We start from the raw sequence: 48,571 nt of genomic DNA, 5'->3' as shown, positions 1-48,571 counted from the left end.
CGAAGTAGCAGTAAAACGCTACGTGAAGTTCTATAACCATAAACGATTCCAAAGCAGACTAAAAAACCATAGCCCGGTACGATACCGGACTATGGCCGCTTAGCGCCTATTGATTTTTAGGCTTTCTTTTCTGTCCACTTGACAGGGGTCAGATCAAACGAGCATCAGGCTTTTTTGGGGAGCGAAGGGATGATAGGAGTGCTTGGCGGTGCAGACGGCGTGCTCTCGTGTAAGGACGGTTGGTAGTCGGCATGGGCCGGAGTCAACAGGATGGCATCTCCGGTGGCGATACCGAGCAGGATCGCGATGAGGAAGACAGACCAGCGCGGGCTTTTCATGGTTTACGGACACCTCATTTCCTACCAAAACTTTCGAGCCACGGGAAGTATATGCGCGGGTCGGATGAACGGAACCCGTAAAATAGGCTTGTTTTGGAGACGACAAAAAAAGAGATAGTCGGACGACTATCTCTTTTTCCGGAATTAAAACAGGTAGCGAAACACCGTCTGTGCCGCTTCGGACATGCGTTCCTTGGTCCACGGCGGGATGAAGGTCAGATCGACCACAACTTCCTCGACTCCAGGAAGCGTCGAGACGCGGGTGATGATCTCCTCGCGCATGCTTTCGAACGCTGGACAGCCCCTCGCGGTCAACGTCATCAACACAGAGACCTTGCGCCCTGCCTCTTGTACTTGCACGTCGTACACCAGCCCCAAGTTGACGATGTCCATCATCAACTCCGGGTCCCACACCTCCAACAAGTGCTTGTAAACATCTTCCGCAGAGATCACCGGACCGCTCCTTCCGCGTTTTGTAAACATGGGTTGGTAACAGACTATGCGGGGCCTACGCAGGCAAATGCACAATTCCTCTGCCACAGAACATCCGCCTATACCGTTCATGATGGAGAGACATACCTTACAGTATCGGCTTCGAGAGGGGGGTCTTACATGTACGGTGCATTCGGCGGCTACACCCGTTGGGCGGTTGTGTTCCTGATCATCTTCGTCCTGTTCATCCTGCTCACCCCGGGTTACTAATCCGGTACAAAAAAGAGCGGTCCCGCTGCAAGGCGCGGGCCGCTCTTTTTCAATAATAAAAGTTGTTGTTCTGCTCCTGCTGCTGCAAAACTTGCTTGATCTCCTCAGACAACAGCATCAGTGCGGAGATGTCCTCAGACTGGGCTTCGTGGAACCGCTGGTGGTACTCCGCCGCCAATTCCAAATGGCCGGCGTGGATCATCTTTTCAATCATCGAGAGGATGTCTGCCACCGTATTCGACTTGGTCTCAAACAGGATCTGCGCGTCCTTGATCTCGTCCCGGATCGCCGACATCTCGCCATCCAAGCGATACGACGCCTCCGCTGCACGCACCAAACGCTCACGAACTTGCTCCGGGATGTTGCCTTTGTATTTATAGTTCAGCGAGTGTTCAATCGTCGCCCAGAAGTTCATCGCGAGCGTGCGCAGTTGAACTTCCGCCAACAGCTCTTGCTCCCCATGCACAGTCTGCACCGGGTAGCGCACGATGAAGTGGTAGCTGCGATAGCCGCTCGGCTTGCGGTTCGTTACATAATCACGTTCCTCCACCACAGCCATGTCCTTGCGCGCGCGAATGTGTTCCGCGACACGATGCATATCCTCCTGAAATTGGCACATGATTCGGATGCCGGCGATGTCTGGCACTTCCTCAACCCGCTCCAGCGGGATGCTCAGGATCTTGGCCTTCTCAATAATGCTAGAGACTTTCTTGACCCGACCCGTACAAAATTCGATCGGAGTATATTCTTCCTTGTGCTTAATTTCGGTTCGCAAAGAGCGGAATTTCACTTTCAACTCTTCGACGGCCTGCTCATAGGGAAGTAAGAACGTATCCCAATCACGTCCATACACACGGGACGCCCCCTTTATGTCGCAATTCCCTCGGAAACGGTTTCTCCTGCCTGTTCCCATTCGATAATAGCAAATTCACACGCAAACATCCACCGCTCACCCACTCCACTATACTATTCACGGCGTGTATGTACACATGCGTAGCGGTTTCTGTCGGATCGAGTAAAAGAAGATCTATTCATAAGAAGGAATGGCTATTACTTTGTAGAATATAGATTCATGAAATAAACAAACCCGAGAGGTAGTGTCTAACGATGAACAATCGAGTGCTGCATTTTGAAATTCATGTAGAAGACCCGGTAAAAGCTGGCGAGTTCTACAAGGATGTATTTGGCTGGAAAATTGAATCGTGGGGTGGCGGGGACGAGCCCTACTACTTGGTCTCCACGGGCGATGAGAACACGCCGGGCATCAACGGCGGACTGATGAAGTCTATGGACGGCCAAACGCGCACCGTGAACTCGATCCTCGTTCCTGACGTTGACGAGTATGTCGCGAAAGTTGTAGCAGCTGGCGGAACCGTCGCTCTGCCGAAGATGCCGATCCCTGGTGTCGGCTACCTCGCGTACCTGATCGACCCGCAGGGCGTGCTGTTCGGCATCACCCATATGGACCCGGAAGCGAAGTAAGCCGGAGAAAAGAGAAGCAGCCCTCGCGGCTGCTTCTCTTTTTTCAGGACGGCAGTTCGTGATGCCCTGCTGTTCCTGTCAGAACCGCCTCGATCGTTTCCGATTTCTTCAGATCAAAATAGTTCTGTCCCTTGCCACCGCGCTGTTGGAGTTCAACTCGCTGGATGTTTTTCGACTTCGCCCCGGCTGTGACGCGCTTGTCGGTGGAGACGGTGTGAATCTCCAAAGCTTGACGCGTCTGGTTGGGGTCGAGGAGCACGGCGCCAAGCACCTCGTCGTCCTTGGCCAGCGTGATCGCTTTGACTCCAACGGCTGTCTTGCCCTGCAGCGGAAGTTCCTCCAGCGGGAATCGCAGCATCTGCCCGCGCTTCGTGATCAGGATCACATGCGGGTTTGCGCTCAGGTCGGGGATGTGCAGCAGGAATTGAATCTCCTTGCCCAGTGATACGGGCTTGCGTCCGTGTTCGGCCTGCACCAATTTGGCTTTGCCAAGTGATGTGAAAACGGCGTACACGCGCTCTTCCTCGCTGAAAAAGTAGTCGTACAGCGGCTCGGCAAGCGGGGTCGGACTGTTCTTGGAACTCCCGGTGATGTCAGGAAGGTCCTTCACTTTGTAAGAGAATACGGTGCCGCTGGTGCTCAGGACGAGCAGCGTCTGGTCCGTTTTCGCCGGGATGTTGTGGCCTTCCTTATGCTGGGCACGGGTCGACTGCCGGCAGATCGAGTCTTGGGTTAGAATCACCACAACGTCCTCAACATCAGACGGAATCTCGAAGTTAAGCTCCTGCTTTTGCTCGATCACCGTCCGACGTTCATGCTCGATCGGTTGTCCTCCTTCATCGTAGAGGATATCCCCGATCGCATAGCGGAGGTCGCCTTTTTTGTGTGGGACCGTCTTGCCTTTGGGATCGAGATGACTCCCGCTCTGCTCCCACAGCACTTCCTCCGAACTGACTTCATACTCGACAAATTCCGGCTTCATGCTCTCCCACTCTTCGATCAGGAACGCTTCGAGGTGGTCGAGGTAGTACTGGATTTTTTTGATGCGCTTGAGCGAATCCTTGATGTCTTTCTCTAAATCCTTGATCTCGAGGCTGGTCAAGCGGTGCAAGCGCAGGGCGAGGATGGCTTCGGCTTGAACTTCGGAGATGGAGAGCAATTCCATCAGACCGTCTCGGGCGTCCGACTTGTCCTTGGAGGCGCGAATCAGCGCGATCACTTCATCGACGCGGTCGATCGCGGCCTTTTGCCCTTCGAGGATGTGTTGGTTCCGCTCCTCCAGCGCGAGGTCGTGCGCAAGTTTTCGCTGAACCACTTTCATGCGATGGTCGATGAAGATCTCCATCATGTCGAGGTGGTTCAGAACGCGCGGCTCCATCTCGCCAGATTCCTTTTTGACCAAGGCGTTGTTGTTGACGGAGATGTTTTTCTCCAGCGGGGTCTTTTCATACAGTTTGTTCAGCACATAATTCGGATCAACGCCTTTTTGAACTTCCACGACGATGCGCAGCCCGGTGCGGTCCGACTCATCGCGGATGTCGGCGATGCCTTTGATTTTTTTCTCCAGCTCCACGAGGCCGCTGAACAGTTGCTTTTTCGTCACGGTATAGGGAAGCTCGGTGAAGACGTGGGAGATCTTGTCACGCACCGTTTCCACGTGATGCTTGGCGCGGATGATCACTTTGCCGCGTCCGGTCAGCGAGATCTGCTTCCAATCCTGTGGATTGACGAACACCCCGCCCGTCGGGAAGTCCGGGCCGGTGATGAATTCGGTCGCGTCAAAGTCGGGGAGGTTTTTCCCCTTCGCCCGTTGCATCCGATGTTTGAGGTACGCGATCAGGGCCTCGATCACTTCACGCCCATTGTGCGGAATCATCGAGGTGGCGATGCCGACTGCGATGCCGGAGGTCGGGTTGAGCATCAGGTTTGGGAGTTTTGCTGGCAATACGGACGGTTCCTCCTCAGAGGCGTCAAAATTCGGGATGAAGTCGACCGTATGCTTGCCCAAGTTCTCCAGCATCATCATCGACCACTTGGTCAGTCTGGCTTCGGTATATCGCATCGCTGCGGCCGGGTCGGGGTCGTTGGAACCGAAGTTGCCGTGACCTTCGATCAAGCGGTAGCGCATGGAGTGTACCTGTGCCAGACGGACCAGCGCATCGTAGACCGCCTGATCTCCATGTGGGTGGTACTTGCCGTTGGTGTCGCCGACGATCCGCACGCATTTCTTAAACGGTTTCTCCGGCGTCAACCCTAATTCATGCATCGCATAGAGGATGCGACGGGCGACCGGTTTCAACCCATCTCGGGCGTCTGGGAGTGCGCGATCCTCGATAACCTTGTAGGCATAGACGAGGAACGAGTCGCGCATCTCGGTCTTGAGGTCGCGTTCTACAAAAATATCTGAGAGTGCCATAACCAAGCTCCTTTACTTCTTAGACCGTTACGTCTTTCAGATGGCGTGCGTTCTCGACGAGAAAATCGCGGCGACTTTCCGCTTTTTCCCCCATCAGGCTGGAAAACATCTGGTCAAGTTCCAAAACATCGTCGACGGTGACTTTGTAGAGGCGACGGGTTTCTGGCTTCATCGTCGTCTCCCACAGTTGGTCTGGGTTCATCTCCCCGAGACCTTTGAAGCGCTGAGACATCGCGCCTTTGCCCAATTTTTTCAGCCCTGCATCGCGCTCGTGGACCGTCCAGGCGTACTGGACTTTTTTGTCCTTGTACACCTTGAACAGCGGAGGTTGGGCGATGTAGATGTAACCGGCCCGCACCATCTGAAGCATGTAGCGGAAGAAGAAGGTCAGCAGCAGGATGCGGATGTGCGATCCGTCTTCGTCGGCGTCCGTCATGATGACGATCTTCGAGTATTGCGATTTGTCGGGATCGCATTCATCACCGATACCACAGCCGATGTTGATGATAATCGAGCGAATTTCTTCGTTGTCGAGCACCCGGTCGATCCGGTTGTTTTCGACGTTCAGGACTTTGCCCTTCAACATCTGGATCGCTTGGGTGATGCGGTCACGGGCTTGCTTGGCGGAACCGCCCGCCGATTCCCCTTCGACAATGAAAAATTCGCGCTGAGCGGGGTCCTTCGAGGTACAAGGCGCAAATTTGCCGGAGACGAGGTGTTCGTACTTGTCTTTTTTCTTTTTTTCCTGATCGCGGATTAGCTGTTGGGCCTTTTTGGAGGCTTCGCGAGCTTGTCTGGCGAGCAGCGCTTTTTCCGCAATCGCTTTGACCGCTTGCAATTGTTTGGCGTCGGCAAAGATCCGGCTCAGGTTGTCGGTGACGATCTGCGAGAGCACGGAGCGGACGTTGCTGTTGCTCAGTTTGTTTTTGGTCTGGCCCTCGAACTCCGGTTCAGGGAGTTTGATCGAGATGATCGCGGTGAGGCCTTCTAGCCATTCGTCGCCGGTGAGGTTTTCCTTTAACCAGCCCTTGGCGGTGGCAATTTCGTTCATGGTGCGGGTGATCGCAGTCTTGACCCCGGTTTCGTGGGTGCCGCCTTCCTTGGTAGCGATCAGGTTGGCGAAGGAGATGATCGACGTGGAGAAGGAATCGGTCCACTGGAGCAGGATGTCTGCAGACACATCGTCCCGCTCATCCCGGATCACCCACGGTTCGTGCAAGGGCAAGTTGATTTTTTGCTCAAACTTGATGTAGTCCAGCAGACCGTTCGGGAAGTGGATCACTTCCTCGGTATTTTCTTTTTCGTCAATAAATTTTAGTTGGATCGTCGGGCAGAGAAACGCGTATTGGCGCAGACGGTGACGGATCGTATCCACGTTGAAGGTCGAGACTTCAAAAATCCCTTCGTTGGGGTCCTGTTCCTTGGTGTCTGGTTTGAAGTAGACGGTGGTTCCAGGGCGGCCTTTGTAGGGGCCGCGCTTTTCTTTGACTTTTTTGCCACGGCTGTACCATTGGGTGAGCGAGTGGGCGGCTGTCTTGTCCTCGGCTGCGCGGTTGACGGTGGCGATCAGTTCGATCGAGTACGCATTGGTACAGGTTGCCCCGACACCATGCAGACCGCCGGAGACTTTGTAGCCTCCGCCGCCAAACTTCCCGCCTGCGTGGGGCAGGGTGAGAATAGTTTCGAGGGTGCTGATGCCCGTTTTCGGGTGAATGCCGGTGGGGATGCCGCGCCCGAAGTCTTGGACGGTGATCGCATCATCTGCATGCAGGGTGAGGATGACTTCATCGCCGTAGCCATTCATGTGTTCGTCGAGAGAGTTGTTGACGATCTCCCAGACGAGATGATGCAAACCAGATGATCCGCGACCCCCGATGTACATACCAGGGCGTAGGCGAATCGCCTCGATGCCTTCGAGCACCTCGATTGCATGTTCGTTGTAATTGCTCATCTAGAACCTCCGTATGAAAACCTATCTCTATATAATCGAATCGTTGTTCAAGGGGTAGACTACCTAGTTATCATACTTGGTCACGGGGAGATATGCTAGAGCAACTGGGCAAAATACGTACATTTGTTCTCGTTTCTACGTTTTTCCTTTTCGTTATGAACGCCGTTTTTCCTGCATATTGTTTAGTATCAGGTCGTAGGAGAAGGATACAGGGGGAGGGCTTTTTTCGATGAAAATTACAGGCAAAGAACTCAAAGAAATCTTTCACTTGAACGATTGGGTCAAAGGCTTAGGCGACGACGAGGTGTTTCTGATGTATTGGGAGCCCGGTGTGGAGGTCTTGTTGAGTGACACCCAAGGAAATGAACAATTTCGCTTTTGAGGAAAAAAAGAGTGGCGCCGCAGTGGCTGCCACTCTTTTTATCTGACCATCTGGATGCGGATCGTATCGCCGGTTTGTTGGACGGCCCAGTTCTGCGAAAGTGTGGAGGTGAGAAATTGCACTTCCTCGGCTGGGAGTTGGAGGTTCTCGAAGGACTCGCCGTGGTCTTCATAATCGCGGCCGGCTTGGATATGGTAGCGTGCGGCGAGGAAGTTTTTGACGCCAGGTACGGTGAGGAACGTGGCTTGGTAGCCTTGAGTGAGAGCCTGTTTCAGGTCTTCCATGTTGGTTTGGGCGTACTCCAAGAGGATGGAGAAATCCACCTCGCCGCCGTTGATCTGCTGGAACGGGGTGAGGTCCGAGTTTTGGAGATGGATGAGGAGTTCCTCGGTGGAAAATCCGTTGGAGCGGATGAGTTCTACGCGGATGGCGACGGGTTGGACGAGTTTGATGGTCATGTGGATGGCTCCTTTGGTGGATGGTTCTCTAGTGTATGGATTTTTTGAGTTCTTCTAGTTCGGTAGCTGAAAGTTCCGTGAGTTCGAGTATCTTGCCTTCGTCCATGCCGATGGCGAGAAGTTTTTTGGCCAGTTGCTTTTTCTCTTCGATACGGCCTTCTGCATTGCCTTTTGCAAGTCCTTTTGCAATGCCTTTTGCAAGTCCTTGTTCTGCTGCTCGCTTCTCACGAAGCTCTGCATCTCGAAGTACTGAATAGTGATCGAGAATCGCTTTTCTACGAGCTTCGTATTCAAACTTTTTGCTCGGGTCGCGGGAAACTTCTTCCCAGAGGACGAACGCTTGCATTTTGAGGTCCATCAGTTTGTGCATACCGTCACCTCGTGAGGTCGATCGATTTTGGTGTTTTTATTATATCATGAATGAAAAAAACGAGGTCCCTCATCGACCATGAGGGGCCTCGTTTTTTCCTAATATTTTTCCTCGCCGTATTCCTTCACGAAGCTCGGGGCGTGGATGCGGGCGTAGCGGATCGTGCCTGCCTCGCTGGTCTGGAAATGGATCGTGACGGGAATCCAAGACCCCTTGTCCCGGTAGCACATCACGGTCTGGTGGTACCCGGTTTTGCGTGCGTTCGGGTTCACGATATCAAGGCTGAGCAGGCGCGCGCCTAGTTCGTCGGCCGCTTCTCGGGTCAGCGGTTGTTCGTTCGGGATGTATTCATACGCGATGGTTTGAATGAAAGTCAGGTAGTCCGGATATTCCATGTGGGTATCGCTCCTTCCACTGGTCATGATAGCACATCTCATCGGCAAATCAACTGATAGGGACAGCGTCCACACACCCCCGTCTCCCCCGTCTCCCCCGTCTCCTCCGTCTGCGCGTAGCCCTCCTCCCCCTCCTGCATGGCGATCTGGTCACACGCGCTCTGCAGGCGGGACTGCATCATCTGGAGGTCGCTCGCCGTCACCGGAACTTCTGCCTCGGCGTCGAGGGCGGTGAAGTAGAGTACGGCGCGCTCGACACTCCAGCCGAGAAGCTGCTCGGCCACCAGCGTGTAGAGCTGCAACTGCGGCGTGTAATGGTGCGCCGTTCGGCTCAGATGCTGGCGGGTGATGCGATTGGTTTTGTAGTCGAGGACGACGGCACGTCCGTTCGGCTTTTTGTAGAGCTTGTCGATGACCCCGGTCACGGCGTGACGTCCGACGCGCAGGCGGAACATCATCTCGCTCTGTTGATCGGTCGCCATCTGCACCTCTTGGAACAGCTCGCTGTTCGCAAAGCGTTGCAGATCGCCCTCTAGCAGCGGAATCCAACGCTCCGCCTCCTCACCCACGATCTTGCGTTCCGCTAGAGCGCGGCGGAGCAAAGCAGGGAGGTCTGCCGGATCACGAAGCAGTTCCAAGACGCGATGCACCAACGTTCCGCGCACCGTCGGGTCGTGCTCAGCATCTGCATCCTCCAACTCCGTTGCTGAGAGGTTGCTGTCGCTTGGGCGTCGCTCCTCCACGTCCTCGAATAGCGACATCTGTTGCGTGTCCTCCAACGGACGCGCCAGCTCGGGCAGGCGTAGGGCGTACTTGTAATAGTACTGGCGCGGGCAAGTGAAATAAGTCAACAACGCCGACACGGAGAGCGTCAGATCTGGCGCCTCATCAGGGCGCGGTTGAATTGGGCCCAGCAGTGGGAACAGTTCCTCCAGCGGTGCCACTTCCCCGGACATGTCGAGTGTAGCGGCGGCTTCGGCGGCGCCTGTTTCCAGCGCCACCAGCGGGTCCTCAACAGGTTCCGGCTCCTCCGTCAGTCGGACCCAGTTCACTTCCGGCCAGTTCTCCACTTCCGCTGCACTCAACCAGTCGAACCAGCGGGAGTCGTCGAACGTGGGGGTCTTTTTTTTGTCCAGCGCTCGCGTCCCGACGAGCAACAGGTAGTCGCGGGCGCGCGTCATGGCGACGTAGAGCTTGCGGCGTTCTTCTTCGAGCGCTTTTTGCTTGTTCTGGTCGGAGAGGTGCGTGGAGTAGCCGAATTGGTTCCATGCCTCGTTCTCTGTGAAGGACGGAACCAGCCCTAGCTGCGGGTCATAGCGGAACTTGCCGCCCTCGCTGAGATTGAACGTGCGCGCGAGATCAGGCAGGATGACCACCGGGAATTCGAGACCCTTGGACTTGTGTACCGTCATGATCTTCACGACGTCGCTCTGGTCGGACTCGACCTGTGCGTCCTCCTCCCGAACCTCTCCGTCGATGCGCTTCTGCAGCTCTTGCAAAAACGCCAGCACACTTCCCCGCTCGGCTGGCTGTTGCTGGGCAAGTTCCAGCAATTTGCGCACGTTCCCGACTTTCTGATCGCCACCAAAAGTCAGGAGCAGTGCTTGCTCGTAGCCGGTGTGATGCAGGATGGAAGTCAGTACGCCAGCGGCGCTTTTGTAGGTCTTCTCCTCCCGCCAGAGGCGGAAAAGCGCTTGCGCCCGCGCCAGCTTTTCCCGATCATCTACCGCGAGACGATGCCAGTTGGGCAGCGCGGTCCAGTCGGTTGCCACCAACCCCGCACGCCCCAGCCAGTACAGCGCTTCGTCCGACACGCCAAACAGCGGCGAACGCAACGCCCCGATCCGGGCGACGGCATCGTGCTCCTCAACCAGCACGTGCATGACGCTGACGAGATCGAAGATCTCCTGTCGTCGGAAAAAGTTCCGGCTCCCGACGATGTAGTACGGGATGCCGAGCGCTTGAAAGGCGTGCTCATAGACGTAGACATGTGTCATCGCCGAGAACAGCAAGGTGATGTCGCGGTATTGCACCGTCCGCAACGTGCCGTCTTGGTCCGGCACCAGCCGTTCCTGACCGACCATCTCACGAATACGCTGGGCGACGGTGCGGGCTTCGCGGAGTTTTTGTGGCAGTGCGCCGGTCTCTTCCGTGATCTGGAGGACTTCCACCATCGTCTGGTCGTGCGCGGGCGGACGCGTTGCTTCCATCGGTTCGTAGCTCGGCATGAACAGCTCAAAAAAGCGGTTCACAAACGAGATGATCGGCTTCTGGGTACGGAAATTGTGCGCAAGCGGCACGTGTTCGCCGCCAACGTCGCCCACTTCGCGTTGCGTTTGTAGAAATACGTCCAAGTCCGCACCTCGAAAGCGGTAAATCGACTGTTTGGCATCACCTACGACGAACAGGCGCAGATCGTCGTTGTCTGCAGTGAGTGCGTCGAGGAGCTTTTTTTGCACCGGGTTGGTGTCTTGGAACTCGTCGACCATGAGAAATCGCAAGGAGGCCGCCTGCCATCGTCGCACCTCGGGACGTTGCAGGAGATGGACGGCGAGGTTTTGCAGATCGGTAAAGTCCAGCGCACGGTCGCGGGCTTTTTTTCCACGATAGAGCTCGTGAACGCTCTGCAGGAGGGCGGTGAGATGCACGACGGTGGTGCGTAACCCAGAGGGGACGATATGCCCGTAGACAGTTGGCACATGTGCTTTGAGGGCGTTCACGTCAGGCTTGAGCGCGTTGACGAGCGGGCCCCAACCAGCGGTCAGCCCTTCTAATACGTCAGGTATGTCCGCCGAGAAGTCCCAGTGATTCGCTCTCCACGTCGAGAGGACGCGGGAGATCTCCGGCCACTGCGCACGCAGGTGGAGGGCACGTTGCACAGAGCCTTTGGAAGGGTCGAGCGCGTCTAGATCCAGGGCGAGGACGTTGTGGATCAGCGCTTCGAGCTGATCGACGGCCGGTTCGAGACCTGAACTCAGCTCCGTGAGTTTCGCAAGCGTCAGATCCGCCATGCCCGTGAAGTCCTCCGTCCGTTCGCGCAGGCTCGGGTAGAAATCCATCAGATGTCCAACGAGCGGTTCATAGCTGTATTCGTTCACGAGTTGAATCACGCCGACATCCTGTCGGGACAGTCCTTCGTCCAACGCCTCGCGAATCGCTTCCTCTAATCGAAAAACCGCTTCGCTCTCCTCGAGCACGCGCGCCTGCGGATCGATGCCCGCCTCGATCGGATATTGGCGCAACAGGTCCGCGCAGTAGCCGTGGATCGTGGTGATCGTGGCGCGTTCGACTTCCTCTTGCAACAGCGCGATCCGGCGCTTGTCGTCCTGCGCCGCCTCGAATTTCCAGCGCGAGAGACGTTCGCGGATGCGGGCTTTCATCTCGCCTGCCGCTTCCTTCGTGAACGTGATCGCTACGATCTGCCCAGGTCTGCTCGGTGCTTGTCCTGTGGCGAGTGCATCCTGTCCCGCCAACTCCAGCGGCGGCTGGATCAAGGGATGTCCGGCGAGCATGGCGGTGTAGCGCTCCGTCAGCACCCACGTCTTGCCCGCACCCGCTCCGGCGGAGACGGTCAGATGTCGTTTCAGATCTTGAATCGCTTTCCATTGTCCAGTTGTCGGTCGCGGGTCGCTCATTCGGACGCCCCTCCCTTCGCAGAATCGGCTTGCAGGGTTCGCAACGCTTGGTGGCGACAGACTCGGCGGTACTCACAGAACGTGCAATGGCTGTCATCGCTTGGCAACACCGGGTAGGAACCGTCCGCCATGCGCTGGCGGTAGTCATGCATCTTGGCTTCCGATTGGGCGAGCAGTTCGTTCCACGCGGACTCATCAAACTTGGTTTTTTTCTTGCCCATGCCCAGTGAATCGAGATGCTGGGCCTTCACGAGCGCGCTCGTGGAACGGTCCACTTTTTCAATCGAGTAGTACGCGGCACCCACCGCTTCCCCCTTCGGAAAAAGCGCTTGTTCCACGGCGCGCATATAGACAGGCAACTGGAAGTCGGTGCCGTTCTGGATGGCGCGGGGCATCGGCTTGGTGTTTTTCGCCTTGTAATCGACGACCATGAACTGTCCGTCGCGCGTGGCATCGATGCGGTCGATCTGCCCACGCAGTTTCAAGTCCCCGATGGTGATCGGCTCTAGGCGGGAATTCGGATCGTGATCTCCGCTCGTCGTCATGCCAAACACCCATTCCAGATAGCGCGGGACGAGCGCGAGGCCTTGCTTTTGCCACGCGTCGGCCTCGCCTTCAAACCAGTCGTGGAGGCGGCGAAGCAGGCGGTCTTTTTCCAACTGTTGGCGCAGGCCGACCTCGGTGTAGCGCTGGGTTTGCGCCAGTGCCCACTCCTCCTCAAAAATCGCCGGAATCTGCGCACGCATGGTTTCAATGAATTCGGGGGTCACGCGGTCAGCCTCGCGCAGTTGGTCGTACAGGCGGTGCAGGACGCGGTGGTAGAGGTTTCCCTTTTCCATTGCGGAGAGTTCGGCGTCTTCCTCCCTCGTCGAATCGAGGTTCAGCACGCGGGAGAGAAAGAACTTGTAGCCACACTCCCCGTAGCGGTTGAATTGCGACACGCTGTAGATGCGCTCCGTGGAGTAGCGGTCTGCGAGTTCGGCACGGATCTCCGCCGCCTCCAGCAAGCCGTCAAATCGACTCGCCCCCACCGATGCAGCACGCGCTTGCTCCCCCTCGGATTGGGCATAGACTTGTCGCCAGAACTCGGGTTCTAGGGTGGTGAGCGCCTGTGCGGCCACGATGTCCTCGGGGCTTATATCGACACGGCGATGCAAGGCCGCCAGCCAGTCGCGGGCTTCCACAGTGTTGGAGATCTCCAGTGGTGACTGCGGGTAGAGTGCGGAACCTCCGAGGTAGTCGTCAGTTTCGATCTCCATCGTCGGGCAGATTTCGCACAGTTGACTGAGAAAGCGCGACGGGAGGTCTTGCTTGGAGGCGCTGACCGTGGAGAACCAAACGCCTGCTGTAGCGGTGTGCAGGCCCATCAGCAGAAACAACCGCTGTTGGTCGATCTGCACTTGTGGAGCGAGCAGGGACACGCGGTCGGTCAATTCCTCACGCAACGCATCGCGCAGAAGCCAGGAAGTGCTCGGGACGAGCGGCCACTTCCCTTCGTTGAGGCCGACGAAAAAGACATGCCGGAACGTCAGCCCTCTGGCTGCTGACGGGTTGAGCAGGGCAACTCCACCCGGTTTGCCGCGTTCGAGGACGATCTGTTCGGCATGCAAATAGTTGCTGAGCACTTCAACGAATTCCGCACGCGAGTAGGAACTGGTCTCATCGAGCAGCGCGTCCATGTGCTCCAACGCGTCGAGAACTTTCTCCAGCGATTCACGCGCCCGCAGGTCGCGCTGGAGGTCTTCGAGGCTGTAGCCATCGCCTTTGCGATATCGTCCGACCAAGGCTCGTTGGAAGTCCCCTTGCTCCGGCAAAAGCGCCCTCATCGCGGTCGCATGAGTTCCCCCGTCTGTTGTGCGTGGGAGGAGTGCGACTTTTGCGGCGAGGAGGTCGACAAAGGCGGCGAAGGTACGTAGTTCGTCAGCGTCTTCCTCCAGTGCATCGGGTGCGGCGTGCTCGCCTTTCCCGTCAGCTAACGAACTCATCAACTTCGCCTTTTGGTCCCACCCGATATGCTCGGCCAGCCTTTTTTGCCACAGCGACAAGCCCTTGACCACGCCGATCTGCCGGGACACGCGTTGCGGCACGGTCTGTTTTCCACGTAAGGGGTGGTCGCCCAGCAGGGCATCTGCCCCGGCCAGAACTTCCAATGTATCGCGATGCCACGCGGCGTCATCCAGTGTGTACAGCGTCAACAGGTCGCGCAACCACGGCACACGGTCGGCGCGCAACGAGACATTCTGCTGGACGGGCACGCCAACACGCGTGAGCACGCGATGTATGAGACCGCCATGTTCAACTTCCTCTGGCGTGAGGATCGCGATGTCGCGCAGAGCTACGCCGTTCTGGTGCAGGCGTTTGATCTGCTTGGCGACCCATAGCCACTCCTTCTCCGCCGTCCGCGCGCGAAAGGCGTGCAGGGACGGCGTTTTTTCCAACGCTTGCGGGTGGGGAGCGAACAGGCGGGATTGGACCTGCTGGAGGTCTGCGGGGATGTTCACCGCGACGACCTCATCCTCATAGCGGATCTGCAACCCATTGGCGCGAAATGCCTTCATCGACTCCTGCATCAACCCAGCCGCGCTCTCCATCCATGCCCAGCGCTCTGGATCATACGGTAAAAACACCTGCACGCGCTCGGCATGCAGCAACGGAATCACCACGTCCATCTGGTGCGGCTGGAAGTCTACGAAGTAGTCAAAAAATACCTGTTCCACACCGGGGAAGATCTGTGCAACACCCTGTTGGCGCAACACGCGGCCCGCCTCCAGATAGGTTTCCTCCGTATCGAGCAGTGGGATCTCCCCGCTGTGCAACGCCTGTTGGTACTCGGTGTAGACTTGGGCGAGGACCGATACCGTCGCTTCATCTGCCGTCCCGCGCACCATCGTCAGGATGTCGGTCGGGTTGACCCTCGATCGTTTCAACTCGCCGATGTGCCGCTGGAAGGCGGACACCACGCCCGGACTGTGCGCCCAGTGCTCCAAGGACTCGCCGTTCCACATGACGCCTGCGCGCCCGAGGCTGCGCAGGACTTTTGCTACGAGCCGCTCTGTGGCGAGGGCATCCAACCGCACGTAAGACTTTCCACTGCGGCGCAGGACTTCCTCGACGACCTCGAACAGGGTAAGGATCTGCTCGCCCGCCATGCCCGGCAGCCCGTCCAACACGCGATCGCGCACGACCCCGGCCAGTCCACGCGTCGGCACGACATACAGGCAGGTCTGCGCCCGACCGCCCTCGACCAACGTCCGAAATTCTGCCGCCCACTCGTCACGATGCCCGCTGTGGAACGGCCCGCAAATCACTTCACGCATGAGCTCCGACCTCCTTTTCTATCTCTCCTATTTTACAGGCAGATAAAATGGATGGATAGTCGAAGCCGCAACCAAATTTATCAACACAAAAAAGGAGGGGAGCACTCATCGCCCCCTCCTTTTTTCACGCGGTCTGTCGCTTCTGCTTGCGCTTGCTCGCCCCAACGGCAATCGCCCACAGGATCGTGAGCACCGCAATCGTCCCCAAGCAGATGAAGTAGTTCACTTGAATTTGGTCGCGGTACATCGCCACCGCCACATCGGCCTGCACATTCAAGTTGTCTTCCCAGAAGTTCTCGCGCTTCACTTCAAAATAAGCCTGCACCGCAAGGAACGCGATCAGCAACACGGAGTACACGTAGAGAGAAGCCCGTGCCAATCCGGTTCTCTGCTGTTTTTCCTGCATGAGAATCCCCCTCCCAGAAGAGATGATGGTGTCTCCCTTCTAGACTATTCAGGGGCTCTCAGGTCTTGCCTACAAATAATACTCCTGGTACTCCTCACGCAACGCCCGCTTCAAAAACTTCCCGACCGACGTCTTGGGAATCTCGTTCAGAAGGACCACATCATCGGGAATCCACCACTTCGCGAACTGGTCTTGCAAGCTGCTGAGCAGTTCCTGCTTCTCCACTTTGTCCTTGTACGCTTCCTTCAACACGACGAACGCCAGCGGGCGCTCATCCCACTTGGCATGCGGAATCCCGGTCACACAGGCTTCAAACACGGCCGGATGCGCCATCAAGGCATTTTCCAAATCCACAGACGAGATCCACTCGCCGCCGCTCTTGACCAAGTCCTTCGTGCGGTCGACCAATTTGACAACGCCTTCCTCATCCACGACAGCTACGTCACCTGTGTGGAACCAACCGTCCACAAACGAATCCGACGACCGCTCATCCTCGTAGTATTCATGAGCAATCCACGGACCGCGCAACCAGATTTCCCCCATCTCTTGCCCGTCCCAGTTGACTTCCCCGTCCTGACCGACGATGCGCATCTCCAGTCCTGGCACCAACAGCCCTTGCTTGGAGCGGATGTCCAGTCGATCCTGTTGCGACAGGTCTTTTTGGGTGCTCTTCAAGCGCGAAACCAGCGCGATCGGGGAGGCTTCGGTCATCCCATAGGCATGGAGGAACTGAATGCCGTGTTTCGTCTCATACGCTTCGATCAAGCCGCGCGGGGCAGCCGAACCTCCGCATAGCACCGCTCGCAAGGAACTGACATCGTATTGCCCTTCCTCAAGCGCTTTCAAGACCCCCAGCCAGACGGTCGGCACGCCTGCGGAGATCGTCACTTTTTCCTGCTGAATCAGTTCCAGCAAAATTTGCGGCGTGGGCATGGGTCCCGGCAGCACCTGCTTGGAACCAAACCAGACCCCGACAAACGGCATCCCCCAGGCATTCACATGGAACATCGGAACGATCGGCAGGAGCGTGTCGTACTCGGAAACGGCGGTTGTATCCGCCAGTCCAAGTGTGATGCTGTGCAAGTAGACCCCCCGATGCGTATAGGTCACGCCCTTCGGTTTGCCCGTGGTCGCGGAGGTATAGCACATCCCCGCCAACGATTTTTCGTCGAGGTCATCCGGGTAGCTGTAGGTCTCCTCTGCACTGGCAATCAACTGCTCATAGGAATACGCCGGTTGCAACGTGGTCGGCGGGAGCTCCGGCTTGTCGGTCATGATGATGTAGGCCTGCACGGTCGTCAATTGGTCCTGCACCTTTTCCAAGAGCGGAACCAGCGTTTCATCGACCAGCATCACCCGGTCTTGCGCATGATTGACGATGTAGGAGATGTGATCGGGCGACAACCGGATGTTCACCGTGTGCAGGACAGCCCCCATACAGGGAATTGCAAAGTAGGCCTCCAAGTGACGATGGTCGTTCCATGCAAACGTCGCCACGCGGTCCCCCCGTTGTACGCCCAGCGACTCCAACGCGCTGGACAAGCGGCGGGTACGGCGCGCATAGTCCGCGTAGGTATACCGGAACAAGCCGGACATCGTGCGGGAGACAATCTCTTTTTTCGGGAAAAACTTTTCAGCCCGTTCGAACATCGTGCGGAGAGTTAATGGGAAATCCATCATTGGGATTGGCTCCTCCTCTAGGTCTCAGATACTTTGATTATAAACTGAGTGTTCAGAAATTTACAACCAAACTTATCTCGACACAGGTTCGATCCTCCCGTGGTATCTTCGATTCTTGGAGACATACCACCCATTCTCCACAGGTATTCCGATGTCCAAAAATGCAGCTGGATAGCTCAGATTGCCGCGGTCGATGACCGCAAAGTGCAGATGGGGTGTGAAGGAATACCCGGTATTGCCGGAAAAACCAATCACATCACCTCGGCGTATCTGTTGACCTCTGTACACGGCGTGGGCGCTGAGATGCGCGTACAGCGTGTAACTGCCATTGGGATGCTTGATGCGCACTTGCTCTCCATAGCCGTCCGTTCCTGTCACGCCGCAAAAGTCTACCCGCCCTCGCGATGCGGCCAGAACTTCCGATCCGATCGGCATCTCAAAATCCCATGCGTAATACGTGAACGGGATATCATGCGTGGCTCCAAAGTTGCCATTGACGCATTCATACCGAAGTCCTGCAGGCCAGGGAGCCAACAAGTCTGACGGTGCATAAGAGGCAGGGACCACCAGAAAAAACAAGCAAAATACAACGAAAAATGCCACCATGTACGTGCTATCGAGTCCTGACAACCGCCTTCAACTCCTACTAAAAAGGAACCGTTTCCACGGTTCCCTTTTCTTGCAGCAGTCCTACATCCAAACCCAAGTGGTGCGGGAGATAACTTGTCCCGGATACATCGGGCCGTACCCGCCGCCACGATACATCGAGTACGGACCGTATCCGCCACCGCGTTGTGCTGCACCAAACCCGGTTGCCGCCCCGCCTGCTTGCGACTGTGCAAATCCAAACGACTGCGTACCCAGCGGAGAAGTTGCGCCACCGCCGATGCCGACCGCCGGGCCTTGCGATGCGCCGATGCCGATCGAACCTGCCCCGCCGGATAGTCCACCGCCGATCCCCAAGCCAGCTCCTCCAGGGCCTGTCCCAGAAAAACCGATGCCAGACGTGGTGCCCAGCGGTCCGCTGGTGCCAAATCCACCGGCAGTACCTGGGCCTTGAACTGTTCCCAAACCGAAGGAACCCATCGGACCTGGTGCGAACACCAAGTTCCCTTTGACAACTTTAGACTTGCGAGGTGTTGCTTTTTTGTTCATTTTTTGTTTTTTCACAAACTGTCACCATCCCTATCGTTGATAAATCCTTACATCCAAACCCACGTGGTGCGCGAGATGACGCGCCCAGGATACATCGGGCCGTACCCGCCACCGCGATACATCGGATACGGACCGTAACCACCACCGCGTTGAGCCGCTCCAAATCCGGTCGCTACTCCTCCCCCTTGAGATTGGGCAAACCCAAACGATTGCGTGCCAAACGGTGTTGTGAAGCCACCGCCGATCCCGACCCCGAGACCTTGCGATGCACCGACGCCCACCGAGCTGGCCCCGCCGGATTGTCCACCCCCGACGCCTACTCCACTTCCTCCAGGACCCGTTGCCGAGAAGCCGATGCCGGCCGAAGTGCCAAGCGGGCCACTGAATCCGAATCCACCAGCAGCGCCAGGGCCTTGTACAGTTCCACCGCCAAAGGAACCCATCGGACCCGGTGCGAACACCAGATGTCCTGTCACCGTTTTCGCTTTTCGAGGTGCTGCTTTCGGAGACGAACTTTTCCTTTTCACGAATCTATCACCATCCCTATCGTTACTTGTGATTTCCACCGTGGTTGCCCACGATGGAAATCTGAGGAGTGAATCATCTTAGCGGCAGTGCACAGTCGTTGTGGTGACCGGGTAGCAGACCGGTACCAAGAGGAAGAACAACACGAAGATAATCAGAAAAACAACCGCCCATTGCGTGTACGGACCGAACGTCATGGTGAGTTTCACTCCTTTTTACTTGATGCTACAACATATGTCGGTCAAGCCAGGATTGGCATAGACAGTTGACCAAGTTCTCGCGTTGCATTGAAAAAAAGAGACCTGCTCCTCAGCAGGTCTCTTTCCTTTGCAACTGATTCATAACCTCCGGCAATTGGTTCGCCGGCAGCGGCTTGCTGAACAAATACCCTTGGAAGCTGTCGCATCCCTTTTGTTCGAGGATCTTCAGCTTCTCCACAGAATCCACGCCCTCGGCAACCACGCTCATCCCCAAGGCATGCGCTAACTTCACCACCGACTCCACGACTTTGCGTTGCCGCTCATCCGACACGATCTCCGCCGTAAACGTCCGATCCAGCTTGATCGCGCTGACGGGCAATTGCGTCAAGTAGCTCAGCGAGGAGTACCCGGTCCCGAAGTCGTCGATCTCGATGACAACCCCCATGTCGGAGAGTCCCTTCAATAACTGCACAGAGGCGACCAAGTCGTTGATGATCACGCTCTCCGTGACCTCCAGCTTCAGCAGCCGTGGCGGAAGTTCGGTCTCCTCCAGCACGCTTTTCACCCGTTGCACGAGGTTCGCCTCCTGCAACTGGCGGCTGGAGAGGTTGACGGAGACCTTTACATTCTTGCCTTCCTGCTGCCACAACTTCGCTTGCTGGCAGGCGCGGCGCAGGACCCATTCGCCCAGATCGACGATGAATCCCGTCTCCTCCGCCACCGGAATGAAGTCGACCGGAGAGATCAGACCCTTCGTCGGATGCGCCCAACGCACGAGCGCTTCCAAGGACTCCACATGTCCGCCGAGCGAATTGATCTGCGGTTGGTAATACACCGCAAATTCCTCGCGTTCCAACGCCCCCGACATCTCCATCCCGATCTCAAACTGCCGGTTCAAACTCTCCGTTTTCGAGAACAGATGGTAGGTGTTTTTGCCACGCTTTTTGCTGGAATACATCGCGGTATCTGCAAACTTCAACAAGCTCTCCACGGTCGCACCGTTCTCCGGGAACTTGGAGATCCCCACACTCGCCGTCACCCGAAATGGGACGCCACTCACATCCACAGGCAGGCTCAACTCCTGCACCAACCCATTGGCGAACGCCGACAAGCACTCGACGGCTGCCAGATCGGGCAGTAGAATCGTAAACTCATCTCCGCCCATCCGTGCCACCATGCCCAGCGAACCGATATACGTAGAGATCTTGTCCGCGACTTTCTCAAGCAACTGGTCGCCCGCATCATGCCCGAGCGTGTCATTGATGTACTTGAAATTGTCGAGATCGACCATGAAGATCGCCAGTTCGGTGCCTTGCGCCGCGGCCCGTTGCAACATGGATTCAGATTGCTCCTGAAAGGATCGTCGGTTCGGCAGGTTGGTCAAGCTATCGTAATACGCCATCTGGTAGATCAACGCTTCCGACGCTTTGCGCTCCGTGATGTCCTTCGCAATGCCGAACACCCCGACGACTTGTCCATCGACGAAGTTCGGCGTATAGATCACCTCGACGTCCCGCGCTTCGCCCTCCCCCGACCGCAGTTTCGATTCAAAACTCTGGGGCAGTCCTTGCAACGCTTGTCGGACATGTGCATCGTCGACCAGTGGAGCCTGTTCGCTCGCGTAGAACGCCTCATTGCCAGAGTTGACAACCCCCTCGGCATCGAGCGTGAAAATCAAGTCCTGACTGTGTTGAAGCAACGTGTTGTACCGCTTCGAACTCTCCTCGATGAGTTGCTCGCGGTCGGAGATTTTTTTCAGATAGGCCGATGAGAAAAACAGGATCAGCAGGACAAAGGCCACTGTGTAGACCAGTTCGATGATCAGTTCATTGCGCGGGTTCGTCCCGATCAACAACAACCGTGCAAAGATGATGCTCGACACCAAGATCGGCAACGTCAATTCTTGCAAACGCTTGGTGATCGCCGACCGGAGCGGCTTCCTGTAGACCGTATAGAAGATGCCCGCATAGATCATCGCAGAGATCCACTCATAGGCAAGCACACTGAGCAGCGCCCGAAACACCGGGTACAGCCCCTCCGTGTACTGATACGTAGCATACGCGACGATCAAACTGAGGACGTACATCCCGACATTGGCGAAGTAGCGAAACCATTTCACGTTGCGCAGCGACATCCCCGCTACTTTTAGAAACGGCACCAACGACCCGACCAACAACGGAAACACGACGGCACCCATCCCGTAGTTCATCACGAGATAGAGATACCCGATACAACCGCAACTGTACGACAACCCACTCGGCAACGACAGCGGGAAGGAATCCAGCACCACGATGAGGACCGTCAACACCACGAACAAGGTGAAATGTTCCGGTTGAAAGTACGCCAAATACCCAAAAAACGCAGTAAGCCCCACAGCAAACAACGAAGCCGTATACCAATTGATGTCTTTCATGCTGGAGAACTCCTTTTGGTTGACTAACAAATCAAGAACACCACTTGCCCCGTATAAGTTCTATCTGTTGTGTAGATTTCATGAATTTTAAGAATTACAATATCTCTACAACCGTAGATTATCATGGGTGTTCCGCCTCGTCTAGTACCCTTCCAGCACATTCGTAAGATTTGGTGGTCGTTACTTCACCTTTGGACTCGGCATGCTGCGTTGTGAATTCCGCGTGACCTGGATCATGTACAGAACCAACGCGCTCCAGATCATCCCAAACGAGAGAAACTCGATGGTCGAAAAACTCTCATGGTACAACAACACGCCCAGAAACAGCGTGATCGTCGGGGAGAGATATTGCACGAACCCCATGATCGAGAGCGGCAATCGCTTGACCCCTTCTGCAAAAAACAACAGCGGCAAAGCCGTGGCAACACCTGCGACCGAGAGGAGCAGCCATCGCCAACCGGACAAAAGCTGCGGGGCCTCGCCACCCTGTGCAAATAAGACGAGATAGATCAAGGCGAAAGGCAAGACGATCAGCGTCTCCAGCGACAATCCGACGATGGTGTCGAGGTTCGCTTTTTTCTTGGTGAAGCCGTACAGCGCGAAGGAAGTCGCCAAGGAGAGCGACACCCACGGGAACTGTCCATAGGAAATCGTCAAGATCAGGACCCCGAGCGCTGCCAGTGCGATCGCACTCCCTTGCAGTTTTGAGAGTCGCTCCTGCAGGAGAAACACGCCCAAGAACACGTTCATCAGCGGGTTGATGTAATACCCGAGACTCGCCTCGACCATGTGGTTGTTGTTGACAGCCCAGATGTAGATCAACCAATTAAGCGAGATCAACAGCGAGGCGATGATGACAGACCGTTTGCTTTTCGCGTCGGGAACTGCCTGCGTCAACGCCTTCCAGCGCTTGGTCACCGTGACCAACAGGAGGACGAACACGACCGACCAGATGATGCGGTGGGACAAAATCTCCCAAGCCCCAATGTCTTGGAACACCTTCCAATAAAGGGGTAACAGCCCCCACATTCCATAGGCTGCGACCGAGTACCATAGCCCTTTTTTCATTGTTGCCTCCCACTTTGAAGTATTTCGAATCACCAAGAAGTATTTCGAATCACAAAATATTATGGAAAGAGTATATCACAAAAAAAGACTCGACCGCCGCAGCGGTACGAGTCTCTTTTTGCTACTCCTGTACTTTCAAATAGCCGACCATCGGCCCGTTTTGTTCGATGGTGGCGTGGGTGAGGCAGATGATCGGGAACGTGCCGACTTCCTTGGGCGTGAAGGTGACGGACGTGACTTTCCCCTTCTCCACATTGCCCTTCACACCGAGACCGCGGATCTCAAACGGATGCGCCTTGCCTTTGACACCGTAGAAATGCAGTGTGACCGGCTTGCCTTTTTGTACGACGAGAAATCCAGGGTCCCATCGGTAAACTTCTAACTCTTGCACATTGTCTTTGGCCGGTGACTTGATCTCGTTGGTGACGATCCAGTATTCCTGATGCGGCTCCACATTTTTGTCGGTGATGTGCGCTTTGGTCGTGTACGTGTGCGTCTCTGCTTGCACGTGGTTCGGAGCGGTCAGCGCCGCTGCAAACATCACAATCGTCAAGCCGAACAACCAACGACGGTAGCGGGGATACGAGTCTTGCATCGCAGAGTCCTCCTTGGGGAAACAGTCCGTTTGTAGGAAAAACGCATGTGTCCTTAGTGTCCCCTTGTGTTGCCTGCCTATCCCTACTTATGGAACCTGTACAGTCTGCGTGGGGATCACAGGCTGACCCCCTTCGTCAAACACGTGCAGCGTGACCTGTTTCCCGGACAGCTCCGCCAACCGCGTGTAGGGAATCCGCAACACTTGCAGATGACCTACGTCCTCGCTGACCTCAACCTGCAAGTCGTTGCCCTCCCCGAACGTGACCGATCGGACACTGCCGTTGAGCAGGTAATACCCGACTTCCCGCGCCGGGTCGATCCATTTGTCGGAGGGGACCGCGGCGGTCGTTTGCAACCAATCCTGTGCCTCGCTAGGTGTGAGGAACCGCAGCGTTGCGCCCAGCAGGTCTTGTTGATTGAGCGCATCGTAGACGACGGCCTCGTCCAACTGCGGCGCACGCGCATCTTGCTTCGCCATCGTCTTGCTTTCGGGGTTGGCGATGAAGGGGCTGTTGCCGGCGAACGTCTGGGGTTGATTGGACGATGAGGAACTGGGCGGGAGTGCCTCCCGATCCGCTGGCTTGGCCACGAGGACACCCACCAGCATAGCGGCACAGACGGTCACGGCGGTCATCGCTCGGCGCATCCAACGAGCGCGCAGATGGAAGCGGGTGCGGCGTTCGTACTCGCGCAGGACGCGTTCCTTGAATTCCACCGGGTTCTGTGGCGTCTCCGGTGGTTTTTGGCCAAGCGCTTTGAGTTCGTCAGGCAAGTGGTTCCATTGCGGGTCGCTCATCAGGATCTCACTCCTTCCTCGGCCGCTTGTGCCAGTTCTTCAAATAACGAGTCTGCACCTAGCTGTTGGTGCAGTTTTTTCATCGCTCGGTGCAACGTGGTGCGCGTCTTGGCAGAACTCCAGCCGAGGATCGCGGCCGTCTCTTCGGTCGAGAACTCCTGCATCATGCGCAGGATGACGACGTCGCGCATGTCTTGCTTCAACCCGCGCAGGGATTCGCGCAACGCCGCCTCCTTCGCCTGTCGTTCCACCGACTCGTAGGGCGTTTGTTCCTCGCTTGCCACGTCCAAGACGTTGCTCAGCGAGAACAGATTCATCAAACGTTTTTTGCGATACCAATCGACCACCGTGCGCCGAGCGATCGTCAAGATCCACGTCTTGGGCGAGGACAGCCCTTGGAACCGCTCGACGCCGAGCAACACGCGGACGAACACCTCCTGCGCGATGTCCTCCGCATCTTGGCGACTGCGCACTTGATACCCGATGTAGGCAAATACATCCCGGTGGTAGGTCCGGTACCACTCGTCTAGATCGTGTTCGACCATCAACTCACCCGCTTCCTGTCTCGTTCTGCTCTGTACCTGTTAGTCGGCAGAAGTGCGCGATCTGTTACAAATTCTTCATTGAAAAAGAGAACCCTCGGGTTTCCCAAGGGTTCTCTTTTGGCTACTCCTGCGGCTCGTAAAACTTGCCTTGCCACGAGTCGCGGCGCTTCATCTCGGCGTCGATGCCGTTGAGCACCGACCACTTGTCCAAACTCCACAGCGGTCCGATCAGCGTATCCGGCGGGCCATCGCCCGTCAGCCGGTGGATCACCATCTCGGGCGGCAGGATCTCCAACATGTCGCAAACCAAGTTGATGTAGCGATCTTGGTCGATGAACTCGACCATGCCTTCCTCCCACTGCTTGACCATCGGCGTGTACTTCAACAGGTGCAACAGGTGGATCTTGATCCCCTGCACATCCATTTTCGCCACCGCCCGTGCCGTGTCCATCATCATCTCGTCTGTTTCCCCTGGCAACCCGAGGATGATGTGCGAACAGACGCGGATGTCGTGCTTGCGCAGTCTGTCCACCGCATCGAGGTAGGTCTGGAAATCATGCGCACGGTTGATCGTCTCCGCCGTCGATTCATGCATCGTCTGCAACCCAAGCTCCAGCCACAGGTAGGTGCGCTGGTTTACATCGGCCAAGTATTCCACCACATCGTCCGGCAAACAATCGGGGCGGGTCGCGATCGACAACCCGACCACATCCCGTTGCGCCAAGATCGTCTCGTAGTAGGAACGCAACGTCTCGACTGGGGCATAGGTGTTGGTGTACGCCTGAAAATACCCCAAGTACTTCGCCTTGGGCCACTTTTTGTGCATCCGCTCCACCACATCGTTGAACTGGGTGACCAGATCATCGCGGCGATCGCCGGCGAAGTCACCCGATCCTCGTGCTGAGCAAAATGTACAGCCCCCGGTTGCCACGACACCGTCGCGGTTCGGACAGCTAAAGCCTGCATCGAGCGGAACTTTGAAGATCTTCTCCCCAAAGATCCCGCGCAGATGTGTATTCCACGTATGATAGCGCTTGTCACCCCAGAGGAGCGGAGTGCGCGTTGTATCTGTGTGAGTCATGCTGTGACTCCTTTCCTGTTCATCATCGCTTTATTGTAGCCTATTTCCTAGAAAAAATCTCGATTCCACCCGCAACCTCCGTGACCATCCACGGCTCCTAGACATATGATACAGCACAAGCAGCGGGTCATGAAGCAAGCGCTAGGGCAAAAAAACACCCTCCGTACACAGTCAGCGGAGGGTGTTTTTGCGTCTGTTCCTCTATTTAGTAGAGCGTCACGCGGTGCAGCAAGCGATTGCCCGCCTCCCAGCCAGATGAGAAGCTGAGCTCCGAAAGTTGCCCAACGCCTTGCACCCAGTCACCTGCAAATGCCGCATTGGCACAGGAGTGGAACTGCACCGGCATCAGCTTTTGGTCGTCCTCGACCTTGATCTCCTGCGCGGCGGCCCGCTCCGTGTACCGCTGAGCCACCAGTTCGTCGCGCCACCCGGGCACGTGCTTGTCGAACAGCGCTTGGATCGCATCCTTGCGCTTTTGTGCGTGCTCGCGGTCACCGACTTCCTCCGACTTCAGATAGGCGATCGCCTGAATCAATTGCCCACCCTCTGGGATGCAGGCCGGGTCGTAGTGCGAGATGTCGGTCAGGAAGACTTTGGACTGCTTGTCATAGATGTAGGTATAGGGCGTATCAATGCGCTTTTTCAACCCGATGTCGTAGACCAGCACAGTGTTCGGGCGTTGTAGCAAGTACGGCGCGATCGGATGGGCGAGCGGTGTGCCTTCGAAGATCTTGCCCAGTTCCTTGGGCGGGCAGGCGAACACAAACTCGTCCCCCTCGATCAACCCATCGGATGTCTCGACGCCCACCACTTTGTTGCCTTCGAACAGCACGCGCTCGATCTTGGTCTTGGTCATGATCTCCGAGCCGCTCTCGACGATCACGCGCTCCAGTTCTTGGACGAGACTTTCCCACCCACCAGCGATGTAGGCAACCGCCTTCGAGGTTTTGAACATGCGTTGGTAGTATTTGAAAAACACCGTGGACGGGATGCGCTCCGGCTCTTGGGTGAAAAAGTTCGAGGAAGCCAGCAGGAGCATCAATTGTTGGATCTCCGGCGACTTGTTCGAGCGCTTCATCCACTCTCCGATCGTCACACCCTCCTCTCCGCGTTCCAAGAGGCAGACCGTTTTCATGATTTCAATCGCAAATGCCGCCTTGGACGAGGTGGCGGAGAGGATCTTGGTCTTGTACAGGCCTTCCAGCGTGGCTGGCATCTCGGTCAGTTCGTCGCCGAGGTCGTAGCGAGCTTTTTTCGGGTCAAAATCGACCCAGTCGACCGTGATGCCCAGTTCCTTCTCCAATTTGCGAATGTAGGACGAGTCGCGTGTGTAGATCGCGTGCGCTCCGAAATTGAAGTTGAAGCCCTTCAACGGAATCGTCACCGCACGCCCTCCGAGCTTCGGTGCTTTCTCCAGCAGTTTTACGTGCAGACCGCTTTTCGCCAACCTCGCAGCGACACTCAGGCCCGCCAACCCTCCGCCGATCACAACCGCTCGCTTTTTCATGGTACTTGACCTCCGTTTGTCAATTGGTCACAATTGAAGTGACCTATATCATTAATGGACTTAGTACATTCTGGACTCAGTACATTTATAATAAGGGTACATCGACCCGTGTGTCCAGCCCTATTTTTTAGTAAAATACAGGTAGCTACTTATGGAGAGCAGGAGGTCATCGTATGCAAACAAGGCGCGAACGCAAAAAGCAAGAGACGCGCACGAAGATTTTTTCTGCCGCGATGAATTTGTTTCAAGAGCGGGGATTTGAAGCGACCACGATCGACAGCATCGCGGAACAAGCGGACGTCGCGCGCGGGACGGTGTTCCTGCACTTCCCGACCAAGGAAGCGATCCTCGCACACTGGGGTCAGGATTCGCTGGAGGAAGTCATCGAGCGCCGGAGCGAATGGGATGTCCCCGCCTATAGCTGTGAGCAGAAAATCATGAAGGTCTTCGAGATCGCGATGTCCACCAATCGGGAAAATTTGCCCTTGGTACGCGTACTCGTCAAGTCTTCCCTCGGCACCCCGTCCGCCATGCTCCAGAGCGGTGACAAGTTGTCGCTGCGCAACCTGTTTGGCGACATCCTCGAAGTCGGGCAAGAACTGAGGCAGTTGCAAGAATCGATCGACCCGATCATCGCCGGCAACATGATCGAGAATATCTACCTGCACGCCGTCAACGACTGGGTGCTTGCCGAGGGGCAGTGGCCGATCGAGGAGATTTTCCAGACCAAAATTCATTATCTCTTCAACGGGCTGAACCAGTAGTTTCAATGTATGAACGGAGTTTTAGGCGAGTATCCTAGTGCAGGGAGAGGCAAAAACTTCTTGTGCATCCCACCTAAGTAAGTTATGATATATGTATGTATAAAAACTAGCAAGTACATAGGAGGCAACAAGGAAAATGGCACATCAACTTCCGGCACTTCCGTACGCATTTGACGCACTCGAACCGCATATCGACGCACTGACGATGGAGATCCACCACGATCGCCACCACGCAGCTTACGTCAACAACCTCAACGCAGCTCTTGAAGCACACCCGGAGCTCGCTGAGAAATCCATCGAAGACCTGATCGCTGACCTGAACGCACTTCCGGAAGGCATCCGTGGCGCGGTTCGCAACAACGGCGGCGGCCATGCGAACCACACCCTGTTCTGGGAAGTCATGAGCCCGGGCGGTTCCGAACTGAAGGGCGAACTGGCAGACGCGATCAATTCCGCGTTCGGTTCCTTCGACAACTTCAAAGCTGAGTTCACCAAGGCAGGCGCAACCCGCTTCGGTTCCGGCTGGGCGTGGCTGATCGTTGACGGCGGCAAACTCGCGGTCACCTCCACCCCGAACCAAGATTCCCCGCTGATGGAAGGCAAGACTCCGATCCTCGGCATGGACGTTTGGGAGCACGCGTACTACCTGAAGTACCAAAACAAACGCCCGGACTACATGAACGCGTTCTTCAACGTTGTCAACTGGGACGAAGTTGCAAAGCGTTTCGCAGCAGCGAAGTAATTCGGCCTGACCTATACAAACAAAAAAACCCCTCACATCAGACAGCACACAGGTCTGGCGTGAGGGGTTTTTTTGTTCGAACAATTCTCACACCATGGACGCCTACTAGAAGCAATCGAAAATAAAGGGGGGCTTCCCATGTCGTTTCACACGCCACAGAAAGTTGCCGAACTGGCTGTAGAGGCCGGAGTGCGCAAGGCCAATCTCCCAGCCTCGACGCTGATTGTCCTCGGGTTTTTGGGCGGCGCATTCATCGCGTTCGGGTTTTTGCTGGACATCCGCGTCACCGGCAACCTGCCCAAGGAATGGGGTTCCTTGGCTAGCTTTTTAGGTGCTGCTGTTTTTCCGGTCGGGCTGATCATGATCACCGTCGGCGGCGGTGAACTGGTCACCGGCAACATGATCACCGTGATGATCGCAGGACTCGCCCGCAGAATCTCGGTGGGCAAGATCATCACCAACTACATTTGGATCACCGTGATGAATTTTATCGGCGCCATCTTCGTAGCTTATATGTTTGGACACGTCGTCGGCTTGACCGAGACGGGGCCTTTTTTAACCCAAACGATCGCCAACGCCCAGGCGAAGCTCGACGATACGTTCATCAAGTCGTTCGTATCGGCGATCGGATGCAACTGGTTGGTCGGGATGGCGGTCTGGCTTGCCATCTCTGCACAGAGCGTAGGCGGCAAGATTCTCGGCGTCTGGTTCCCGATCATGGCCTTCGTCGCCATCGGGTTTCAGAATCTGATCGCCAACATGTTCGTCATCCCAGCTGCGATCTTCGCAGGTCATTTCACTTGGTTTGATTATTTCCGTAATTTCGTTCCGGTCTTTCTCGGCAACACCGTGGGCGGTTCGCTTTTTGTCGCCTGCATCTATTATGTCGCTTATCTGAAACCTAACCAGAAGTAAGAAAAAAAGAGCGGGCAAGTTGCCGCTCTTTTTTTATATGAACTTGGTGAGCACGAGGTAGACGAGGAGATGCAGGCTGAGTAACAGACTGAAGTAGATCGCGTCGTTCGCGCCCACTCGCAGTTCGCGGTAAAACGTGCGGTTATGCGTGCCGTCAAACCCGCGCGCTTCAAGGGCGATCGCGACGCGTTCGGCTTTGCGGATGCCTTGGGCGAGCAGTGGAATCGTGTAGCGCGTGAACGTCTCCAATTTGCCGCGCAGACCGGGTACGCGGGCGACACCTCGCACACGATGCGCCGATTTGATCTGCTCGTACTCCTCCTTGAACATCGGGAGGAAGCGGAAGCCTGCCAGCAGCGCATAGCCGAACTTTGGCGGGAGTTTGCACTGTTGCATCAGACTGAGGGCGAGCAATGTCACTTCCGTGGTCATCGCGAACAACGCTCCATAGGCGACGAATCCGAGCATGCGCAGGCCGATATTCAAGCCTTTGACCAAGCCTTCCTGCGTGATCGTGACCCAACCGCCGTGCCAGAGCACCGTCTCCCCCTTGCCGTATGCGGAGAGAATCCACGTCGTCGAGATGAACAACAGCAGAAAGGGAGCCATCCGTTTCACAAACGTCCAGACCGGGATGCGTGCGGCGGTCAGCGCCAGCACCATCGGGATCAGCATCAAGCCACAGGAAGTGACGGGGTCGTGGACAAAGATGAAGACCAGCATGCACAGCAAGTGCAACCCCAGTTTGACAGACGGATTGACGCGAACGACGAGGCTTGATGCATAGGACGAGGGCACTTGACCCGCCGTGTAAAGATCAGACACGGAGATCTCCCTCCTTTTGCTCGGAGGAATTGCGTCCGACAAGGGCTGGTTCCTCATGCTTAGCGGAATCGTGTCCACCTTGGTCTTTCGCTGCCTGCTCTCGTCTGCGAAGTTGGTACTCATAGGCCAGCGGTGCTGTCAGCGAGGCTCGTTGCAACAAATCCGGTTGTTGGAACAACGCATGTGGTCTGCCATCGTAGAGGAGCTTCCCTTCACCGATGACCAGAACTCGCGTGGCGTATTCCGCCACCAATTCCACGTCATGTGTCGCCATCAGGATCGTCGTGCCAGCCTCGTTGCGCTCTTGCATGCGCTGGAGCAGTTCCGCTGTCGTCGCCGCATCTTGGCCAAATGTCGGCTCGTCGAGCAGCAACACTTCCTGCCGTTTCAAAAGCATTCCCGCGACACTCAAGCGGCGCTTCTGCCCTTGGGAGAGCGTGAACGGGTTTTTGTCCCGCAGGTCGAGCAGGCGGAAGTCGGTCAGCAGTTGCACGCTCTCTTGCTCGATGCGCTCCTGTGCCCACCCCGCGACTTTGCCGCCAAATGCAACCTCCTCAAACACCGTGTCCGCGATGAACTGATGCTCCGGATTCTGAAAAACAAACCCGACCGTGTCATACAACTCCGGCGTCCGATAACGACTGAGGGTCTTGCCCTTCACCTGCACCTGCCCTTTGGTCGGCTCAATCAAGCCACCGACCAGTTTTAAAAACGTGCTCTTGCCCGCCCCATTCGGTCCGAGAATCGCCACCCACTCGCCTGGTTGTACGCTCACGTTGAGCCCTTGCCAGACGACATGGCCGTTTTTGTAACGCAGGCTCGCCTCGCGAACCTCCAAGATCGGTGCCTTGGAGACATGCGGATCGGACTGGGTCTGCTCCAGAAGTTTGCCGTCCGATGCCAGCGTTGCACCTATGGAATTCGCTTGTACCGCCAGTTGATGCTCCAAGCGATCGGCCAGCGGGTGCTTCACCGTCGCCAACATCTCGTCCCAGGTCACAGGCCAGAGCTTCGGCTGCCAGATGCCATACTCGCGGATCATCTGGGCATGGTCGCGCAAAATCTCACGCGGGTTCCCTTGCGCCACCAACTGCCCCGTGGCGTTGAAAAGCAACACGCGATCGACCCACTCGACGACACCGTCGAGCTTGTGTTCGATCATCACCAGCGTTTTCTGCCCTTTCAAGCGGCGCAGATCTTCGATGACCAGTTGTGTGTTCAGCGGGTCGAGCTGTGCGGTCGGCTCATCGACGAACAACACCTCCGGCTCCAACGCCAGCAGACATGCCAACGCCAACCGCTGCTTCAATCCGCCAGACAATTCGCGGATCGGCGTCGTCAACGGCACCTCGAGCCGCACATCGCGCATCACTTGCTCGATGATCCCGCGCATCTGTGCCCGCGGCACCAAGCGGTTTTCCAACGAGAACGCAATCTCGTCCTCCACCGTCAGCATGCAAAACTGCGCATCCGGGTCTTGGAACATCACGCCGACGCGCTCCGGTCGGATCACCGTCCCTTTGAACCACGCTTCAATCGAGCGCGGGATGATGCCTGACAACACTTGCAACAGCGTGCTCTTGCCCGACCCGCTAGGACCTAGCAACAGCACAGCTTCGTTTTTGGCAATCTCTACATTCATCTCCCGCAACACGGGCGTATCACGGTCAAAAAATTGGACAGACACCCCTTCACTTGCGAGAAAGGGTGTCTTGGATGTCAACGTATTCACTTAAAAAGCAGGTTTGCGGTCCGACTTGCTACGGACCAACAGATAGGAGTTCAGCACGCCCGTTTTTGCCAGCAGATCGCCGACCACTTTGCCGAGCACACCTGCAAGGATTGCACCCGAGAGCAGGCGTAGCACGATTTTGAGCACCAGCATGCCGGTGGTCAGATCGCCGATGTAGCCTTGGTAGTAGTCGATCGGAATACTTGCGGCTGCCGATGCCATACCGGCCAGCACCACAACACCCAAGTGAAAGGAACGATAGCGGAAACCCGCGAAAATAAGTTCAGCTGCAGCGCCTTGGATCAAGCCGAACACCAACGTGCTCAGACCCCATTGCCCGCCAAAAATCATCTCGACAAACGCAGCGGCCACTTCGGACAGCATCGCCACGCCCGGTTTCTGAACGATATACGCGGTGATGATCGAAGCCACGAACCACAGTCCGTAGATCAATTCCGTCGAGGACGGCAACGCGGCATCCAACACGTTGTAGAAAAAGCCCCATCCAAAATACGCAACCCCACAAATCATCGAGAGGATCACGGTGATCATGATTTCTCTGAAGTTCACGACACGACTAGTCTTCATGTCTACTCCCCCTTTGGTCAGTTCAAACTGACGAGTCGGTTGCATCAAAAAATCTCCTCCCGGTCGCCCGGCAGGAGATGATATAGACACGTTTCGACAAACCCGTCCCACAAAAAGGCACACGTCTGTCGCAGTCAATGTCACTTCCTCACGCCGGTATTACCCAGGATCGAGTCAAGAGGGTTAGCGCTATTGCAAACGCTTCTCAGCCTATGTACGGCACCCCTAGCAACTGCTCATATTCAGTTTTTGTACTCCCCTATTGTAGTCTTGGGACAAACTGTTTGTAAAGGGTCAATTGATGCTGAACGCACGACCGCCAAAATCTCCTGCTACAACTGGCAGGAGATCCCTACATTTCCAATACAGCCCCATCCACCCGCTTGATGCCCCGAACTTTTCCGAGGTCTGCTGCGAGTTTCAGGCAGGCGAAGTCTTTTTGCTTGGCTTCGACCATCACATCGATGCGCGGCAGTCCCGCCGCTTTGCAAGCTTTCAGGAACATCAGCAAGCGTTCTGGGTCGATAAACTCGCTGTGTGCGCGGAAGTCGCTTACGTCCTTGGGTGAGGAGACGTGGATTTTCATCGGTGTGTGGCCCCAAGTCGCGTGGATGCGCGGCAGGAGTTCGATCGGAGTTGAGTCGCTTGGGTTGCACCAATCGTGGTGGATGTCGAGCATCATCGGCTGGCCGATTTTTTCACAGGCTGCGAGGGTTTCTGTCACAGTGTAGGTCTTGTCGTCATTTTCAAACGTCAGCCGTTTGCGCACGTTGTCCGGCACTTGCGGGAAGTTTTCGTAGAGTTTTTGCACCGCTTTTGCCTTGTCCCCGTAGGCACCACCGATGTGGATGTTGACTTTGTGCTGCTCGTCCAGCCCCATGCCATCGAGCAGGTCGGTATGGTACGCCAAGTCCTTCAACGCGGCTGCTGTGACGTGGTCTGCTCCATTGAGCAGTGTGAATTGGTTGGGATGCATCGTCAAGCGCATGTCGTGTTGCTTGGCGAAGTCACCGAGTGCCTTCAATTCCTCGGCGTAAGTGGCCCGCACATCGATGCCCACATCGGGATGGGTGGCCAGCGGAACCAGCGACGAACTCAAGCGGTGGAGCTTGATCCCGTGCGCGGCATTGAAGTAGAGGATGCGTTGCGTCGCGATCAAGTTCTTGCGTCCAACCGCAATCGCCCGCGCCATCGCCTCGTCGTAGGGGCGTTGTTGAAACAGCTTGTACGTGAATGTAGAACTCGGCGTGTTGTTGAAGATCGCCAGCGCAATCGAGACATAGCCAATTCGCACTTCCATAAAAAATCACCTCGCAACCACAGTGTTCCATCGTCGCGTGGTGACTATATGTACTACATCTTTCCTGCTTTGTGTTCCTCGAAGTACCGCCGCAGCCAATGCTCCGAAATCTTCGAAACAAACGCCTCTGCACCGTCCACGTGCAGCACGGGGATCTTGTCCCAATACTTCGCATCGATCGCGTCATCGGTCGTAATGTCGAATTCCTCCACCACCAGCGGGTAAAAAAGGCTCAACCGATCCAAGATCGTTTTCGCCTTCACACAGAGCGTGCAGCCGTCCTTGGTGAAGAGGGTGATGTGATAAGGTTGCATGTGTCTCCACTCCTTCCCTCTCACTATACATAACTGCCCCGCCCCTAGCAAAACCTACTCACACCAAGCTGTGAAGCAGGAGGCGGTGCCGGTGCAATTGGTGTTGATCCTCGGGACGATTTTGGTGCCCATCTGTATGTTTGTCCTACGGCATAGGCCCTTGGCCGCCGTTTTTGACCTGATCGCCGCGCTGTCCGTGCTGCTCGCCAACATCGCAGCCGGACTCGCCGTGTTGGAAATCAAGCAGGAAAGCACCGAATTCACCACACATGTCCACGAGATCTTCATGGACCCGCTGTTTCTCGTGACCACCGGCTACATCGGCGTGTACAGCGTCTACCGCCTGCTGGTCGCGACCAGTCGCACGTGGCAGGCAAAACGCATATAAAAATAAAAAGCGGGCACGATCGTCGAAACGATCGGCCCGCTTTCGTCCTGTTCGTCACTTAGGGTTCCACAACCCTACTGCAAGTGCGAACTCCGCATAGTAAATCATGTCGGCTCATTGAGTTCAGTATAGCATAGGAATCATCACAAATCTAGATCCGATCGCGCCTTACCAGCAACTTACCAATTCGCTTCAATTGTATGAGTTCGCGCACCTGTGATTTGAGAACTTTCAACACCGTCTCATCGCTCATCTGCTCCACCGTCTCTTCCCCGTGGTGGCGGACGGAGGCGTTGTATAGGTTGCGTAGGAAGTCATAGAAATCCTCCGCCGAATAACCTCCGGGAACGTGTATGGCCAGTTCGGTGGCATACGCGCGAAGTTCGATTTCCAATCTCGCCAAAATATTTCCCCTCCAAACTTTTTGGAACTCCCTCTAATCTACCCGATTTTCAGGTACAATAGAAGGATAAGGAGGTTGAAACGCAATGAATGCTGCTGTGGATCAACGAAGCCATATTTTAGATAAAGCCCTACACCTCGCACACATGCTGACCCAGTCGGAAGAGATGCAACGCTTCCGCCAAGCTGAAGATAAAATCAACCGCCACGCGGACGCACAAGCGCTGATGTTCGTCGTGCGGGCGAAACGCAACGCCTACTCCCAAACCTCGCTGCGTCATGGGTACGAACACCCGAAGTCTGACAAGGCGAAGCAAGAGTACGACGATGTGCTGGAGCGGATCGCGCAGATCCCGCTGATCGATGAGTTCAAGGAAGCGCAGGAGGAAGTCAACGACATCGTCCAAGGCGTCCTGCAAACCATCGTCAACACGATTGCCCCAGATGTCCCGGTTGAGAAAAGCGAAGACCCGAGCGCCAGTTCCTCCGGCGGCGGTTGTGGCAGCTGCGGTTCGGCTGGCGGTTGCGGCAGATAGACGACCTGATCAGAAAAGGCTCCAGCGACTATCGCTGGGGCCTTTTTTTACTAGGCGTTGCGTCTGTACCACTGATCGCCACCCCACTGCTCCGCTTTCCACGGGAGGGTCTCCGGGATCGCGAGGTGCATGATCTCCTTCCAGAATTCGAGGCGTTCGAGTTCATCCATCGGCGTGAAGTGCTCCGCGACAGATAGGTTGCGCTCCAGTTGTTCCATCGTTTCCATCCCGACAATCGTCGTGGCGATCGGGAGCGTGAGCGTGTAACGCAGCGCTTTTTCATACCACTGCGCCAGTTTGCCGAGTGCCATCACTTTCATGCCGACCACCGCCACCCCCTTCTCGCGCGCCAACGGCAAGAACTCGTGAGCGAACGAATAGATATGGTGGTCGAGCGCAGAGAGGGCGACCAACGCACTGTCGAAATCAAAGCGGCGCAACGCCTCGACCAGCACTTGCGGGTTGGTGTGTCCACTGATGCTGAGTTTCTTGACCACACCTTGGGCTTGCATCTCCTGTAGGGCTTCCATCGCCCCACCTTTGGCAAAAATCGCGTCCAGCTCCTCCACCGTCACGATGTTGTGCAGTCGCCATTCCTCGACATGGTCAGTCTGTAGTCGCTGCAAACTGCCCTCCAACAGCTTCAAGGAACCATCGCGGGTACGGTCGTGCGTTTTGGTCGCGATGTGCGCTCGATCCCGACGACCCCCTTGCAAGGCGAGACCGAGGCGATACTCCGATTGCCCATCCGAATAACTTGGGGCGGTGTCAAAGTAGGTGATGCCGCGTTCCAACGCTGTCTGGACGATCTGGATGCCTTCCTCCTCCGTGCAATGGTGCTCATCCACGATGCGTTGCGCGCCAAAACTCAACAGCGGTACGTCCCAGCCCGTGCGTCCGAACGGTTGTCTGATCATTCCGAATCTCCCTCCAAGCTCATCCATTCATCTAAAAACCAAGTTCGCTACCTCACTAGGTTGCCCTCTTCACACAAAAAAGACCAAGCACGCCCGCTGCGAACTTGGTCTTTTTTCACGAGATCAGGCTTCCGGCAGCAGCAACGTGCTGAGTTGGCCTGCCGTTCCGACAACGTACAGGGTATATGTCACGTTCGGGTCGAAGCGAATCGACGGAACGCGCAGGGCGATATCCGGTTTGCCAGCGACGCGCAGTTGCAGATCGCGAACGCCGGGGGTGACTTGGAAGTAAGGCGACTTTTGCTTGAAGATCAAGTGCCCGATCAAGATCTTGCCGCTCGGCAGGGTCACATCGACCGCTGGTGCGTTTGGCGAGAGGTGGACGATCTTGGCGCGTGCAAAGCCCGGTCGCGCGCCTTTTTGGTGATCCTCGATCACGACGGAGCGGATGTTGCGCAGGAAGCCTGCCACCGCGACTGTATAATGCCCGGTGGGTTGCAGTTGAGCAACTGTATCGACCAAGGCTCCCGCAGACTTGCGCGCCGGGAAGACTTGGATGCGCCGACGACCGGGGGGGATCGGGAGGTAGGGCGTGACCCCTTCAAACGCGACATCGCTGGCAAATTTTTTGCCGTCTACGTAGATATCTACATGACCTGCATCCGGTGACGCGTGCAGAAATCGGATGTTCGCCCGCGGTTCGTGAGTTGGCGGGTGGAGTGGTTTCAGCACAGGGACGGCGTCTTGCTCCAACCCCTCCGAGATCGGGATATCCCCCATCGGCCCCTCCGACGCAGGCACCGCTTCGACGTCCGGCAGTAGCTGCGATGTGTTCGGTTGTAGCTGGGTGTTCGGCTGTAGCTGTGTGCTCGGTTCCAACTGCGGGTTCGGCGTCATCCCCGGCCCGCCTGGTACCAGCCCTGGTTTTGATTCATAGGCTTGGACGTCCGCTTGCGTTTCGGTCTCTTCGATTTTCTGCACGTTGATCGTCACATACTTCGAGAGCCCGACCAGATACTTGCCGATCTCATCGAGTTTAGCGAGGATCGCTTCTGTTGAAACGGCGCGGTTTCGTAGGTCTTCCACCTCGCGAGACTGCGCTTGGAGCAATCGATAGGCTTCGGTGAGAAACTCCTGTTGATGCTGATGACTGTCCTGCACCAACGATGCCAACTTTGCTACTTCTTCGGCCACCGCACGATAGGCAGCCTGATCACGTTCTTTCAATGCCCGGACCTCCTCCTTGAAACTGGCGCCATGTCGGCTTTCCTCTTTCAAGGTATTAGAACGCCCAAGCTGTCGTGCCTATCGATCTGACAAAATTTACAGCAACGGTGACAACAGCCGCGCCCCCGACTCTTTGAAACGATCGGACAACGGTCGCGACCTGTACTCCGCCAACGTCACCAACGCCGAGTCCTCCAAATCCTGCGTGAAGTCCTCCTGCAACCGCGCGACGAACTTGCGGTCATAGACCAACGCACTCGCCTCGAAATTCAATTGAAAGCTTCTGATGTCCATATTGGCCGATCCGACGATCCCGATCTCGTCGTCGATCACGATCACCTTGGCATGTAGAATCCCTTTTTGATACTTGTAAATTTTCACACCCGCCTGAAGCAATTCCTCAAAGTACGACCGCGATGCCCAATACGTCAATTGATACTCAGGAATGCCTTGCACGATCAACCGCACATCCAACCCACTGAGCGAGGCGGTCTTTAACGCCATCGAGATGCTCTCGTCAGGGATGAAGTACGGGGTCTCGATGTAGACTTTGTTTCGCGCCGTCGCCAGTGCGGTAAAATACACCTGCCGAATCGATTCCCAATCCGAATCAGGCCCGCTCGCCACGATCTGCGAGAATACCTTGCCAAGCTCCGGCAAGGGCGGGTAGTAGCTGCGATCTTCAATCCGCTCACGGGTGATAAAGTACCAGTCATTCAAAAAAATCGTCTGCATCCGGTGTACACACTCGCCCTCCAGCACCAGATGCGTATCGCGCCAAAATCCGATCTCGCGCTTGCGGGACAGGTACTCGTCCCCGATGTTCATCCCGCCGAGGAACCCGACGCGCCCGTCGATCACCACGATCTTGCGGTGGTTGCGGAAGTTCAGCTTGCTCGTGATGAACGGAAACTTGACCGGAAAAAAAAACTCCACCTGCACCCCGCCACTCGACAGTTCCTCGAGGAAGTCCTTCGAGATCACCCGGCTGCCCAGCCCGTCGATCAACACGCGCACTTCCACACCTTGGCGCGCCTTGGAGATCAACAGCCGCTGGATATCACGGCCGATCTCATCGTTTTTGAAAATGTAGTACTCGAAGTGGATGTGGTGCTTCGCTCGCTCCAACGCGTGAAACAATTCCTCAAACTTGCTCGGTCCATCGGTCAAAACCTTGACATGGTTGTTGGTGGTCAACGGGGCATACGCACATTTCAACAGCAAACGCACCAAGCGATGCTGCCGATCTGCTCCCCCCTGCAAAAGTTCCGCTTCCGTGAGCTTTTGGGTCTGTTCATCTATGAGCTGTTTGAGCGCACTGTCCTCGATGTGCTTGTGGTGAAACAGTTTGCGCTTGCGTGCGTTACGTCCGAATACTAAATATAACAGGAACCCGATGACAGGCAACACCATCAGGATGATCAACCATGCCACCGTCTTCTCCGGGTTGCGGTTCTCCAAAAAAATGACGGTTCCCACTAACGCCAAGACGATTGCTCCTAGCAACGTGAGGATTGTCACCGACCAAACGATACGGAACACCACCCTTTCCCAGCGCTCGTTGTTGTGTACCACATAGTATGCGCGAAAAAAATCGCCTCCATGTTAGGAGGCGATTCTGGATTTAGGCATAGATGTCGATCTGTTGCCCACGCACCGCGTGGCTTTTCTCCGTAGCTGGTGATGCCGTGACGATGCGCTCTACTTTTTCATGACGCACAACCTGTGTGCCGTTGCGCAATTGACTGTGCGTATAGAAATCATGCTGGACATACTTGACCTTCCAATTGTGAATCGGCGCTGCCCCTTGAACGCTATCAACCATGCTCGGCCCCCCCTTTTTGTGTACCCCCGTACACAAGCAACTTGTCTATCCTTATGCGCGTCAAGACGCTTTTTGCCACTCGGTCAGGAAAACCTTACCAGAACAGCATCTGTTACATAATGATAGCCCAAATAAAAGGGTGAAATCAAGAAAGAGATTCCGACAGCAATCGCGGCGCTCCTACTGGTAGAGCACCTGCGGCACGTCCTGCCCGATCTCCTGTTGGCGAGCTTCGAGCAGCGAAGCGACGCGCTCATCGATGCCTTCATAGAGGCGGTCATCCGCCAGCCCCAGCGTTTCCAAGGTCTTGCCGTCCTCGCCCCACAACAACCACTCGATGTCGCTGACCGTCTCACCTGCCACGACCGAACGCAACACCAGCACGCTAAATTGCTCCTCCTCGTGCCGCTGTTCGACGTCTGCGCAGATCTGAACGCCCAGCATCGCACACTCAGCAGCATACCCGGCGATCACTTCGTCAGCCATCTTTTGCACACGGTCGTTCAGCGCAAGCAGTTGCGATTGCGAGAGTTCCCCCGCTTCCCGCATGTCATAGGAGACCAGTTTGCGGACGCCTAAGCGGTAGAGAATCGGCTCGATCTGTTCCAGTTTTGAACCGCCGAATTGCTCGACTTGTCCGATCGGGCGCATCGCCAGCACGAAGTACCCTTTGAAGACCCAATAGCCGTAGCAATCCTTCCACTGGACCCGCGTCTCGTAGATGCCTTGTCCCGCCAGCAAGTTCTGCCGCACCGGATAGATCGTCACACCCTCGCGATCGAAGTGCAATTCCAACACATGGACCGTCTTGCTCGTGCGGTAGAACAGCCACAGCAATCCAGAGACCACAGCGCCGATCACGGCTCCCAGCAATGCATCCAGCATCAAGCTCTCATACTCCGCTCGCACCAGCAGATTCGCTTCCCAACGAACGCCTATGCGCATCAGACCGAGGAGCACCAGACTCACATAGAGCCCGCGCAACATCGCGGTCCATGATCGCGGTTGTCGCGGGCTTTTGCGCACCACCGTCACGCGTTCCAACACCTCGTGCGTCGCTGCATTTCTCCACATCTGCCAAGCGCGCACCGGCACGTTCAACCCGTAGCAGAGAAACCACAGGCAGACGGTGAGCACCGCCGTTTCCCACGTTGTCAGAGAGATTTCGTTCCAGAGGTTCATGAGACCACGACCTCCTCTCGTTGCTCCTGCACCTCACGGAGGACACCGCTCATCCACTTTTGTAAGTGGTCGATCGCATCCTGTCCGCGCACGCCGATCAGATTCCCGATGTTGCCACTGCTTTGCCAGAGCGGCAACAAGCTGGAGATCTGCTGGACGCCCTCCTCATCCACGAGGTTCAACTGCAACCACGAGCGCGCATACTCCTCCCGCAAGCGGTCGCCGGCCACATTGCGCATCACACCAAACTCCGCATGCAGGCCAAGCTCCTGCAATTCGGGTCGGTACAGGTCGATCAAGTTCCACCCGAGTTCGGTCATCTCGTCCTCCAACAGGTAGAACGCCTCCTCCTCGAACTGCCCAAGCCAGATGCGATCGGACAGCTCGCCGCGAGCGACGTTCAAGTCGGAGAACAGGCTGCGCAGTTTGTCGATGTCGCGGGCGTTGAACTCGAACTGAAACAGCTTCTCCTCCGCGTGAAACAACTGCACATAGCCCCCGTCGAACCGGTAGCAATCAAACTCAGTCCAGCGCTTGCTCTCCATCCGCTTCCCTTGCCAAACCGCACGGCCTGTCCGCGCCGGGAACACGTACAGGGATTTGTCGGTCAACAGGTAGCTTTGAACTTTCTGCCACTTGGCGCGCACGTAGCGATCGCGCCCGAGCACGACCACCGCCGCGAACACGCCCATTTCGATCAGGATCGGCTGGTCGTAGAGCACAACCGTCCACAGCACCCACAACGCCACGGTCACCCCTTGGGTCACCGAGTTCGGGGTCACCACATAGCCATCCAAATTGGTGTTCACATCGGCCACCATCCGCACGCGCTCTCGGCGGCGGATCGACTGGATCGCCCGTGCTTGCAGCCAAGGGTTCAACCCCCAACAGAGATACGTTACAAGAAACGCAATCGCGGCGATTCCCACACAGCCGCCTAGCGTATAGAGTACAGTCATAATCGGAGTCTCCCTCCTAACCCGTATACAATTCGAGTTTCGTCGACAATTCCCCTGCTGGGAGCGTGTGGAAAAAAAGACCGTGCCCGCCGAAGCGGTCACGGTCTCTTTTCCGAAGGTGGAGGTCAGGAGGCAAACATGCTCTCCCCGATCTCCGCTTCTCTCTTGAACAGGCGGGCGTAGACGCCGTTTTGCTGAAGCAGTTCCTCGTGTTGTCCCGACTCGACGACATCTCCGTTCTCCAACACGACAATCCGGTCTGTGGAGAGCACCGTGGAGAGGCGGTGGGTGATGACGAGCACCGTTTGCTTGGTGCGTCGAGCGGCGATCGCCTCGTTGACCAGATGCTCTGTGATCGGGTCCAGCGCCGAACTGGCCTCATCGAGGATGAGGAGCGGAGCGTTTTTGACGAGTGCGCGGGCGAGCGAGAGGCGTTGCTTCTGCCCGCCGGACAGCAGGTTGCCGCGCTCCCCGACGGAGGAGTTCAGCCCTTCTGGCAGGCTGTCGTAGAAGTCTTGCAACCCTGCGTCGCGAATCGCCGCCAGCAGGTCGGCATCAGTCGCTGCTGTGTTGCCGACGCGCAAGTTGTCTGCAAGCGTTCCGTTGCGCAATTGCACCTCCTGCGAGACGACGGCAACCTGAGTCCGCAACCAGCGAGCGTCCAGTTCGTGCAGCGGACGTCCATCGAGATAGATCGTGCCTTGCGCCGGTTCGTAGAGGCGCAGGAGCAGGTCGACCATCGTCGACTTGCCTGAACCAGACGGGCCGACCAGCGCGACCGCTTCGCCCGGTTGGACGTGGAAAGTGATGTCGTTCAGGACGCGTTCCGACTTGCCTGGGTAGCCGAATGCCAGTCGTTCGAAGTGCAGTTCACCGATGATCTCCTGCGGAACTACACCGCGCTCTGTCTCGGCTGTAGAGGTCTCCTCGGCCAGCAGGAGGTCGGAGCGATCCAACGCCGGTCCCGTGCGACGAACAGACAGCCAGTTGCGCAACATGCGCTGGAGTTGGTTCGCTGCGATCGCGACCAGTGCTGAGGAGGACAGCATCTCACCTTGTGTCATCGTGCCGTTCCAGATGAACATGGCACTGAGCCCGTAGACGACCGCCAGCGCAACCCCGTTGTAGCTGCCGATGACGACGAACGCCTGCAAGCGGGCTTTGAGTTCACGGCGGCTTTCCCGGATGAACGACTTGCGAATCTGGGCCACGCTGTCAATCTCGCTCTCGGCAACGCCGAGCACACGCGACAGGTGGATGCCCGTGACCGACTCGCGGAGGCGTTCCAGATAGCGCGATGCTTCGCGGCGTGCCTCGGAGGACGCACGACGGGTGAGATCCCCGAGTTTGTTGGAGGTCCAGTAGAACAGCACGCCCATCACGAGCGCGACCAAGGCCAGCCACGGGTTGATAAACGCCAGCACCCCGTAGTACAGGATGGAGCCTTGGACAGAGGCCATCAGCGTGGAGCCTTCCCATGCGAGGAAACTGTGCAGGGTATCCGGGTCATCGTTGACCCTTGCCAACAGTTCGCCCGTTCGGTTCTCATGATAGAACTTGAATGGCAACAGTTGCAGATGGCGGAACAGTCTGAGTTTCTGCGTCACCGTGACCGTCTTCGCCACTTGGTGGCAGAAGTACTCGTCGACGACCATCATCGTCAGGTCGAACAAGGCCGCGAACACCAACAAACCGACCAACCCCCAGAGCAAGCTCGTCGCGTTGTTCGGCAAGATCTGATCGAGCAACCAGCTCTGTGCCAGTGCTGGCAGCAATTCGCCCGATGATTGACTGAGCAGAATCACCACGGCATCCGCGATCACCCAGTTGCGCACAGGGCGGAGCAATTGCAGGACGCGGCGCCCGTCGCCGATTTTTGGTTGACTCATACCGCCTCCTCCTCCTTCTCAAGTTCGCTGTATTGGGCCATGTAGAGCTGGTGGTACTGACCTTGCATCGCGAGCAATTCATCATGCGTACCCGACTCCGCGATCTGACCGCCGACGAGGACGAAGATCCGATCCGCGTGGCGCACGGTGACCAGACGGTGAGCGATCGTGATCGTCGTGCGACCGGGGATCAACTCCTCCAGCGCCGCCTGCACCCGCTCCTCCGTCTCGCCATCCAGCGAGGACGTCGCTTCGTCAAAAATCAACACTTGCGGATGGCGCAGGATCGCCCGCGCCATCGCGACGCGTTGCTTCTGTCCACCAGACAGTTTCAGCCCGCGTTCACCGACCACCGTCTCATAACCATCTGGCAGACTCTCGATCATCTCCGTCAGACCAGCGGCAACCACCGCGCGGTCGAGTTCCGCCTGTGTGGCATCTGGCTTGCTGTACAGCAAGTTTTTGCGCAGCGTCTCATTGAGCAAAAACGTCTCCTGCGAGACGACGCCAACTTGCAAGCGGAGACTGTTGCGATCGTACTCGTTCAGGTCGCACCCATCGACAGCGACGCGCCCTTGCTCCGGGGTGTAGAGCCCGAGCAGGAGTTGGATCAGCGTCGACTTGCCACCCCCAGACGCTCCGACGAGGCCGATGTGCTGACCGGGTTCAATCGCGAGCGAGATGCCGCGCAAGATCGGTTCCTCGGTGCCAGGATAGCGGAACCAGAGGTCCTCCATCTCGATCTTGCCTTGGACCGTTGCGAACTTTGGCAAGCCTTCCGGTTGTTCCTCCGGCAGGTCGAAGTATTCGTAGAGGCGATGCAGAGCGGGAATCGCCTGTTGGATCGTCAGCGCATTCTCCGCCAAGGAGCGAATCGGCATGAACATCGCCGGGATAAACCCGATGCAGGCGACCAAGGTTCCGACCGTGATCTCCCCGCGCCAGACCGCATAGCCGCCGAGCAACATCACGAAGCCCGGTGCCATGACCTGTAGGGCATTGCCCAACCGCCAGTTGACTTTGGAGATCAGCGCCGCGCGTATCGCGAATCGTTTCCACGCTTCCAGCCCATCGTTCTGATGCGCGTACTCACGGTCCTCCAATTGGAACGTGCGCACCAATTTGATCGACTCGATGCTCTCTTGTGCATGGCTGTAGAGGGCGGCCAGCATGTCGCGCTGTGTAGCGCTGAGGCCCCGAACTTTTTTACCTAATTTGAATGAGGGATAGAGATAGATGACAAACACACCGACCATCAGCACCGCCACCGGCCAATACAGCGTGATGACCGCGGCAAAGGCCGCAATCGCGCCCAGCAACTGCTGGAGAAAACGCGGGATGACCGTCGAGTTCAATTGCTGGATCGCTTCGACGTCATGGGTCAAACGATACAGGATATCACCGCGCGGTGTCGTGGCGAACATCGACATCGGCGCTCGGTGCAGTTTGCGAAACGCCCGCATCTGCATGTCGGAGATCACATCGAGACCGATCCGAACTTGGATGTACTCCTGCAGGGATTCAAACATCACCTTCAAAATAAACGACCCCAACACCGCCACAATCAATCCATAAAGTGCGGTGCTCAGGTGCATCGGCAGGATCTCATCGACCAGTTTCCCGGTCAAAATGGGCGGCAATGTCGCCACCGCCCCTGCCACGATTGCACATAGGAACGTCAGTGCAATCTGCCCCTTATACGGTTTGAAATGCTCGATTGTCTTTTGAAACAGATTCACGGAATTCCCCCCTCTTATGAGTCGATATTATAACCCTGACTTACAGAGAATGGAAGAGGAAATTTTCTAAGCATCCCAAAAGTTCTAATTGTATGCAATAATAAAATTGTAGTTTATAACACAAACAGAAAGAGGGAGCGCCATGAAGAAGCAGGGAACGAAAAAAAACCTCGCGTGGTTGGTTGCAGGGATGATCACCAGCACAACGCTACTGCCGGGAGCGGTCTACGCCGCACCTACGCTCGACACACTCGCGGTGCAAAAAGTCAGCGTCCAAGAGGCGCTGCCTTCCGAACGCCTGATGAGCCAGTTGGGGCAGTCCTTCCGCGCCAAGTCAGACGGCAAACTGTACCAAGCGTACAAAGTCGTCGATGTCCAAGCCGCCAAGTCCTATCTCGTGCATTTTGCTGACAGCCAGTCCATCACCGCTGCACAATTTGCCCAAGCCCAACAGCAGGATCAAGCGCTATTCATGAAAACCAACGGCAAGAAAACCGAGCACCTCTCCGCGAAACTGAGTCAGATCACCGAGCAGCAAAAGCTCGAAGTCGGGATCTGGACAGCCGACCTGCCCACACAGACGAAAAACAGCATCGAAGGCACGCTGCAAGCGAAGTTCGGCGGAGAGATGTCCTCGCTTCAAGAAGAGGCGAGATTCGCCCTGCGCACCGAACGAGCGCATAAATTCCAAGTGGAGTATCTGAAGCATCAGAGCACATTTGCAGACAAACTCACCCGCATGGGCATCAACATTGAGTACCAATCGGGCCTCTCCCCGTTCTTCCTCGTCGAAGTGACCCCCGCACAGTTGCGCGAGTTGGAACGCGACCCGCACGTGCAACAGCTGGACGTCCACGACCGCACGGTAAAATTGGCAGGCAACAGCATCTCCGACATCCGCGCTGACATCGTGCGCGATACGTATGGCTACCAAGGTCTAGAAACCAGCGGCAGTGCGACACGGATCGCCGTCTGCGAACCGGCAGATGGCGATGGCGGACGTGGGATTGCGTTCACCTCACCGTACCTCTCGATGACCAAAGGCGGTGTCTACAACCCGAACACCTCGCTGTTCTCCAACCACTCCACGATGGTCGCAGGCGTCATCGCCAGCAACGCAGCCTCACCCAAGGGCATCGTCCCGAAGGTCAAACTCTATGATGCCACCTGGAACTCCAGCGTTTCTGGCGATGAGTACAAAGCCATCGAGTGGGCGGTCACACAAGGGGTCGAGGTGATCAACCAGTCCTATGGTGGCAACAACAATGCCTACGATCTGCGCGCACGCTGGATGGATCACATCGCCGTCCAACACAGCGTACATGTCGTCGCCGCTGGAGGCAACGATCCCGGTCAGACCACACCAAGTCCGGCGATCGCGTACAACGTTGTCGGAGTCGGGGCGATCGACGACCAAGCGGACAACAACCAATGGAACGACGTGTGGTACTCGTCAGGCACGTACAAAAACGTCAGCGGCGCTCCGAACAAACCAGACATCGCGGCACCGGGCGTCAACATCTCCTCAACCAACCGCGACGGTGGCTTCTACTCCGGCTGGTCAGGGACGAGCTTCGCTGCACCGCACGTCGTCGGGGTGATCGGACAGATGATCGGCGTGAACTCCAGTCTGGCCGTGCGCCAAGCCGCGATGAAGGCGATCCTCATGGCAGGTGCTTACCGTCACGCGGCAGACGTCACCGATACAGGCTTCATCTTCAACTCGAAATCTGTTGCCGATCATGACGGTGCCGGGGTGATCGATGCCCTTGAATCGTACAACATCGTGAAAAACAACCAATGGAAAGCCTACACGACCGCCACGTTCCCGATCTCCGTGCCCTTCACCGTCTCGTCCACCTCGCAGCGCAATCGCGTAGCGATCTCGTGGTTGAAGAAAAACAGTGTCGTCGAAGGGGCCAGCACACCGACGATGAGCACAGAAACACCGCTCTCCGACCTCGACCTCTACGTCTATGACCCCGCTGGTACCCTCGTCGGCTACTCAACCGCCGGCCTGTCCTCCGTGAACAACAACTACGAACTGGTCGAATTCCTGCCCAAAATCTCTGGCACCTACACCTTGAAAGTCGTCGGCGCATCCGGCGTGACCAACCCTGAGTATGTGGGCGTCGCTTGGTGGTAAAAGAAAAACCCGTCTCGCATGCGAGACGGGTTTTTTACTTATGGGTTTGTATTACTTCTTGGTGACAAAGGAGGAAACATATACGCAGCTCAACCAGACAACGCCAGCGAATGCGAATGCACCGAGCGCAAAACCGATCATACCCATAACTCTAACCTCCTCCTCTTACTTAACGAGCGAGGTAAACTTCTCACCGCACCAGGAAGCGAACTGACCCACCGTGAGCATGTCGGTTACAACCAGGGTAACGACCCCGATCAGAACGGTGTACATGAACACGGACATAGCAGCCGGAACCAGGCGACGAAGCGCGCTTTCGTTGCGCTCAGCGAAGTTTTTCCCGATCATCAAGACGAAGATGATGTCAATTACAGCCAAGGCAAACTGCAGCGAGTACAGCGCCAAGTGCGTGGTCCATGCAGCTGTACCCAAGTAGTAGGTGTAGACCAACAGCCACATTTGCAGAATCGCGTAACCGACGAATGCGATTGTAGCAAGAATCATCGCAACTTGGAACTTTTTGTACTGGTTGTTGCGGAAGTAACTACCCGCGATCAGTACGATGAAGCCCGCTACTAGCAAGCAGATAAACGTAAGCGACGGCAGATTGGCATTTGCCCCAAAGTCCACTTTGAACTTATCCGGCGCCCAACCGCGCAGGTACACGTTCGCAGCCAAGAAGGTGCCGTAGAAGAACGTGAACGAAAGCAAGCCCAGCCAAGTCGCCAAAATTCCATCGTCTTTGATACCAGTGCCACTACG

The 48,571-nt window shown here is 56.4% G+C and carries 46 protein-coding genes and 1 riboswitch (1 of these 47 only partly in view); of the genes, 9 read left to right on the top strand and 37 right to left on the bottom strand.

All coding sequences use genetic code 11. The features are described from left to right. A partial coding sequence (locus tag C7459_RS24160; RefSeq protein WP_146200992.1) for an IS3 family transposase occupies positions 1–103 on the top strand: 103 nt, incomplete at its 5' end. 61 nt (positions 104–164) lie between these two features. Here C7459_RS24160 and C7459_RS23315 read toward each other — a convergent pair. The 3 genes from C7459_RS23315 to C7459_RS11115 form a co-directional block, all read right to left on the bottom strand. Beyond that, positions 165–338, bottom strand: coding sequence for a hypothetical protein (locus tag C7459_RS23315; RefSeq protein ID WP_170119421.1), 174 nt, complete (start codon positions 336–338; stop codon positions 165–167). Positions 339–482: 144 nt separating this feature from the next. Further along, positions 483–791 (bottom strand): metal-sulfur cluster assembly factor, encoded by a 309-nt coding sequence (locus tag C7459_RS11120; RefSeq protein ID WP_211320379.1) that lies wholly within the window; start codon positions 789–791, stop codon positions 483–485. A gap of 298 nt (positions 792–1,089) precedes the next feature. Continuing rightward, positions 1,090–1,893 (bottom strand): GTP pyrophosphokinase, encoded by an 804-nt coding sequence (locus tag C7459_RS11115; RefSeq protein ID WP_109689219.1) that lies wholly within the window; start codon positions 1,891–1,893, stop codon positions 1,090–1,092. Between the two features lie 254 nt (positions 1,894–2,147). Between C7459_RS11115 and C7459_RS11110 the strand changes: the two genes are divergently transcribed. Next, on the top strand, positions 2,148–2,522 hold the full coding sequence (locus C7459_RS11110) for a VOC family protein (RefSeq protein ID WP_109689217.1): 375 nt from the start codon (positions 2,148–2,150) through the stop codon (positions 2,520–2,522). 43 nt (positions 2,523–2,565) lie between these two features. Here the strand turns inward: C7459_RS11110 and C7459_RS11105 are convergent, their stop codons facing one another. Next, positions 2,566–4,938 (bottom strand): DNA gyrase subunit A, encoded by a 2,373-nt coding sequence (locus C7459_RS11105; protein WP_109689215.1) that lies wholly within the window; start codon positions 4,936–4,938, stop codon positions 2,566–2,568. A 19-nt stretch (positions 4,939–4,957) separates the two neighbouring features. Next, positions 4,958–6,889, bottom strand: coding sequence for a DNA gyrase/topoisomerase IV subunit B (locus C7459_RS11100; RefSeq protein ID WP_109689213.1), 1,932 nt, complete (start codon positions 6,887–6,889; stop codon positions 4,958–4,960). Positions 6,890–7,118: 229 nt separating this feature from the next. On the opposite strand from C7459_RS11100, the gene C7459_RS23310 reads away from it, so the two are divergent. Further along, positions 7,119–7,271, top strand: a complete 153-nt coding sequence (locus tag C7459_RS23310) for a hypothetical protein (RefSeq protein ID WP_170119420.1) — start codon at positions 7,119–7,121, stop codon at positions 7,269–7,271. Between the two features lie 38 nt (positions 7,272–7,309). Here the strand turns inward: C7459_RS23310 and C7459_RS11095 are convergent, their stop codons facing one another. The 17 genes from C7459_RS11095 to C7459_RS11015 all read right to left on the bottom strand — a co-directional run bounded on the left by C7459_RS11095 (position 7,310) and on the right by C7459_RS11015 (position 27,419). Then, a complete protein-coding gene (locus C7459_RS11095; protein WP_109689211.1) occupies positions 7,310–7,729 on the bottom strand; it encodes a hypothetical protein in 420 nt (139 codons plus the stop codon). A 28-nt stretch (positions 7,730–7,757) separates the two neighbouring features. Next, positions 7,758–8,099 (bottom strand): RpnC/YadD family protein, encoded by a 342-nt coding sequence (locus C7459_RS11090; protein ID WP_109689209.1) that lies wholly within the window; start codon positions 8,097–8,099, stop codon positions 7,758–7,760. A 98-nt stretch (positions 8,100–8,197) separates the two neighbouring features. Next, on the bottom strand, positions 8,198–8,494 hold the full coding sequence (locus C7459_RS11085) for a hypothetical protein (RefSeq protein WP_109689207.1): 297 nt from the start codon (positions 8,492–8,494) through the stop codon (positions 8,198–8,200). Between the two features lie 38 nt (positions 8,495–8,532). Further along, positions 8,533–12,129, bottom strand: coding sequence for a UvrD-helicase domain-containing protein (locus C7459_RS11080; RefSeq protein ID WP_109689205.1), 3,597 nt, complete (start codon positions 12,127–12,129; stop codon positions 8,533–8,535). Beyond that, positions 12,126–15,446, bottom strand: coding sequence for a PD-(D/E)XK nuclease family protein (locus C7459_RS11075; protein ID WP_109689203.1), 3,321 nt, complete (start codon positions 15,444–15,446; stop codon positions 12,126–12,128). Before C7459_RS11075 ends, C7459_RS11080 begins: the two co-directional genes overlap by 4 nt. Positions 15,447–15,570: 124 nt before the next feature. Next, the gene (locus C7459_RS11070; protein WP_109689201.1) at positions 15,571–15,852 is read right to left on the bottom strand and encodes a hypothetical protein; all 282 of its coding nucleotides are present in this window, start codon (positions 15,850–15,852) and stop codon (positions 15,571–15,573) included. A 69-nt stretch (positions 15,853–15,921) separates the two neighbouring features. Beyond that, on the bottom strand, positions 15,922–17,532 hold the full coding sequence (locus C7459_RS11065) for a long-chain fatty acid--CoA ligase (protein WP_109689198.1): 1,611 nt from the start codon (positions 17,530–17,532) through the stop codon (positions 15,922–15,924). A gap of 72 nt (positions 17,533–17,604) precedes the next feature. After that, entirely contained in the window at positions 17,605–18,162 is a 558-nt protein-coding gene (locus C7459_RS11060; RefSeq protein ID WP_109689196.1) for a M23 family metallopeptidase, read from the bottom strand. A 60-nt stretch (positions 18,163–18,222) separates the two neighbouring features. Beyond that, positions 18,223–18,702 carry a hypothetical protein gene (locus C7459_RS11055; RefSeq protein WP_109689195.1) on the bottom strand — a complete coding sequence of 160 codons (480 nt, stop codon included), beginning with the start codon at positions 18,700–18,702 and terminating at the stop codon, positions 18,223–18,225. Between the two features lie 32 nt (positions 18,703–18,734). Then, complete coding sequence (locus C7459_RS23995) at positions 18,735–19,214, bottom strand: hypothetical protein (RefSeq protein ID WP_109689194.1); 480 nt, start codon at positions 19,212–19,214, stop codon at positions 18,735–18,737. Between the two features lie 307 nt (positions 19,215–19,521). Beyond that, positions 19,522–21,825 (bottom strand): putative bifunctional diguanylate cyclase/phosphodiesterase, encoded by a 2,304-nt coding sequence (locus tag C7459_RS11045; protein WP_109689193.1) that lies wholly within the window; start codon positions 21,823–21,825, stop codon positions 19,522–19,524. A gap of 180 nt (positions 21,826–22,005) precedes the next feature. Then, on the bottom strand, positions 22,006–22,893 hold the full coding sequence (gene rarD, locus C7459_RS11040) for an EamA family transporter RarD (protein WP_109689192.1): 888 nt from the start codon (positions 22,891–22,893) through the stop codon (positions 22,006–22,008). Between the two features lie 121 nt (positions 22,894–23,014). Next, the gene (locus C7459_RS11035; RefSeq protein ID WP_245884499.1) at positions 23,015–23,488 is read right to left on the bottom strand and encodes a cupredoxin domain-containing protein; all 474 of its coding nucleotides are present in this window, start codon (positions 23,486–23,488) and stop codon (positions 23,015–23,017) included. A gap of 87 nt (positions 23,489–23,575) precedes the next feature. Beyond that, positions 23,576–24,286 (bottom strand): hypothetical protein, encoded by a 711-nt coding sequence (locus C7459_RS11030; RefSeq protein ID WP_109689191.1) that lies wholly within the window; start codon positions 24,284–24,286, stop codon positions 23,576–23,578. Beyond that, on the bottom strand, positions 24,286–24,831 hold the full coding sequence (locus tag C7459_RS11025; protein WP_109689190.1) for an RNA polymerase sigma factor: 546 nt from the start codon (positions 24,829–24,831) through the stop codon (positions 24,286–24,288). Before C7459_RS11025 ends, C7459_RS11030 begins: the two co-directional genes overlap by 1 nt. A 121-nt stretch (positions 24,832–24,952) precedes the next feature. Then, positions 24,953–25,912 carry a tRNA modification radical SAM protein MnmL/YtqA gene (gene mnmL / locus C7459_RS11020; RefSeq protein WP_109689189.1) on the bottom strand — a complete coding sequence of 320 codons (960 nt, stop codon included), beginning with the start codon at positions 25,910–25,912 and terminating at the stop codon, positions 24,953–24,955. 205 nt (positions 25,913–26,117) lie between these two features. Further along, positions 26,118–27,419, bottom strand: coding sequence for a phytoene desaturase family protein (locus tag C7459_RS11015; protein ID WP_109689188.1), 1,302 nt, complete (start codon positions 27,417–27,419; stop codon positions 26,118–26,120). A 173-nt stretch (positions 27,420–27,592) separates the two neighbouring features. On the opposite strand from C7459_RS11015, the gene C7459_RS11010 reads away from it, so the two are divergent. The 3 genes from C7459_RS11010 (at position 27,593) to C7459_RS11000 (ending at position 29,840) form a co-directional block, all read left to right on the top strand. Further along, entirely contained in the window at positions 27,593–28,183 is a 591-nt protein-coding gene (locus tag C7459_RS11010) for a TetR/AcrR family transcriptional regulator (RefSeq protein WP_109689187.1), read from the top strand. A gap of 136 nt (positions 28,184–28,319) precedes the next feature. After that, positions 28,320–28,925, top strand: coding sequence for a superoxide dismutase (locus C7459_RS11005; RefSeq protein WP_109689185.1), 606 nt, complete (start codon positions 28,320–28,322; stop codon positions 28,923–28,925). 138 nt (positions 28,926–29,063) lie between these two features. Then, positions 29,064–29,840 carry a formate/nitrite transporter family protein gene (locus C7459_RS11000; RefSeq protein WP_109689182.1) on the top strand — a complete coding sequence of 259 codons (777 nt, stop codon included), beginning with the start codon at positions 29,064–29,066 and terminating at the stop codon, positions 29,838–29,840. Between the two features lie 33 nt (positions 29,841–29,873). On the opposite strand, the gene C7459_RS10995 is transcribed toward C7459_RS11000, so the two are convergent. From C7459_RS10995 to C7459_RS10975, 5 genes are all read right to left on the bottom strand, one after another. Then, positions 29,874–30,665, bottom strand: coding sequence for an energy-coupling factor transporter transmembrane component T family protein (locus C7459_RS10995; protein ID WP_170119419.1), 792 nt, complete (start codon positions 30,663–30,665; stop codon positions 29,874–29,876). Further along, a complete protein-coding gene (locus C7459_RS10990; protein ID WP_281272768.1) occupies positions 30,658–32,397 on the bottom strand; it encodes an ABC transporter ATP-binding protein in 1,740 nt (579 codons plus the stop codon). The genes C7459_RS10995 and C7459_RS10990 overlap by 8 nt, the downstream gene beginning before the upstream one ends. Continuing rightward, positions 32,398–32,985, bottom strand: a complete 588-nt coding sequence (locus C7459_RS10985; RefSeq protein ID WP_170119418.1) for an ECF transporter S component — start codon at positions 32,983–32,985, stop codon at positions 32,398–32,400. Between the two features lie 128 nt (positions 32,986–33,113). Beyond that, a riboswitch (TPP riboswitch) is annotated at positions 33,114–33,222 on the bottom strand. A gap of 115 nt (positions 33,223–33,337) precedes the next feature. Beyond that, positions 33,338–34,285, bottom strand: a complete 948-nt coding sequence (uvsE, locus tag C7459_RS10980) for a UV DNA damage repair endonuclease UvsE (protein ID WP_109689176.1) — start codon at positions 34,283–34,285, stop codon at positions 33,338–33,340. Positions 34,286–34,338: 53 nt separating this feature from the next. Beyond that, positions 34,339–34,599, bottom strand: a complete 261-nt coding sequence (locus C7459_RS10975) for a glutaredoxin family protein (protein WP_109689174.1) — start codon at positions 34,597–34,599, stop codon at positions 34,339–34,341. A 91-nt stretch (positions 34,600–34,690) separates the two neighbouring features. Here C7459_RS10975 and C7459_RS10970 point away from each other — a divergent pair, with 91 nt between their 5' ends. After that, on the top strand, positions 34,691–34,987 hold the full coding sequence (locus C7459_RS10970) for a transposase (protein ID WP_109689172.1): 297 nt from the start codon (positions 34,691–34,693) through the stop codon (positions 34,985–34,987). 151 nt (positions 34,988–35,138) lie between these two features. Here the strand turns inward: C7459_RS10970 and C7459_RS10965 are convergent, their stop codons facing one another. Further along, positions 35,139–35,390 (bottom strand): hypothetical protein, encoded by a 252-nt coding sequence (locus tag C7459_RS10965; protein WP_109689170.1) that lies wholly within the window; start codon positions 35,388–35,390, stop codon positions 35,139–35,141. A gap of 85 nt (positions 35,391–35,475) precedes the next feature. Here C7459_RS10965 and C7459_RS10960 point away from each other — a divergent pair, with 85 nt between their 5' ends. Then, positions 35,476–35,925: a YlbF/YmcA family competence regulator gene (locus C7459_RS10960; protein ID WP_109689168.1), complete on the top strand. Its 450-nt coding sequence runs from the start codon at positions 35,476–35,478 to the stop codon at positions 35,923–35,925. Between the two features lie 50 nt (positions 35,926–35,975). Here C7459_RS10960 and C7459_RS10955 read toward each other — a convergent pair whose 3' ends face one another. From C7459_RS10955 to C7459_RS10920, 8 genes are all read right to left on the bottom strand, one after another. Beyond that, the gene (locus C7459_RS10955; RefSeq protein WP_109689166.1) at positions 35,976–36,842 is read right to left on the bottom strand and encodes an aldo/keto reductase; all 867 of its coding nucleotides are present in this window, start codon (positions 36,840–36,842) and stop codon (positions 35,976–35,978) included. A gap of 123 nt (positions 36,843–36,965) precedes the next feature. Next, positions 36,966–38,069 (bottom strand): DUF4397 domain-containing protein, encoded by a 1,104-nt coding sequence (locus tag C7459_RS10950; protein ID WP_109689164.1) that lies wholly within the window; start codon positions 38,067–38,069, stop codon positions 36,966–36,968. A gap of 96 nt (positions 38,070–38,165) precedes the next feature. Then, positions 38,166–39,590, bottom strand: a complete 1,425-nt coding sequence (cls, locus tag C7459_RS10945; RefSeq protein ID WP_109689242.1) for a cardiolipin synthase — start codon at positions 39,588–39,590, stop codon at positions 38,166–38,168. Between the two features lie 103 nt (positions 39,591–39,693). Next, complete coding sequence (locus C7459_RS10940; RefSeq protein WP_109689162.1) at positions 39,694–39,894, bottom strand: hypothetical protein; 201 nt, start codon at positions 39,892–39,894, stop codon at positions 39,694–39,696. Positions 39,895–40,074: 180 nt separating this feature from the next. Beyond that, the gene (locus C7459_RS10935) at positions 40,075–41,076 is read right to left on the bottom strand and encodes a hypothetical protein (RefSeq protein WP_109689161.1); all 1,002 of its coding nucleotides are present in this window, start codon (positions 41,074–41,076) and stop codon (positions 40,075–40,077) included. Continuing rightward, positions 41,073–42,035 (bottom strand): hypothetical protein, encoded by a 963-nt coding sequence (locus C7459_RS10930; protein WP_109689159.1) that lies wholly within the window; start codon positions 42,033–42,035, stop codon positions 41,073–41,075. Before C7459_RS10930 ends, C7459_RS10935 begins: the two co-directional genes overlap by 4 nt. Positions 42,036–42,160: 125 nt before the next feature. Further along, a complete protein-coding gene (locus tag C7459_RS10925; protein ID WP_109689157.1) occupies positions 42,161–43,924 on the bottom strand; it encodes an ABC transporter ATP-binding protein in 1,764 nt (587 codons plus the stop codon). Beyond that, positions 43,921–45,663: an ABC transporter ATP-binding protein gene (locus C7459_RS10920; RefSeq protein WP_109689155.1), complete on the bottom strand. Its 1,743-nt coding sequence runs from the start codon at positions 45,661–45,663 to the stop codon at positions 43,921–43,923. The genes C7459_RS10925 and C7459_RS10920 overlap by 4 nt, the downstream gene beginning before the upstream one ends. Positions 45,664–45,805: 142 nt before the next feature. On the opposite strand from C7459_RS10920, the gene C7459_RS10915 reads away from it, so the two are divergent. Next, the gene (locus C7459_RS10915; RefSeq protein WP_109689153.1) at positions 45,806–47,809 is read left to right on the top strand and encodes a S8 family peptidase; all 2,004 of its coding nucleotides are present in this window, start codon (positions 45,806–45,808) and stop codon (positions 47,807–47,809) included. Positions 47,810–47,974: 165 nt separating this feature from the next. On the opposite strand, the gene C7459_RS10910 is transcribed toward C7459_RS10915, so the two are convergent. Continuing rightward, positions 47,975–48,571: the 3' portion of a hypothetical protein gene (locus C7459_RS10910; RefSeq protein WP_109689152.1), read on the bottom strand. It continues 36 nt past the right edge of the window; 597 of the gene's 633 nt are visible here — the last part of the coding sequence; its start codon lies beyond the right edge, outside the window; its stop codon occupies positions 47,975–47,977.

The organism is Tumebacillus permanentifrigoris, from assembly GCF_003148565.1.
Classification (GTDB): Bacteria; Bacillota; Bacilli; order Tumebacillales; family Tumebacillaceae; genus Tumebacillus; species Tumebacillus permanentifrigoris.
The sequence above is the reverse complement of the archived record's forward strand: the minus strand, read 5'-3'. Positions and strand labels throughout refer to the sequence as shown.

What these genes read in the sequence shown, in the direction of transcription:
- C7459_RS11065 (WP_109689198.1), bottom strand. Translation starts at nt 17,532, where the DNA reads ATGATGGATTTCCCATTAACTCTCCGCACGATGTTCGAACGGGCTGAA.
- C7459_RS11095 (WP_109689211.1), bottom strand. Translation starts at nt 7,729, where the DNA reads ATGACCATCAAACTCGTCCAACCCGTCGCCATCCGCGTAGAACTCATC.
- C7459_RS11010 (WP_109689187.1), top strand. Translation starts at nt 27,593, where the DNA reads ATGCAAACAAGGCGCGAACGCAAAAAGCAAGAGACGCGCACGAAGATT.
- C7459_RS10960 (WP_109689168.1), top strand. Translation starts at nt 35,476, where the DNA reads ATGAATGCTGCTGTGGATCAACGAAGCCATATTTTAGATAAAGCCCTA.
- C7459_RS11100 (WP_109689213.1), bottom strand. Translation starts at nt 6,889, where the DNA reads ATGAGCAATTACAACGAACATGCAATCGAGGTGCTCGAAGGCATCGAG.
- uvsE (WP_109689176.1), bottom strand. Translation starts at nt 34,285, where the DNA reads ATGGAAGTGCGAATTGGCTATGTCTCGATTGCGCTGGCGATCTTCAAC.
- C7459_RS11030 (WP_109689191.1), bottom strand. Translation starts at nt 24,286, where the DNA reads ATGAGCGACCCGCAATGGAACCACTTGCCTGACGAACTCAAAGCGCTT.
- C7459_RS11025 (WP_109689190.1), bottom strand. Translation starts at nt 24,831, where the DNA reads ATGGTCGAACACGATCTAGACGAGTGGTACCGGACCTACCACCGGGAT.
- C7459_RS10940 (WP_109689162.1), bottom strand. Translation starts at nt 39,894, where the DNA reads ATGGTTGATAGCGTTCAAGGGGCAGCGCCGATTCACAATTGGAAGGTC.
- C7459_RS10955 (WP_109689166.1), bottom strand. Translation starts at nt 36,842, where the DNA reads ATGATCAGACAACCGTTCGGACGCACGGGCTGGGACGTACCGCTGTTG.
- C7459_RS11000 (WP_109689182.1), top strand. Translation starts at nt 29,064, where the DNA reads ATGTCGTTTCACACGCCACAGAAAGTTGCCGAACTGGCTGTAGAGGCC.
- mnmL (WP_109689189.1), bottom strand. Translation starts at nt 25,912, where the DNA reads ATGACTCACACAGATACAACGCGCACTCCGCTCCTCTGGGGTGACAAG.
- C7459_RS23310 (WP_170119420.1), top strand. Translation starts at nt 7,119, where the DNA reads ATGAAAATTACAGGCAAAGAACTCAAAGAAATCTTTCACTTGAACGAT.
- C7459_RS11035 (WP_245884499.1), bottom strand. Translation starts at nt 23,488, where the DNA reads ATGCAAGACTCGTATCCCCGCTACCGTCGTTGGTTGTTCGGCTTGACG.
- C7459_RS11005 (WP_109689185.1), top strand. Translation starts at nt 28,320, where the DNA reads ATGGCACATCAACTTCCGGCACTTCCGTACGCATTTGACGCACTCGAA.
- C7459_RS23315 (WP_170119421.1), bottom strand. Translation starts at nt 338, where the DNA reads ATGAAAAGCCCGCGCTGGTCTGTCTTCCTCATCGCGATCCTGCTCGGT.
- C7459_RS11070 (WP_109689201.1), bottom strand. Translation starts at nt 15,852, where the DNA reads ATGCAGGAAAAACAGCAGAGAACCGGATTGGCACGGGCTTCTCTCTAC.
- C7459_RS10925 (WP_109689157.1), bottom strand. Translation starts at nt 43,924, where the DNA reads ATGAGTCAACCAAAAATCGGCGACGGGCGCCGCGTCCTGCAATTGCTC.
- C7459_RS11015 (WP_109689188.1), bottom strand. Translation starts at nt 27,419, where the DNA reads ATGAAAAAGCGAGCGGTTGTGATCGGCGGAGGGTTGGCGGGCCTGAGT.
- C7459_RS10935 (WP_109689161.1), bottom strand. Translation starts at nt 41,076, where the DNA reads ATGAACCTCTGGAACGAAATCTCTCTGACAACGTGGGAAACGGCGGTG.
- C7459_RS11080 (WP_109689205.1), bottom strand. Translation starts at nt 12,129, where the DNA reads ATGAGCGACCCGCGACCGACAACTGGACAATGGAAAGCGATTCAAGAT.
- C7459_RS11075 (WP_109689203.1), bottom strand. Translation starts at nt 15,446, where the DNA reads ATGCGTGAAGTGATTTGCGGGCCGTTCCACAGCGGGCATCGTGACGAG.
- C7459_RS11045 (WP_109689193.1), bottom strand. Translation starts at nt 21,825, where the DNA reads ATGAAAGACATCAATTGGTATACGGCTTCGTTGTTTGCTGTGGGGCTT.
- C7459_RS10915 (WP_109689153.1), top strand. Translation starts at nt 45,806, where the DNA reads ATGAAGAAGCAGGGAACGAAAAAAAACCTCGCGTGGTTGGTTGCAGGG.
- rarD (WP_109689192.1), bottom strand. Translation starts at nt 22,893, where the DNA reads ATGAAAAAAGGGCTATGGTACTCGGTCGCAGCCTATGGAATGTGGGGG.
- C7459_RS11090 (WP_109689209.1), bottom strand. Translation starts at nt 8,099, where the DNA reads ATGCACAAACTGATGGACCTCAAAATGCAAGCGTTCGTCCTCTGGGAA.
- C7459_RS10930 (WP_109689159.1), bottom strand. Translation starts at nt 42,035, where the DNA reads ATGACTGTACTCTATACGCTAGGCGGCTGTGTGGGAATCGCCGCGATT.
- C7459_RS10975 (WP_109689174.1), bottom strand. Translation starts at nt 34,599, where the DNA reads ATGCAACCTTATCACATCACCCTCTTCACCAAGGACGGCTGCACGCTC.
- C7459_RS10985 (WP_170119418.1), bottom strand. Translation starts at nt 32,985, where the DNA reads ATGAAGACTAGTCGTGTCGTGAACTTCAGAGAAATCATGATCACCGTG.
- C7459_RS11110 (WP_109689217.1), top strand. Translation starts at nt 2,148, where the DNA reads ATGAACAATCGAGTGCTGCATTTTGAAATTCATGTAGAAGACCCGGTA.
- C7459_RS11085 (WP_109689207.1), bottom strand. Translation starts at nt 8,494, where the DNA reads ATGGAATATCCGGACTACCTGACTTTCATTCAAACCATCGCGTATGAA.
- C7459_RS11105 (WP_109689215.1), bottom strand. Translation starts at nt 4,938, where the DNA reads ATGGCACTCTCAGATATTTTTGTAGAACGCGACCTCAAGACCGAGATG.